Below are 56,023 nucleotides of genomic sequence, written 5' to 3'. Positions count from 1 at the left end.
GGGAGCGCAGGTGCTCGCCGTAGGTCTCGCGGCTCTGGGCGTCCACCACCGCGACCGGGGCCGAGACCGCGAGGCCGGCGGCGGTGCCGACCGTGGCGGCGGCGCCCGCGGTGATCTGGACGATGCGGTCGGAGAGGCCGACGCGGGAATCGGTGATCGTCTGCCCCTGCGCCAGGCGGTTGCCGAGCAGCGACACGAGTTGCGGGCTGCCGGCGAACTTGCCGTGGTTGAGGGCGTCGTCGCCCTTCATGGACGTGAGGTTCAGGACCGCGATGTTCTCGCGGGCGAGTTCGGTGCGATAGGGCTCGACCGTCGGGTCGATGGCCCCGAGCCGGGCGCCGGCCCCGCCCCAGACCAGGCGCGAGACCGCGAGCGCGTTGTCGTCCTGCGACACGAACAGGCTCAGGCGCGGCCGGCCCGGGCCCATGTCGCGAAACGCCTCGCGGGCGAGGTCGACGTCGACGTCGGGGGCGGCCAGCACCACGTCGCGGATCTTCGGGGCGACGCGCCCGTCGCGGATCGCCATCTGGCGCAGGGATTCGAGCACCAGCCAGTTGCCCATCGAGTGGGCCAGCACCGTGACCTCGCCGACCTCCGGGTTCTGGGCGAGGCGGCGCAGCACGCCCTCGAGCGCGTTGCGGGAATAGTTGGTGCTCTCCCGGTCGTAGCCGTAGGCGAGCACGCTGCCGCGGGACGGCCAGGTGAACAGCACTGGCACCACGTCGGCCCGGGTGTCGTGCACGATCTGGGCGAAGCGGTAGACCGCGTCCTCGAAGCGGTTGTTGAAGCCGTGGACGAAGACCAGCACGTTGCGCTTGCCCGTGCGGGCCGCGTTGCGGCGCAGGCGCGCCGCCGCCTCGGGCCGGTCCAGGGTCTCGGCCTTGAGGGTCACGAAATCGGTGGCGGGGTTGCCGGGCAGTTCCTTCGGCCACTGCACGGTGCCGGGGGTGCGCACCGCGTCGGGCGGGATCGAGACGGTGATGTCGGCATAGGACAGCTCCGGCCCGCGGTCGCCGGAATACATCTCGCCCGGGTTGGCGGCGGTCTTGCGGGTGGTGGCGACCAGCATGTCGACCCGCGACGCCCCCGGCACCGTGGCGGCGACCGGAGCGAGCACGCCCTTCGGCGCGCCCGCGCAGGCGCCGAGCCCGGCCGCAAGCACGAGAAGGCCTGCCAGGACCCGGCCCCGCACGACAACCCCCATCACCACGATCCGCTCCCCCGCCGCCGGGAGAGCCCGGCCGATTCGCTTGTGCCCGATCGTTACGGGCGCGGCTTAAGAATGAGCCAAATCCGTGTGGCGCCAATGCGGTGATGGGCGCGCATCCGCCGATTGTGTCCCACCCGTTGCCGCCAGGGCACGGTGGCGCCGGGATGCGCGGCGTCCGGCCCCGTCTCGCGGCCGAGGCCGGTTTCCAGGGCCCGGCATTGTGCTCTAGAGCCGGCGACGGCCCGGCGCTTCCCGCGAGGACGGGCCCTCCCCGCATCGGTCCATGGTCGCCCCCCTCCCCCTCTCGATCTTCCTCATCGCCCGCAACGAGGCCGACCGCCTCGGCGCCACCCTGGCGGCGGTACGCGACCTGACCGACGACCTGATCGTGGTCGATTCGGGCTCGACCGACGGGACGCAGGCGCTCGCCGCCTCCTACGGCGCCCGGGTGATCACCCGCGACTGGCCCGGCTACGGGCCGCAGAAGCGCTTTGCCGAGGAGCAGTGCCGCCACGTCTGGATGCTGAACCTCGACGCCGACGAGGTGGTGCCGCCCGAGCTCGGCGCCGAGATCCGCCGGCTCTTCGCCGCGGGCGAGCCGCCGCATCCGGCCTACGCGGTCGGCATCGCCGAGGTGTTTCCCGGCGAGGTCAGGCCGCACCGCTTCGCCTACACCCTGTGGCCGGTGCGGCTCTACCGCCGGGACCGCGGCCGCTACTCGCCCTCGCCGGTCCACGACCGGGTCGACCTCGAGGCGGGCGTCAAGACCGGGCGGCTGCGCGGGGTGATCCACCACTTCTCGGTCCGCTCGCTCGGCGACCAGCTCGCCAAGCTCAACCGCTATTCCGACCAGCAGGCCGACGACCTCGAGGCGCGGGGCGTGCGCCTGCCGACCTGGCGGCTCTTCGTCGAATTGCCGGGCAACTTCCTCAAGGCCTATCTCGGCCGGCGCCACTGCCTGCGCGGCGCCTACGGCTTCCTGCTGGCGATGAACTACGCGATCTCGCGCCACCTGCGGGTCGCCAAGCACTACGAGCGCCGGATCGTCGCCCGCGCCCGGGACAGGCGCGCCGGCTGACCGCGAGCGGGCTCACGGTCCGCAGCGCAGGGCCACCACCGCCCCGGCGACGCGGCCCGCGATCGCCCCGGCGGTGAGTGGCTTTGCATCGCCCGCGGGCGAGGCCGGGGCCTCCGCGCCGAGCAGCGCCTTCAGCGCCGCCGTCCCGACGAGCGGATGGGTGAGCGGCGGCACGATGCCGGCGACGAGGCGCGGCTGGGCCGGCAGGCGGGCGACGAGGCCGAGGAGGCGCCCCGCCCGGTCGAGGATGGGCGCGCCGGCCGCCCCCGGCTGGAGCGGGGCGAGCACGCCGCCGGCCGCGATCTCGCCGGTCGTCACGGTCGGTCCCTCCGCCCCCGCGGCGACCACGACCACGGCCTCCTCGGGTCTCGGCGGGGCGGCCGCGAGGACGAGGGCGGCGCTCGCCGGGGCATGTCCTTCGAGGAGCACGAGGCCCGCCGCCTCGTCGCGCCGCAGGATCCGGGCCGGCTCGCCGGCGATCCGCGGCGCCGAACAGGCGGCCGGCAGCACCGCGACGACCCGGCGGGGGCCGACGACGATCCCGGTGGCGGCGACCGATCCAGGCGCGGCCGGAGCGGCCGGTGCCGGCCCCTTGGCGCCAGGATCCTGCGCCGTGGCGGCCATCGGGCGCGGCGGGGGCGGCGCGGCCTCGCCCGGAAACGGCACGAAGCTGTTGGCGATGGCGATCACCAGCCGGTCCATCTCCCGGGCCGAGCCCTTGTCGTAGGAGAGGGTGAAGCCGCGAAGGCCGGCGGCCCCGGCGGCGGTGCGGATGTAGAATTTGCCCGTCGGCGTCTCGCCGGTGACCACCGTGAAGTCCGGGCGCTTGAGGCTGTAGGTCACCTTGCGCTCGGGCGTCGCCGCGGCGGCCTGGGCGTGGAGAGTGTCGAGGTCGGCCTCGCCGGCGGCGTAGGCCCGGGTGTCGAGGGTGACGCGCCCGTCCGGGCTCTGCCAGCGGGTGCCGCCGGCGATGCGGCTGCGCTTCGACAGCAGCCGCTCCGGTACGCCGAGGACGAGGCCGGTGGCGGAATCGGCCGCGACGGTGAAGCGGGCCGCCTTCCGGGCGGCCTCCCCGGCCGCCAGCAGGGCGGCGCGGCCGGCCTCGTCCAGGATGCCGGTCGCAGAGGCGGCACCGCCCCGGGCCTGCCAGGCCCCGATCGCCTCGTAGGTGCGCCGGCCGAAGGAGCCGGTGACGACGCTGTTGTAGCTGCCGGCCCAGACCAGGGCGTCCTGCACCGCCCGCCGCTCGGCCTCGGGCCGGGCCTCGAAGGCGGCGCGGGCCGCCTCGAAGGCCGGATCGGGCGCCGTCGGCCCGGCCGGGCGGGGCGCCGGGGCCTTGGCGGCGGGCGTGCCCGCAGCGGGCGCACCCACTGCGGGAACACCCGCGGAGTGCGCGCCGCCCGGCAGCGGCGCTTGCGCGTGGGCGATGGAGATCCCGCCGGCGAGGAGCGGCAGCAGACCGGCGGCGAGCAGGCGGGCGGGGCGCGGCATCGGGCTCTCCGGAAGATCGATGCCGGACCTTGGCAGAGGCGGCGCCGGACTTCCAGGGTCCCGCCGACGTCGCGGACCGGTCGGCGGGCTCGATCGAAGAAAAGCGTGGTCGGCGCAAGATCTCGCATAACCGCGAAAGCCCGCGAATTCGTTCCGAACCGGCGCGAGGTCGGATTGCACCGCGGCCGCACGCTGCACTAGGCTCCGGCCGGGCGAGGGAACGGGGGCAGGCCGGTCATGGCGATCATCAACCGTGTCGGACACGTCGCCGGCTTCCTGGCGAGCCTCTCGGCCACGGTCCTGGCGTTCGGTCCGGCCGCGGCCCAGCAGCCGGCGAGCCCGGCCCCCCGCCGCGCCGCCCTGGTCCAGTCGGCGCCCAAGGGCCAGGCTCCCAAGACCTATGCTCGCCCGGCGCTCGCCAGCGACGCGGTTCGCCTGGAAGCCCGGCTGCAGAGCGAGGGCGGAGCGGGGGGCAAGACCGCGGCGCAGTGGCGCCGCGAGGCGGAGACCGCGCGCACCAAGGACGACCTCGACGGGGCGCTCGTCGCCTTCCGCCGCGCCGCCGTGGCCGAGCCCGCCGACTGGCGCAACTGGTACGCCCTCGCCGAGGCCGCCAACGGCGCCGAGAACGACGATTACGAGACCAGCCAGACGCTGAAGGCCGAGGCTCGGGCCGGCGCCTACCTGGCCTACCAGCGCGCGGCCTCGCCGGCCGACGAGGCCAGGGCGCTCGCTCTGCTCGGCGCCGCCCAGGCCAAGCAGGAGAGCTGGCGCCCGGCGCTCGAGGCCTATGCGGCGAGCCTGGCGCTCGCCCGCGACGCGGAGACCGCCAAGACCTACGAAGCCCTGCGCGACGCCCACGGCTTCCGGGTGCTCGACTACAAGGTCGATTCCGACGCCGCCGCGCCGCGGGCCTGCTTCACCTTCTCGGAGGCCCTCGACCCGAAGGCCGAGATCGCGCCCTTCGTCGCCGTGTCGGGCACCGGCGACGCCGCCGTGACGGCGCAGGGGCAGCAGGTCTGCGTCGACGGCCTGCGCCACGGCGAGCGCTACGGGGTGGTGCTGCGCCAGGGCCTGCCGTCGAGCGTCGGCGAGAGCCTGCGCAAGGCCGCCGATTACGACCTCTACGTCCGCGACCGCAGCCCGCAGGCCCGCTTCACCGGGCGCAACTACGTGCTGCCCCGCACCGGTCAGGCCGGGGTGCCGCTCATCTCGGTCAACGCGCCGAAGCTGGACGTCGAGGTGGTGCGGATCGGCGACCGCGGCCTCCTGCCGGCGCTCCGCACCGACGAATTTTTAACGCAGCTCTCGGGCTCGGGCCTGCGCACCATCGCCCGCGAGCGCGGCCAGCCGGTCTGGAAGGGCACGCTCGACACCGCGCCCGCGGAGGTGAACCGCGAGGCGGTGACCGCCTTCCCGGTCCTGCAGGCGGTCGGCAGGATCGAACCGGGCCTCTACGTGATGTCGGCGCGGCCGAGCGGCACCGCGGCGCTCGCCGACGAGGAGGGCGGCTACGAGACCGAGGCGACGCAGTGGTTCGTGGTCTCGGATCTGGGCCTCACCGCCTTCAAGGGCCCGGACGGGATCCACGTGATGGCCCGCTCGCTGGCCTCGGCCGGGGTGCTGAAGGGGGCGGAGATCCGCCTCGTCGCCCGCAACAACGAGGTGCTGGCGAGCCGCGCGACCGACGCCCAGGGCCACGCCGCCTTCGATCCGGGGCTGTCCCGCGGCGAGGGCGGGGCGGCGCCGAGCCTCGTCGTGGCGCGGCTCGGCGAGGATTACGGCTTCCTCGACCTGTCGCTGAGCGCCTTCGACCTCGCCGACCGCGGCGTGAAGGGCCGGCCGGCGCCGGGCGCCGCCGAGGCCTACCTCTACCCCGAGCGCGGGGTCTACCGCTCCGGCGAGACGGTGCAGCTCACCGCGCTCTTGCGCGACGCCAAGGGCGCGGCGATCCCGGCCCTGCCCCTGACCCTGGTGGCCAAGCGCCCGGACGGGGTCGAGTACCGCCGGGTCCAGGCGGCGGACGGCGGCCTGGGCGGCCGCGCGGTCTCGCTGCCGCTGCTCCCCGGGGCGCAGGCCGGCACCTGGCGGGTCGCGGCCTATACCGACCCGAAGGCGGCACCGGTCGGCGAGGCGACCTTCCTGGTCGAGGATTACGTGCCCGAGCGCCTCGACGTGACGCTCAGCCCCGCCGAGGCGGCGCTGCGGCCGGGCGAGCCCGCGACGGTGGCGGTGAGTGCGCGCTACCTCTACGGCGCGCCCGGGGCCGGCCTCTCCGTCACCGGCGCGGTCGCGGTGCAGCCGGCGGCGCGCACCGGCATCAAGGGGTTCGAGGATTTCTCCACCGGGCTCGACGACGAGCGCGTCGAGCCGGTGACGGCGGAGCTCGACGCGCCCATCGCCACCGACCCGCAGGGACGCGCCACCGTGCGGGCGCCGGTGCCGGGGATCGGCGGGCCGCGGCCGTTCGAGGCCAAGGTATCGCTCCAGGTCGGCGAGCCCGGCGGCCGGGCGGTGCAGCGCAGCGTGACCCTGCCGATCCTGCCGGCGGGCCCGGTGCTCGGGATCAGGAAGACCTTCGGCGCCCTGCGCGAGGGCGCGAGCGCGACCTTCGAGGTCGCCGCCGCCCGGCCCGACGGCACCCGGCTCCAGGCCGAGGCGACCTGGACCCTGCTGCGGGTCGAGCGGCGCTACCAATGGTACCGGGCCGACGGGCGCTGGGCCTACGAGCCGGTGAAGACCACCACCAAGGTCGCCAACGGCCGCGCGGCTCTGGAGGGCGGCGCACCGGCTAAGCTCGCGATGCCGGTCGATCTCGGCACCTACCGGCTGGAAGTGCGGGCGCCCGGATTCGAGGCCGCGAGCCTGTCGTTCGGCGTCGGCTGGAGCGGGGGCGAGAGCGCCGACGCGCCCGACCTCCTCGACCTCACCCTCGACCGCGAGTCCTACACCTCCGGCGCCACCCTGAAGGCGCAGCTGCGGCCGCGCTTCGCCGGCACCGCCACCGTGGCGGTGGTCAGCGACAAGGTGCAGGAGATCCGCACCCTCGACCTGCCGGCCTCGGGGGCCACCGTCGAGATCCCGGTGAAGCCCGAATGGGGTGCGGGCGCCTACCTTGTCGCCACCGCCTACCGGCCCCTCGACCAAGCGGCCAAGCGCCTGCCCGGCCGGGCGATGGGCCTGGCCTGGTTCGGGATCGACCGGGACGCCCGCACCCTCGGGGTGACCCTCGAGGCGCCCGGGAAGGTGCGGCCCCGGGGCGAGTTGCGCCTGCCGATCCGGCTCACCGGGCTCAAATCCGGCGAGGAGGCCCGGGTGGTCGTGGCGGCGGTCGATGTCGGTATCCTCAACCTGACCCGCTACGCCACCCCCGACCCGTTCGGGTTCTTCTTCGGCCAGAAGGCGCTCTCGGCCGAGGTCCGCGACCTCTACGGCTACCTGATCGACGGGATGCAGGGCACGCTCGGCGCGATCCGCTCCGGGGGCGATGCCGGCGGCGCCGAGCTCGACGGGGCGCCGCCCGCCCAGGCGCCGCTCGCCCGCTACTCGGGCGTCGTCACGGTGGGGCCGGACGGACGGGCCGAGGTGGGCTTCCCCCTGCCGGCCTTCAACGGCACCGCCCGGGTGATGGTGACGGCCTGGAGCGCCGCGCGCGTCGGCGCAGCCTCCGCCGACGTGGTCATCCGCGATCCCGTGGTGGCGAGCGGCACCCTGCCGCGCTTCCTCGCCGTCGGCGACCGCTCGCGTCTCCACGTCGCCCTCGACAACGTCGAGGGGGCGGCGGGCGACTACGCGGTCGACGTCGACCTCGCCGGCCCGGCCATCGCGCCGGCCGGCGCGCTGACCCGCTCCCTGCCCCTCGCGGCGGGCGGGCGCGCCAGCGTCGAGATTCCGTTGACCGCCGCCGGGCCGGGCCTCGCCCGGGTCGATCTGCGGCTGACCGGCCCGGGGCTCGCCGAGCCCGCCGGCCAGAGCTTCGCCCTCGCGATCCAGCCCGGTACCGGGACGCTGCTGCGCCGGGAGGTCCGCACCCTGGAGCCCGGCGCCAGCCTGACCCTCTCGGGCGACCTCCTCGCCGAGGTGATTCCCGGTACCGGCGCGGTGACGCTCGCCGCCTCGCCCCTGTCGGGCATCGACGTGCCGGCCCTGCTCCAGGCCCTCGACCGCTACCCCTACGGCTGCACCGAGCAGTTGGTGAGCCGGGCCCTGCCGCTCCTCTCGGTCAACCGCCTGGCGGCGTTGTCCCAGCTCGGCCTCGACGGCACCGCCGACGAGCGGGTGCGGAATGCGATCGACCGGGTGCTGTCGCGCCAGGATGCGAGCGGCGCCTTCGGGCTGTGGTCGGCGGGGAATGCCGAGGACCTCTGGCTCACCGCCTACGCCACCGACTTCCTGACCCGTGCGCGGGAGAAGGGGTTTGCGGTCCCGCCGACGGCGCTGACCCTCGCCCTCGACCGGCTGCGCAACACGGTGGCGAACGCCAACGACGTCACCGAGGGCGGCCTCGATCTCGCCTACGCGGCCTACGTGCTCGCCCGCAACGGCCGCCCGGTGATGGGGGATCTGCGCTACCTCGCCGACACCAAGCTCGCCGCCTTCGCCACTCCCCTCGCCCGCGGCCAGATCGCCGCGGCGCTGGCGCTGCTCGGCGACCGGACCCGGGCCCGCACCGCCTTCGAGGCCGCGGTGGCGGCGCTCAAGGCCGAGCGCGACGCCGGCACCTACCGGGCCGATTACGGCTCGCGGCTGCGCGACGGCGCCGGGCTGATCGCGCTCGCCGCCGAGACCGGCATCGCCCGCGACGCGATCGGGCCGCTCGGCACCGTGGTCGGCGAGGAGCGGACCTCCGGCCGGGCGACCAGCACCCAGGAACAGGCCTGGATGGTGCTGGCCGCCGCCGAACTCGCCAAGGACACCGCCAAGGACACGGCGAAGGACGCGAAGGAGACGCCCGCCCTCGCCCTCGACGGCGCGCCGGTGACGGGCGCGCTCTACCGTACCTTCCCGGGGGCGGTCCTGGACGCGAAGCCCGTGACGGTGACGAACCGCGGCAGCACCCCGGTTCCGATCAGCCTCGGCATTTCCGGCAACCCGGCGGTACCGGAGCCCGCCGCCGCCAAGGGGTATACGATCGAGCGCAGCTACCACCGCCTCGACGGCAGCCCGGCCGACCTCGCGATGCTCCGCCAGAACGACCGGCTGGTGGTGGCCCTGAAAGTGACCGAGGCCAAGGCCAGCGCCGGGCGCCTCCTCCTCGTCGACCGCCTGCCGGCGGGCCTCGAGATCGACAACCCGAAGCTCCTCGACGCCGACGCCACCGCCGGCCTCGCCTGGGCGAAATCCGACGTGAAGCCCACCCATACCGAGTTCCGCGACGACCGCTTCGTCGCGGCCTACGACCGCGACCCGGGCCAGTCGGCGTTCTTCAGCGTCGCCTACACGGTGCGGGCGGTGACGCCCGGCCGCTACGTCCACCCGGCGGCGACGATCGAGGACATGTACCGGCCCGAGCGCTACGGCCGCACGGCCTTCGGGACGCTGGAGATCGGCGCGGCGCGGTAGGACCGCTCCAGGCCTGCGACAGCCCGCGGTTCCGCCGCGGGCCGGACCGTCACCGCGGCGCGGCCGCCTTCTCGCCGATCCAGACCACGTGCCGGCCGCCGCTGCCGGCCGAGCGGACCTTGTGCTCCTCGACCGTGAAGCCGCCGCGCTGGAACCGGGACTTGAACTTGCGGTCGGGGCGCTCCGACCAGACCCCGAGGAGGCCGCCCGGCTTGAGGGCCCGATGCGCCCGGCCGAGGCCGGCGACGTCGTAGAGGCGGTCGTTGGTCTGCTGCACCAGCCCCTCGGGGCCGTTGTCGACGTCGAGCAGGATGGCGTCGTAGGCGCCCGGTCCGTGATCGATCACGTGGTGGACGTCGGTCTCCCGCAGCGTGACGCGGGGATCGTCGAGGCTGCCGGCGAAGAGATGCGCGAGCGGCCCCCGCGCCCAGGCGACGACGGCGGGGACCAGCTCGGCGACGACGACCTCCGCGTCCGGAGCCAGTTCGTCAAGCGCCGTCCGCAGGGTGAAGCCCATGCCGAGCCCCCCGATCAGCACCCGCGGACGCCGCCACTCGCGCAGGCGCGCGCAGGCCAGGGAGGCGAGCGCCCGCTCCGAGCCGCTGCGGCGGCTGTTCATCAGCTCGATCGAGTCGACCACGATCGCGAATTCGTCGCCGCGCCGCATCAGGCGCAGCGTGGCAGCCTCGCCGGGGATCGGGCTGGTGTCGAGGTGAACCCAGGGGATCAAGGAACGGACTCCATCGGGACGGCGACCGGCCGCGGAAGGGGCGTGGACGCGATCGGGTTGTCGGGCGGGTTGTCGGGCAAACGATCGAAAATGCGGAAGCGGGGCCGGACCTCGCGGCATCGGGAGGTGCCGGCGGGGAGGACGCACCCGGGCGGACGCGGCTCCGGCAATGGCGCCGGCTATCGCACGGGCCGGCCCGGTCCGTCGAGCCGCGCCTTCCCCGCATTCTCTCCCGCTTTCGGGCGCGCGAAGGTGTGTCCTCGGCTGCGGTTCCGTGCCATAAACCCCGCGATGAGCGAGAACGAATTCTATCCCTTCACCATCGAGGTGGCCCCGCTGACCAGCCCGAAAGGAAAATTCGGCTGGGCGATCCGCAAGCACGGCAAGCTGCTGGAGCGGTCCGACCGCCCGCACGACAGCGAGGAGCGGGCCTATGCCAGCGCCACCGCCGCCGTGGAGCGTGCCTTCCGGCCGGCCGATCCGCGCCGCCGCTGAAGCCGCGCCGCGCGACCGGGGGCGAGACGCGCGGCCGGATGCGCCGTGGACGGCCGCCGCTCGCGAGACAAAGAGTTTCGCCTTGTCAATGATCATGACATCGGTCATGATCAATCCGTCGATACGTGTCCGGATTTTGTTGGGTTTCATCGCCCCGCCGACGGGGTGGCTGCTCCGAAACATCCTTCCGACGTGATCGCGAAATCTGTCCAGCGGCACCGATCGCGGGCAGAGCGCCCCCGGGCGGGTCCGCATTTCCGCCACCGGAGGACCCACCGTGGCCAAGATGTTCATCACCGGCTCCGCCCAGAGCCCCTCGACCGAGGAGTTCAAGGCGCGGATCGCGCGGCTCTCGGCGATGCCGGCCCACACCGCCTCGCCGGCCAATGCCCGCAAGAACCGCCCCGCCAAGCCCGGCTTCGGCAAGTCGTTCCCGCAGGACACGGCCGATGCGCAGGAGCCGTCCGAGACGGACGACACCTCGGAGGCCTCCGCCGAGGGCGAGGGCGAGGGCGCGGAGAACGCCGAGAAGGATACCGACTAGACCAGCGCCCGATCGCCCTGCAACCGGGCGCTGCTCTAGGCCATTGGCTTTGCCGCATTTTCTATCGACGAACCGGTGTCCACTTCGTCGGAAAATGCTCTCGATCTTGCGCGCGGGCGCGTCCGTCAGGGCGCCGCCCGCCGCACCAGATCGAGGAAGGCCCTAAGCGGCGCCGGCACCTGCCGGCGCCCCGGATAGTAGAGGTGGAAGCCCGGGAAGGGCGGACACCACGCCTCCAGGAGCCGCACCAGGCGGCCGGCCGCGAGGTCGGCGGCGACCTCGGCCTCGAAGACGAGCCCGATGCCGATCCCGTCGAGGGCGGCGAGCCGGATGAGGTCTTGGCTCCCGAGGATCAGCGGTCCGTCGAGATCGAGCACCGGCACGACGCCATCGCGCTCCAGCTCCCACGCGAACAGGCCGCCGCCGGGGAAGCGCTGGTGCAGGCAGGCATGGCCGGCGAGATCCTCCGGCTCCCGCGGCGTGCCGCGTGCCGCCAGGTAGGCCGGCGCCGCCACGACGGCGAAGCGCTGCGGCCCGCCGAGCGGCACCGCCACCATGTCGAGGGCCAGGCGCTCGCCGAACCGCACCCCGGCATCGAACCCCTCCCCGACGATGTCGCTGAGCGCGTCGTCGCTGGCCACCTCGACCCGGACCTCCGGATGCGCCGCGAGAAAGCGGGCGAGCAGAGGCCGCAGCACCAGCCGGCAGGCGCTGTGCGGCGCGTTGAGCCGCAGGGTCCCGGCGGGCCGCCCGGCCGACGCGGAGGCCGCCGCCACCGCCTGCGCGATCTCGTCGAGGGCGGGACCGAGCCGTTCGAGCAGGGCGGCGCCGGCCTCGGTCGGCGCGAGGCTGCGGGTGGTGCGGTTGAGGAGGCGCACGCCCATCCGCTCCTCCAGGCCCCGCAGGGCATGGCTCAGGGCCGAGGGCGACAGGCCGAGCGCGGCCGCCGCACGCCGGAAGCTGCGGTGATGGGCCACCACCGCGAAGGCCGCGAGGTCGGAGAGGTCGGCGCGGACCATTGGTGAGCCTGGCTCATCGGTTCATGCGGAGCGGCGCAGCTTATCCGGCGGGCGCCGGAACGCCAGATCGGGGCGGTCCGACAGGAGGATCCATCCATGCTGCGACGTTCCCTCGGCCGCTCCGGCCTCACCGTCTCCGCCCCCGGCCTCGGCTGCATGGGCTTCTCGGAATTCTACGGGCCGACCGACGAGGCGGCGGCGCCGGCCGCCCTCGCGGCCGCCCTCGACCTCGGCTACGATTTCCTCGACACCGCCGACATGTACGGCCACGGCCGCAACGAGGCCCTGATCGGCGGCGTGCTGCGGGGACGCCGCGACCGGGTGGTCGTCGCGACGAAGTTCGGCATCGTGCGCGAGCCGGGCTCGGGCGCACGGCGGATCGACAACAGCCCGGCCTACCTCACGGCGGCCTGCGAGGGATCCCTGCGCCGCTTCGGCATCGAGACCATCGACCTGTACTACTGCCACCGCCGCGACCCGGCGGTGCCGGTCGCCGAGATGGTCGGCGCGATGGCGCGCCTCGTCGAGGGCGGCAAGGTGCGGGCGCTCGGCCTGTCGGAGGTCTCGCCCGAGACCCTGCGGGCCGCCCACGCGGTCCACCCGATCGCCGCGGTGCAGACCGAGTATTCGCTATGGAGCCGGGAGCCGGAATCCGGCCTGATCGAGACCTGCCGGGAGCTCGGCGTCGCGCTCGTCGCCTATTCGCCGCTCGGCCGCGGCTTCCTGACCGGCCAAGTCGACGTCGCGGCGCTCGCGCCGGACGATTTCCGCCGCAGCAACCCGCGCTTCCAGGGCGACGCGCTCGAGCGCAACCGCCGCCTCGCCGAGGCGCTGTGCGCCTTCGCCCGTGCGCGCGACGCCACGGCCGGCCAGGTGGCGCTCGCCTGGCTGATGACCCGGGCCCCGCACGTCGTCCCGATCCCCGGCACGCGCCAGCCCGAGCGTCTGGCCGAGAACGCCGCCGCGGCCGACCTGGCGCTGACCCCGGCCGACATCGCGGCGCTCGACGCCCTCTTCGCTCCCGGCGCGGCGGCGGGCGCCCGCTACCCCGAGGGCGGGATGGCGGGCATCGAGAGCGCGGCCGGATAGGCGGGCCCGGCGCCTCACTTCACCGCGAGGGCGAGGTTGCCGATCTCATCCAGGTAGGCGCGGATGTGGTCCGCGTTCTGGCCGTAGTCGCGGTCGCCGAAGCGGGTCGAGGAGCGCACGTCGATGCGGGTGCCGTCGGCCCGCGGATGCAGCCGCACCGTCACGTCGTAGGGCAGGCCGAGCAGGCGCGAGCGCACCACCGCCTCGATGCGGCCGTTCCCCACCCGGCCGCCGGGCCGGTAGGATTCCACCACCTGCCACTTGCGGTTCTGAGCCGCCTTCAGGGCGAGCGCAAAGGCCTCGTCGGGGCCGAGATCGAGGGTCAGGGGGGCGATCTGCGGGTAGGCCTCGCGCTGGAGCGCGCGGGCGGCGGGGCTCGAATCCCGCGGCAGGCGCCAGTTCCGGGCCTCCCAGGCGGCGCGCGAGCGCGAGAAGGCCGGGGGATTCTCGATGTCGGTCGAGACGTCGGTGAGCGGGGGCAGCATCACGCCTCGCGCGGTCATGTAGGCCGGATAGGCCAGGACCAGGGCGGCGAGCAGCAGCCCGCCCACCGCGGTGCGCAGGCCCTGCGCGCCCTCGCGCCAGATCCGCACGAAGGCCGCCAGCGCGAGCAGGACCGCGAGCGCCGCGAGCCCGACCCCGGAGACCAGCACCGTCATCGCCGCGTCGGTCTCGGCCCGCGGGTCGCGCACCAGCACGAGGGCGATGGCGACCACCGCGAGGGAGAACCAGGCGAGGCGCAGCGACCACGGCGCCGCCCGGGTGACGGGCTCCTCGAGGATCAGGCGGCGCATGTCGGATAGCGGAGGGAACGGGAGGGCTGGCAGCGCATGATCCGGCGGGTCTCGGCCGCGCCGGGGCGGGCGGCATCGCTGAGGCCCGGTTTATCGCTCCCCGGCCGCCCGCGCTACCGGGCGCCCGGCGGCTGGCCGGCGAAACGGGCGTGAGCGCACAGCCCCGTCCCCAGGGGCCCGCCCGCGTGCAGCCCTCCCCCGCTCCGGCGCCGTTTCCCAAACCGCCGACTTGTTCTAGACGGCTTCAGGTTCCCCATCCTTCCCCGAGCCCAGGTCCGCCCATGTCCGCCGCCCTCCGCCCCGTCCCGCGCCCCGGTGTCCTCGCGATCGAGGCCTATGTTCCGGGCAAGAGCGCGGCGCCGGCCGGCGTGAAGCTCCACAAGCTGTCCTCGAACGAGAACCCGATGGGCCCGAGCCCGGCGGCGATCGCGGCGATGCAGGAGACGGCCGGGCACCTGGAGCTCTATCCCGACGGCTCGGCGACCAAGCTGCGCCAGGCCATCGCCCAGAAATACGGCCTCGACCCGGAGCGCATCGTCTGCGGCGCCGGCTCGGACGAGCTGCTGTCGCTCCTGACCTACGCCTATATGGGCCCGGGCGACGAGGGCGTCTATTCGCAGTACGGCTTCCTCGTCTACCGCATCGCCATCCTGGCGGCGGGCGGGACGCCGGTGGTGGTGCCCGAGCGCGACCACACGGCCGACGTCGACGCGATCCTGGCGGCGGTGACCGACAAGACCCGCATCGTCTACCTCGCCAACCCCAACAACCCGACCGGCACCTACCTGCCGTTCGACGAGGTGCGCCGCCTCCATGCCGGCCTGCCGAAGTCGGTGCTGCTGGTGCTCGACGCGGCCTATGCCGAGTACGTCCGGCGCAACGACTACGCGGCCGGCCTGGAGCTGGTCTCCGAATCCGAGAACGTCGTGATGACCCGCACCTTCTCGAAGGCGTACGGGCTCGCCGCACTCCGCATCGGCTGGATGGTGGCGCCGGCCGCCATCGTCGACGCGGTCAACCGCATCCGCGGCCCGTTCAACCTCGGCGCCGCGGCGATCACCGCCGGCGCCGCCGCGATGGCCGACGACGCCCACATCGCCGCCGCGGTGGCCCACAACGACGCCTGGCTGCCGAAGGTGACGCAGGCGCTGGAAGGCCTCGGGCTGACCGTCACGCCGAGCGTCGGCAACTTCGTGCTGATCCACTTCCCGGAGACCGCCGGACGCACCGCGGCCGACGCCGACGCCTACCTCACCGCCCGCGGGATGATCCTGCGTCGGGTCGCGGCCTACGGCCTGCCGAACGCGCTACGCCTGACGATCGGCGGCGCCGAATCCAACGAGGCCCTGGTGGCGGCCCTCACGGCCTTCATGAAGGGCGAGCCACGTGGCTGAGCCGTTCCGGCGCCTGGCGCTCGTCGGCCTCGGGCTGATCGGTTCCTCGCTGGCCCGGGGCGCCCGGGCGGGCGGGCTCGCGCGCGAGATCGTCGCGGTCGACCGCGACGAGGGCGTGATCGACCGCGTGCGGGCGCTCGGCCTCGCCGATACGGCGACGACCGACCTCGCCGCCGGGGTGGCGGGGGCCGACCTCGTGATCCTGTGCGTGCCGGTCGGCGCCATCGGGGCGGTGGCCGCCGAGATCGCCGGGGCGCTCGCGCCCGGCGCGATCCTGTCCGACGTGGGCTCGGTCAAGGCCGCGGTGGTGGCGGCCGCCACCCCGCACCTGCCCGAGGGCGTGAGCTTCGTGCCCGCCCACCCGGTCGCCGGCACCGAGCATTCGGGGCCGGATGCGGGCTTCGCCGCGCTGTTCCACGGACGCTGGTGCATCCTCACCCCGCCGGAGGGCACGGACCCGGCGGCGGTGGCGCGGGTGCGCGGCTTCTGGGAGGGGCTGGGCTCGGTCGTCGAGACGATGACGCCGGCCCACCACGACCTGGTGCTGGCGATCACCAGCCACGTCCCGCACCTCATCGCCTACAACATCGTCGGTACCGCCGCCGACCTCGAGACCGTGACCCAGTCCGAAGTGATCAAGTTCTCGGCCGGCGGCTTTCGCGACTTCACCCGCATCGCCGCCTCCGACCCGACGATGTGGCGCGACATCTTCCTCACCAACAAGGAGGCGGTGCTGGAGATGCTGGGCCGCTTCAACGAGGACCTGTCGGCGCTCGCCCGCGCCATCCGCTGGGACGACGGCGAGGCGCTGCACGCCCTGTTCACCCGCACCCGCGCCATCCGCCGCGGCATCGTCGCCATGGGCCAGGAGACCGCCGAGCCGGATTTCGGCCGCCGCGCCGGTGGACCCAAGGCAGCGGAGTAGGGGCGGCGGAGTAGGGGCGGCGGAACCGTTCCACCGTTCGAGCTTTGCCATAAGCGTTGCCGTTTCGTCGTCTTCGTCGGATACTCCCCGGCGAGGGCGGCGTGGTGAAACTCGTGGTGCAATGATCGTGTCCCATCGATCGACCTGGATGCGCGGCCTCGCGGTCGCCCTGATCGGGGCGCAGGCCGCCGCCTGCGCCTCGCTGCCGCGCGCGCCCTACACGGCCGCGGAGGCCGCCGTCGCCACCGTGCCGGGCCAGGCCCCCGAGGTGCGGTTCTGGGCCGACGGCTCGGCCCGCAGCTTCGCCGCGGTCGCCGACCAGGTGAAGGGCTCGCGCGAGCCGTTCAGCTACCTCGCCCTCTCGGGCGGCGGCGGCGACGGGGCCTACGGCGCCGGCGTGCTCAACGGCTGGAGCCAGACCGGCCGGCGGCCGAATTTCACCATGGTCTCGGGCGTCTCGACCGGTGCGCTCATCGCGCCCTTCGCCTTCCTGGGCCCCGCCTATGACGGGTACCTGCGCGAGATCTACACCAGCGGCGAGGCCGCGACGCTCGTTCGCTCGCCCAACCCCCTCAACGTGCTGACCGGCGACGGCCTGTTCGGCGACGCGCGCCTGCGCGACCTCGTCGGGCGCTACGTCACCCCGGACCTGATCGCGGCGGTGGCCGAGGAGCACAACAAGGGACGGCGCCTCCTCGTCGTCACCACCAACCTCGATTCGCAGCGCGCCGTGATCTGGGACATGGGCGCCATCGCGGCGAGCGGCCAGCCCAACGCCCGCGACCTCTTCCGCGACGTGCTGACCGCCTCGGCCAGCGTGCCGGCGGTCTTCCCGCCGATGCTGATCGACGCCCAGGCCGGCAACCACGCATTCCAGGAGATGCATGTCGACGGCTCGGTCGTGACGCCGGTCTTCACCCTGCCGGAGGCGTTCCTGACCCAGGACGGGCGCATCGCCGAGAGCCGCGGCAAGCCCAACATCTACGTCGTCATCAACGGCCGCATCGAGCCGAGCTTCGACCTCGTCCAGAACGGCACCCTGCCGATCGCCGTGCGCTCGCTCTCGACCGTCGGGCGCTCCCGCGCACGAGCCACGCTCGCCAGCACCTACGCCTTCGCACGGCGCAACGGCATGGGCTTCAACCTGACCTACATCGACCGGCGCATCCCCGAGGTCCCGGCCTCGCAGGGCTTCGACACCGCCTACATGCGCAAGCTCTACGACGACGGCTACCAGAAGGGCAGCAGCGGCACGGTCTGGCAGACGAACCTGCCGCGCGACGGCGAGCCGGCGGTGCCCGCGGTGCCCGCGGTGCCCGCGCTGGCGCTGCGGTAACGCGAACGAAGGGGAGTTACCGTGGCGGGCGAACTGGACGGCAAGGTCGCGGCGGTCACCGGCGCGGGCTCTGGCATCGGGCTCGCCAGCGCCGAGGCGATGCTGGCGGCAGGGGCCCGCGTGGTCCTCGTCGACCGGGACGAGGCGGCGCTCGCCACCCTGTGCGCCCGGCACGGCGCGGCGGCGCTCCCGCTGCCCCTCGATCTCCTCGATCCCGCCGCCTGCGCCGGGCTGCTGCCACGGATCCTGGACGCCGCCGGCCGGCTCGACATCCTGCATGCCAATGCGGGCACTTACGTCGGCGGCGACCTCGTCGACAACGAGTCGGCGGCGATCGACCGGATGTTGAATCTCAACGTCAACGTCGTGATGAAGAACGTCCACGACGTGCTGCCGCACATGATCGCCCGCGGCTCGGGCGACATCATCGTGACGAGCTCGCTCGCCGCCCACTACCCGACGCCGTGGGAGCCGGTCTACGCCTCGTCGAAATGGGCGATCAACTGCTTCGTCCAGACGACCCGCCGGCAGGTGTTCAAGCACGGCATCCGCGTCGGCGCGATCTCGCCCGGCCCGGTGGTCACGGCGCTCCTCGCCGACTGGCCGCCCGAGAAGCTGGCGGAGGCCCGCGCCTCCGGCAGCCTGCTCGAGCCCGAGGAGGTGGCGAACGTGGTGATGTTCATGCTGACGCGCCCGCGCGGCATGACCATCCGCGACGTGGTGATGCTGCCGACGAACTTCGATCTGTGATGGCCTATTTGACCGAGAGATATATTTTCTCCCATCAGCAACCTCATCCTGAGGTGTTAGTCGATCTCTGATCGACTGACCTCGAAGGAGGTCTCCAGGGATCGCAGCGGCTTCTGGAGGCCTCCTTCGAGGTCAGTCCATCTACGATGGAATGACACCTCAGGATGAGGTGAGAGGGCAGGATAATATCAGTAACACCAATTGTTTTTTAAGCAGTCCCTGATAATTTTTATATCGTAGAAACATCCTGCCTGACCAACAGCCTTATCCGGAGACGCCGAACCGGATCGACCGTTTCCCTCTCGAAACGGTATCGCACCCGTCCGGCAACGACCATTCACTCCCCCGAGCCGTACCAGGTGAAGTGCTTCTTGATCGGCGCGATCACGTCCCAGGTCCCCGAAAAGCCCTTCGGCGTCACGAAGGCGTCGCCGGCCCGATAAGTGCGGGCGGTGCCCTCGGCATCGGTGACGATCACCTCGCCCTCCAGGATCTGGATGAATTCGGCCCGGCCGAAGTCGATACGGAATTTGCCGATCGCGCAGGTCCAGATGCCGGCAGCGAACAGGCCGTCGGGGCTGGTGTAGATGTAGGTCGCGGTCTGGACCGGATCGCCCGACAGGATATGCGATCGCGGCCAGGCATAGGGCGCGGTCGGCGGCTGCACCGCCGGGAAGTCGACGGTGCGCTGCACCGGGCCGTCGAGGAGCGGCGGGGCGGAGCGCGATCGGAACGGGATCATCCGCGCGAGCGGCATGGCGCCCAGATAGGCCAGGAGCGGCCCGGACGTGGTGATGAGCTGCTTGATGATCGCCATGGCCTCGCCACCGATTGTTTCCGCCTCGGCAACATTGGGCCGGGCGGCCTTAACGGCGAACTGCGCCGGTCGTGCGAATCCGCCCGAATGCCGCCGGGGCGGCATGGAGCGGTTAAGGAAGTCCTTTCGCGATTAGCGTGGCGTCGCGTGTCGTCTCCCGGCTCACATCGCGCCATCACGACCTTGCGAGGTGTGGGCATAACTCCGCGACATCGTCCGCCGGTCGCTGGCGCCGGCCCGCGGAGACGCTTTAAGTCGTGTCGGGGCGCAGGGTCGAAGCCATGTTTTCCGTCTCGGCAAGGGTGCGGCCGGTGGCCCGGGCGCTCGCGCTGGCGCTGCTCCTCGCGGGCGGGGCCGTCGGCGCGCCCTCGGCGCGTCCGGCCTCCGGCCCTCTGGCCTGGCCGGCCGGGCACGCTCTCGTCGACCAGACCGGCGCCGTGCTCGACGAGGCCCGCTTCGCCGGGCGCCTGCGCCTGGTCTATTTCGGCTACACGCGCTGCCCGGACCTGTGCCCGACCGCGCTGATGACCGTGACCCAGGCCCTCGACGAGTTGCCCCCCGCCCTGCTGGCCCGGCTGGTGCCGGTGCTGGTCGCGGCCGATCCCGAGCGCGACGGGCCCGCGGCACTCGCCCGCTACCTAGACACCTTCCATCCCGCCATCGTGGCGGTGACCGGCCCGGTCGCGGTGATCGACGCCCTCGCGGCCGCGGTCGCGGCCCCGATCCGGCGCCACGACGGGGTGGTGGACCATCCGGGCGACCTCTTCCTCGTCGGCCCGGCGGGCGAGGTGCTGGCGCGGCTGCCGAACGGGATCGACCCGGACGCCCTCGCCGCGACGCTCCGGGCGGCCCTGGCCCGCTGACGCGCTACTGCATTGCACAAGTCGCTCTCGCGTCGCACCAAGTAGAGCGTGCATCGCGCCACGTCGAAACGACGACATCCCGACACGAAGCGGGTTGACGCCCGCACCCTGTCGGCTACTCATAGGTGAAATCATAAGAACATAATAACAGGCAACGGGAGGAAAGATGGCTCGTGAGGGACAACGTGTGCCCGGTCTCGACCGGCGCAGCGTCGTGATGGGCGCCGTTGCCTGCTGCGCGACCGGGGGCGCCGCGTTCGCGGGGCCGGAGGACACGCTGCCGCAGAAGGGCGACCGGCTGGTGCTCGCCGACGGGGCGAAGGCGGGGCAGGCCGTGACGCTGGACGGCCTGCCGGTCGGCGGCGAGCTCGTCGAGGCGGTGGCGGTTGACCCGCAGGGCGGCCGGCGCGAGGGCTCGCGATTCTCCAAGATCATCCTGGTGCGGGTGGCCCCCGATCAGGTTGCCGAGGACCAGCGCGCCCACGCGGTCGAGGGCGTCGTGGCGCTCTCCGGCGTCTGCACGCACCAGGGCTGCACCATCTCGGGCTGGAACCACGAGACGAAGCGCCTGAGCTGCTTCTGCCACCATTCCGAGTTCCTGCCCGCCGAGGGCGGACGGGTCGCCAAGGGGCCGGCGCGCAAGCGCCTGCCGGTCCTGCCGCTGGCCAGGGGCGAGGGCGGCGCGCTGATTGTGGCCGGCGGCTTCACGGCCAAGCCCGGTCCGGGCTCCGCTTGAGGACGGGCGACGCCAGCGGGCGCCGCGCACCGAAAACGGCAGCCCTGCCGCGCCGATCGTCGAGACGAGGGACCGTCGGCGCACCGCGTGCCGAGGGTAAGAGACCCGCGCGCCAACGACGCGGGTCCGCAAAACCAATCGATAGGGTCTTGGGAAATGCCGGGCCGGCCGCCGCGCCGGGCCCCCGCCTTGAGGAGAGCAGCATGTCACGTCTCGTTCGGGCCAGGCACTGGCTCGCCGCGGTCGCGCCCTGTGCGGTAGCCCTCGCGCTCGCCGGTGCGCCGGCCGAGGCCGGCCCGGCCGACAAGGTCGACTACAAGCCGGTCACCGACCAGCGGCTGGCGAACCCCGAGCCGGAGAACTGGCTGCAATACCGGGGCAACTACCAGAGCTGGGGCTATTCCCCGCTCGACCAGATTACCGCCAAGAACGTCACCAAGCTCGTCCCGGCCTGGAGCCTGTCGACCGGCGTCAGCGAAGGCCACCAGGCCCCGCCGATCGTCAACAACGGGGTGATGTTCGTCACCACCCCGCAGGCCCAGGTGATGGCGATCAACGCCCGCACCGGCGAGATCCTGTGGCGCTACCAGAAGGAGCTGCCGCCGGAGTTGTCGCAGCTGCACCCGACCAACCGCGGCGTCGGGCTCTACGGCGACAGCGTCTACATGACCACCACCGATGCCTGCGTGGTCGCGCTCGGCGCCACCACCGGCAAGGTGAAGTGGGAGAAGTGCGTCGCCCCCTGGCAGGACGGCTACTACATGACGCTCTCGCCGCTGGTAGCAAAGGGCAAGGTCGTGGTCGGCGTCTCCGGCGGCGAGTACGGCGTGCGCGGCTTCATCACGGCGCTCGACGCCGAGACCGGCAACGAGGCCTGGAAGACCTACACGGTGGCCGGCCCCGGCGACCCGGCGGCCGACACCTGGAAGGGCGATTCCTGGAAGACCGGCGGCGGCTCGGTCTGGATCCAGGGCAGCTACGACCCGGCCGCCAACCTCGCCTATTTCGGCACCGGCAACGGTGGGCCCTGGACGCCGGACGCGCGGCCGGGCGACAACCTCTACACCTCGTCGGTCGTGGCGCTCGATCTCGATTCCGGCAAGATCAAGGGCCACCACCAGTATCACTGGAACGACGCCTGGGACTGGGACGAGGTCTCGGCGCCGGTGCTGATCGACATCGAGCGCGACGGCAGGAAGATCGCGGCCGCGATCCATGCCGGCCGCAACGGCTACCTCTGGACGCTCGAGCGCAGCAAGGACGGGCCCCTGAGCTTCGTCGACGGCAAGCCGTTCGTGCACCAGGACGTCTTCGCCTCGCTCGACCCCAAGACCGGCCGGCCGACCTACGACCAGTCCAAGATCCCGGGCATCAACCGGCGCGCCGCCTTCTGCCCCGGCCTGTGGGGCGGCAAGGACTGGCCGCCGGAAGCCTACAATCCGAAGACCGGGCTGTTCTACATCCCGTCCAACGACAACCTGTGCTCGGAACTGGCCGGCGCCCAGGCCGGCACGCGCAAGCCGGGCGAGCTCTATATCGGCATCCCGATCGACGAGGTGCTGAACTCGCTGCGCCTGCGCGACGGGGTCGACAAGTCGAAGCCCTTCGCCATCGGGGCGATCCAGGCCTGGGATCCGAAGACCGGCAAGAAGGCCTGGCAGCACGACTTCCAGGATTCGGCGAACTGGGGGCCGCTGCTCACCACCGGCAGCGGGCTGATCTTCGCCGGCGGCACCAGCGACCGGAAGTTCCGGGCACTCGACGGCACCACCGGCAAGGTGCTGTGGGAGACGCGGCTCAATTCCGGCGTCACCGGCGTGCCGTCGAGCTACATGGTCGACGGGATCCAGTACGTGGCGGTCCAGGCCGGCTGGGGCGTCGATGCCGAGCGGATGCTGACCGGCATCAACGCGCTCATCCCCGAGGAGCGCCGGGTCAGCGTCCTGCCGCAGGGCGGGGTGATCTGGGTCTTCCGGGTAATGGGCGAGGAGGCGGCGGCCAAGTGACCCGCCCCTCGACGAAGCCGGGGCTGCGTCTCGCCGCCCTGGCGCTCGTGGCCGGCCTCCTCGCGGGGCCGGCCGCGGCGCAGCCCGCACCGGAGGCGCCGGCCGGGAGCGGCGCTCCCCTCCCCGCGCAAGCGGACGCCCTCGTCGCCTACGTGACGAAGGCCATGACCGACCACGACGTCGCCGCCTTCGAGCGGCTGGTGAACTGGACCGGCACGAGGGCGCAGCGCAAGCGCCTGACGCTCTACCAGATCCGCTCCGGCTTCGGCCGGCCGATCAAGGCGGCGGCCCTGGAGCCGATGCCGGAGGACGGCCTCGCCGAGGCGACGGCGCGGGGCACGCTCAAGGCCAACATGCCGGTGACCGAGCGGCTGCGGGTGGTGTTCGACGAGCCGCCGGTCGAGGGCGACGCCGCCCCGACCAGCGTGTTCCTGGTCGGCCGCGAGGGCGGCACCTACCGCATCGCCCTCCTGGTCCCGACCGGGCCGCCGAGGGGTAAATGATGTCGCGGCAACTGATCTCGCAGCAAGTGATGTCGCAGGCCGGCGGACACGACAGGACGATTCGCGAGCGGCTCTCGCCCTTCCTACCCTCAACCTCATCCTGAGGTGCGAAGCGATCGAAGATCGCTGAGCCTCGAAGGAGGGCTCCAGATATCCCGGAGACTTCTGGAGCCCTCCTTCGAGGCTCCCGTTGGTCGCACCTCAGGATGAGGTGGCGGGTGAGATGCGCGATCACTGCAGCCGCCTCGCCCCTGTCGTGCGCCGTGCCCGCAGCCACATGCTCCGGGCTGCCCGGAAAGCTATCCACGCTTGACCCCAGCCCCCGGGTAGCGCAAGCGTTTGGAATTATAATTCCACCGCCCGAGGGATTCGGCCATGGACTTCACGCTCTCTCCCCGCATCGAGGAGTATCGCGCCCGCATCGCGGCCTTCGTCGAGAGCGAGATCCTGCCCGTCGAGGCCGACCGGAGCACCTGGGACGAGCACGAGAATATCGGACCCGAGGCCCTGGCGCGTTTGCGCGACAAGGCCAGGGCCGCCGGCCTGTGGTGCCTGCAGCTCAAGCCCGAGACCGGCGGCCAGGGGCTCGGCAAGGTCGGCATGGCGGCCTGCTACACCGAGATGAACCGCTCGATCTTCGGGCCCGTGGTGTTCAACTCCGCCGCCCCCGACGACGGCAACATGATGGTGCTGGAAGCGCTCGGCACCCCCGAGCAGAAGGCGCGCTGGCTGGAGCCGATCGTCTCCGGGGAGGTGCGCTCGGCCTTCGCGATGACCGAGCCGCATCCCGGCGGCGGCTCCGACCCGTCGATGATCAGGACCCGCGCCGAGCGCCAGCCGGACGGCTCGTGGCGGATCACCGGCCGCAAGTGGTACATCACCGGCGCCGAGGACGCGGCCCACTTCATCCTGATCGCGCGCACCTCGGACGATCCGCGCTACGGGCTCACCGCCTTCCTGTTCCACCGCGACCAGCCGGGCTGGGAGATCGTCCGCCGCATCCCGATCATGGGGCCGGAGGAGCATGGCGGCCATTGCGAGCTCGCCTTCGACGGCTTGACCATCAAGCCCGAGGACGTGCTCGGCGGCGAGGGCAAGGGCCTGAAGGTGACGCAGGTCCGCCTTGGCCCCGCCCGCCTCACCCACTGCATGCGCTGGCTCGGGCTCGCCGGCCGCTGCGTCGAGATCGCGCAAGAGTATGCCGCCACCCGCGAGGGCTTCGGCGTGCGCCTCGCCGAGCGCGAGAGCGTGCAGCTGATGCTCGGCGGCCTCGCCATGGACATCGAGATCGGTCGGCTCCTGGTGATGCGCGCCGCCTGGGAGCTCGACCAGGGGCGGTTCGCCCGCAAGGAGGTGTCGATGGCGAAGGTCCACGTCGCCAACACCCTGCACCGGGCGGCCGATATCGGCATCCAGATCAACGGCGCCCGCGGCTACTCCAAGGATACGGTGCTGGAGTGGATCTACCGCTACGCCCGCCAGGCGCGGCTGGTGGACGGGGCCGACGAGGTCCACCGCATGGTGCTGAACCGCCACCTCGAATCGGAAGGCCGCGGCTTCTTCGCCTGGCCCACTGGGGAGGCATGAGGTCCAAGATCTGAGCCCCCTCCGGGCGGAGGTCTGCTAAGGGTCTCCACCCCCGTTCCGTTCGAGCCGCCCGATGCCCGCCCTCCATCCCGACGTCCAGGCCCTGCTGGCGATGCTGCGCGCCGCCGACGCGCAGCCCCTCGAATCGCTGCCGCCCGAGGCGGCGCGGCGCAGCTACCTCGCCGGGCGCCGGGCGCTGCAGCCGCCGCCGGACGAGGTGGCGCAGATCCGCGACCTCGCCGCGCCCTCCCCGGCCGGCCCGGTGCCGCTGCGGCTCTACCGCGGCGAGGGCACGGCCCCGGAGGCGCGCCTGCCCTGCCTCGTCTACCTGCATGGCGGCGGCTGGGTGCTCGGCAACGTCGAGTCGCACGACTGGGTCTGCCGGCGGCTGGCCAACCTGACGCGTGCTTGCGTGATCTCGGTCGATTACCGGCTCGCCCCCGAGCATCCCTTCCCGGCGGCGGTCGAGGACGCGGCCGCGGCGCTCGCCTTCGTGGTCGAGCGGGCGGAGGGGCTCGGCGTGGATCCGGCCCGGCTGGCGGTGGGCGGCGACAGCGCGGGGGGCAACCTCGCGGCGGTGCTGGCCCTGATGGGCCGCGACGGCGCCCTGCCGCGCACCGCGATGCAGGTGCTGCTCTACCCCGCCGTCGATCTCGCGATGACCAGCGAGGGCTACGAGCGCATCGTCGCGGGCCAGCCCCTGACGGCCGGCACGATGCGCTACTTCGTCGACCATTACGTGCCGGAGACCCGCGACCGCACCGACTGGCGCGCCTCGCCGGCCCGCGCCGCCAGCCTCGCCGGGACGGCGCCGGCCCTGGTGCTGACCTGCGGCCACGACCCGCTCTGCGAGGAGGCGCGAGCCTACGCCCACCGCCTCGAGCGCGACGGCGTGCCGGTCACGGCGCTGCACCTCTCCGACCAGACCCACGGCATCCTGACCATGAGCCGGCTGGTGCGGACCTCGGCGACGATCCTGAGCTTCGTGGCCGAGGCCCTGCTGGAGCGCTGGAGCCTGGAGGGCGGACGCGGGGCACGCTGACGGGCACGCGCCCGCGGCCCGCACAGACAGGGCCCGCCCGCCCACGGCCGGATCACCGGCCGTGCGTCGGGGTGGTCACGGCGCGTCGTCGGAAGGCGTCTCGCCGACGCCGATCGCCTCGACCAGGCTGATGATGCGGCGGCGGACCTGGTTGTCGCCGATGCGCTGGAAGGCGCGCACGAGCTGCAGGTCCTGGCTGGTCCAGAGCACGTCGTGGGCGACGGGATCGGCCGCGGCCTCGGCCCCGCCCTCCTCGCTCCGCATGCCGTCCTGGCGCGGCGCGCCCTCGTAGAAGAAGCTCACCGGCACGCCCAGCATCTCGGAGATCTGGTTCAACCGGCTGGCGCTGATCCGGTTGGCGCCCTTCTCGTATTTCTGGATCTGCTGGAACGTCACCCCGAGGGCGTCGCCGAGCCGTTCCTGGCTCACGCCGATCAGGAGTCGTCGGACGCGTACGCGATGCCCGACATGACGATCGACCGGATCCGGTGCCTTCTTCACTATGACGCTCCGCGGGACTGGCCGGACGCGCGGCGGACGCGCGCCACGACGACCAGCGACAGGCACCCTAGGAGCATGACGCAGAAAAGAACATCACCGAATCGTCCGTAAGGCGGACTTTCCCTAAGGTTCCTGGGCAGCGGCCGGTCGAGCACGCCCTCGGCCCCGACCGACAACATTCCGGTCACCCGGCCATACGGGTCCACGACCGCGCTGATGCCGGTGTTCGCGGCCCGCACGAGAGGAATACCTTCCTCCACGGCGCGCAGCCGCGCCTGGGCGAAATGCTGGCGCGGGCCCGGCGTGTCGCCGAACCAGCCGTCGTTGGTGACGTTGAGCAGCAGCCCCGGACGCTCGCGATGCGCGGCGACGGCCCCGGGAAAAATCGCCTCGTAGCAGATCGAGGGCGCCACCGGAGGCAGGCCCGGCACGGAGAGGGGAATGCGCTCCTGCGCCTCGCCCGGGGTGAAGCCGCCCGGTACCGCGACGAACTGCTTCAGGCCGAGCGCCCGCAACAGGCCGTCGACCGGATCCGGCAGGTACTCGCCGAAGGGCACGAGGTGAAGCTTGTCGTAGCGTCCGCCGACGATCCCGTCCTGGCCGATCATCAGGATGGAGTTGTAGAAGCGCAGGCGTTCGCCCGGTAGCGGCTCGTCGGCCCGGGCCGCACCGGTGACGAGGAGCGTCCCGGGCGGCAGCGCGCTCCCGATCCGGCGCAGCGCCTGGGGATCGCGCTGGATCAGGAACGGAAACGAGGATTCAGGCCAGATCAGGTGGGTGACGTCGCGCAGGCCCTGGCGGTCCGGCGCGGTGGCGCTGTCGCTCAAGCCGAGATAGCGCTCGAGGATGCCCTCGCGGTTGCGCGGGTTGAAGCGGGCATCCTGCGGGATGGCGGCCTGGACGAGGCGCAGGCGCACGCCGGGCACCTCCGGCATCGGGCCGGCGGGCAGCCGCAGCGCCCCCCCGAGGGCGAGTCCGGCGAGCAGCAGGAGCGCGGCGCCGGGCGGCCCGAACCGCCGCAGCGCCGCGCGTCCCGGCCCGTCCGGATCGGAGAGCGTGGCGGGTGCCGCGCAGATCAGCACCGCCAGCACGGTGAGCCCGTAGAGGCCGACGACCGAGGCGGCCTGCATCAGCCAGAGGTTCTGGCCGAGCGCCATGCCGAGGGTGTTCCACGGAAACCCGGTGAACAGGTGCCCGCGCAGCCATTCGGCGCTTGCGATGCCGAAGGCGAGCGCGGCGATGCGGGCGGGCCCCGGCGACCAGAGCAGGCGCGCGACGGCAAAGCCCGCGCCGTAGAACAGTCCCAGCGCCGCCGGCAGGCCGAGCACGCCGAGCGGCATCAGGTAGGCGAACTGGTCGGCCTCGACCAGGAAGGCGGCGCCGAGCCACCACAGCCCGGCCGTGAGGTAGCCGAAGCCCCAGGCCCAGCCGATCACGCCGGCGGCGAGCGCCGTGCCGGCCCGCCTGCCGAGGCGCGAGGAGGCGGTGGCGGCTCCGTCGAGGAGCCAGACCGCCGGGACGAGCGCGAGGCAGAGGGCGGGCAGGAACCCGAAGGGCGGCATCGCCAGGGCGCCGCAGGCCCCCGCGAGCCAGGCGAGGCCGAGCCGCACCCAGCCGGAGGTCAGGGCGACGCGGTGGGCGAGCGGCGTGAGGCCGAAGGGCGTCGCCGGGACGGCGCGGGCCGCCCCGTTCGTGTCGGTGTGCTGCATCGGCGGGCTCGCGAGGGCGCGCGCGGCGCCGCACGGGCGCCGCGGGTGAGGGTCAGGCGGCGGAATCCGCCCGGAGGCCGGCCTCGGCGCCGGGGGGCGGCAGGGCGAGCGGCGCCTCCGGTCCCTCGAGCCGGGCGAGGCCGCGATGCATGCGCAGGCGCTTGATCCGCCGCGGGTCGGCGTCCAGCACCTCGACCTCGAAGTCGCCCGGCATGGCGATGACCTCGCCCCGGGCCGGGACCCGGCCGGCGAGCGTGACGATCAGGCCGCCCAGCGTGTCGACCTCCTCGGCCGCCTCGCCCACCGCCGCCGCGAGGTCGACGCCGGTTGCCTCGGCGACGTCGTCGAGGCTGGCGCGGGCGTCGGCGACGAAGATCTCGCTCTCGCCGTCGACCTTGAGGACGCGGTGGCCCTCGGCGACGTCGTGCTCATCCTCGATGTCGCCGACCACGACCTCGATCAGGTCCTCGATCGAGATCAGGCCGTCGGTGCCGCCGTACTCGTCGATGACGAGCGCCATGTGGGTGCGGCTCGCCTGCATCCGGGCGAGCAGGTCGATCGCCGGCATGGACGGCGGCACGAACAGCACCGGGCGCAGGATGCGGGTGGTGGCGAGCGTCGCCGCGAGGTCGACCCCGGCGAGGTCGGGCAGGCGGTCGCCCTCGGCTTCGGCCCGGCTCGCCATGTAGTCGACGAAGTCGCGGATGTGGACCATGCCGCGGGGGTCGTCCATGCTCTCGCCATAGACCGGCAGGCGGGAATGGCCGGCCGAGCGGAACACCTTGAGCAGGGTGCCGAGCGCGGTGTCGATCGACACCGCCACCACCTCGGACCGGGGGATCATCACGTCGTCGACCCGCACCCGGTGGAGGCTCAACACGTTCTTGAGCATCGCCTGCTCGACCGCCGAGACGGCGTGGTCGCCGTTCCGCACCTCGTCGAGGGCGTCCGAGAGGCCGTCGCGCTGGGCGTCGCGGGCCTTCAGGTGGAAGATGTTGAGGAGGCGATCATACCAGGGTTCGCGCCCCGGACTGTCATCCTCCGGGATCGCCTGCGCGGTCGCGGCGGCGCTGCGACTTCGATCGTTGCTCATGTCTCTCGCGTCTGGGATGGGAGCGGCGGCTCACTCGGCCGCATCGCCGTACGGGTCCGGCACGCCGAGGCGCCGCAGGGCCTTGACCTCCAACGCCTCCATGGCGTCGGCCTCGGCATCGCCGAGCTCGTGGTCGTGACCGAGGAGGTGCAGCGTGCCATGAACCACGAGGTGGGCGAGGTGGTGGCCGAGGGGCTTCGACTGCTCCCCACTCTCGCGCAGCATTGTGTCATACGCAAGAACCACGTCGCCGAGGAGGCGTGGGCCGCCGCCATGCGGCTGCTCGTTGGGGAAGGACAGCACGTTGGTCGGCTTGTCCTTGCCCCGCCAGGCGCGGTTCAGCTCCTGCACCGAGGGGTCGTCGGTGAGCACCAGGCTGATCTCGATCGGGCCGCCGGGCGGCACGACGGCGAGCGCCGCTTCCACTGCACGGGCGATGAAGGCCTCGAGATCGGGCGCGACGGACTCCCAGCGCTCGTCCTCGACCGAGACGTCGATCTCGTTGTCGCTCACGGCAGCGGCCCTCGGCGCGAGGGGGTCGGCCGCTGGGGTGCGAGTTCCGGGTTCTCCCGGGCATCGGTCTCGTAGGCCGTGACGATCCGGCGCACGAGGTCGTGGCGGACCACGTCGACGTTGCGGAAGGTGACCCGGCCGACGCCCTCGACGCCGTCGAGGATCCGCACCGCCTCGACGAGGCCGGATTTCTGGCCCGGCGGCAGGTCGATCTGGCTCGGATCGCCGGTGACGATCATCCGGGAATTCTCGCCGAGCCGGGTCAGGAACATCTTCATCTGCATCGAGGTGGTGTTCTGCGCCTCGTCGAGGAGCACCACCGCGTTGGTCAGCGTCCGCCCGCGCATGAACGCGAGCGGGGCGATCTCGATCATGCCGGTCTGCAGGCCGCGATCGACGTGGCGCGCCTCCATGAAGTCGTAGAGGGCGTCGTAGATCGGGCGGAGATAGGGATCGACCTTCTCGCGCATGTCGCCGGGCAAGAAGCCCAGCCGCTCGCCGGCCTCGACCGCAGGGCGCGACAGGATCAGCCGCTCGGCATGGCCCTGCTCGAGGAGCGAGACCGCGTAGCCGACGGCCAGCCAAGTCTTGCCGGTGCCGGCAGGCCCTTCCGCGAAGACCAGCTCGTGGGCGCGCAACGCCTTTATGTAGGCGTCCTGAGCGGCGTTGCGGGCCCGTACGCCGCCGCGGCGGCGTGTGGCGATCTGGTCGAAGGACGGGCGCTCGCCGTTCGCCGGCGCCTCGGCGGGCGAGAACAGGTTGCCCTGGAGCGAGGATTCCTGGATCACCCCGTCGACGTCGCCGAGGCTGAGCGGCGCCCCGCCGCCGTCTCGGACGCGGGCGTAGAGCAGTTCCAGCACCCGGCGCGCCCGCTCGGCCGAATCCGGCGGGCCCTTGACCACGACGTGGTTGCCGAGCGCGGTCGCCACCACGCCGAGGCGCCGCTCCAGATGGGCGACGTTCTGGTCGAACTGGCCGAAGACCAGGCTCGCCAGGCGGTTGTCGTCGAAGGTCAGGGCGATCTCGGCCGCCTCGCTCAGGCCCGCCACCGCCCGCGGGGGGATCTCGCGCTCGCGCGCGGGATCGCGCCCCTTCGGGCCGCGCCCGCCCGCCTCTCCGGTCGCCATTCTGTCGTTCCTCACGCGGCGGCCGTCGCGGCCGCGGCAGCTTCGCCGATCGCCTCGCCGAACAGGCTGTTCGAGCCGGCCCGGGTGATCCGCACCGGGACCACCGTGCCGATCGCCGCGACGTCGCCGTCGATCTGCACCGCCTGGAGGTAGGGCGACTTGCCGGCGACCTGGCCCGGATGGCGCCCGGGCTTCTCGAGCAGCACCGGCACGGTCCGGCCCACCGTGGCGTGGTTGAAGTCCTGGCGCTGGCGCTCGAGCAGGGCCTGCAGCTCGGCCAGGCGCTCGCTCTTCACCGCCTCCGGCACCGCGTCCTCGCTCTCGGCCGCCGGCGTGCCGGGGCGCGGGCTGTACTTGAACGAGAAGGCGCTGGCGAAACCGATATCGGCGATGAGCCGCATCGTCTCGGCGTGGTCGGCATCGGTCTCGCCCGGGAAGCCGACGATGAAGTCGGAGGAGAGCGCGATGTCGGGCCGCGCCGTCCGCACCCGGTCGATCAGGCGGCGGTAGGTGTCGGCGTCGTGCTTGCGGTTCATCGCCGCCAGGATCCGGTCGGAGCCCGACTGCACCGGCAGGTGCAGATAGGGCATCAGGGCCGGCAGGTCGCGATGGGCCGCGATCAGGGCCTCGTCCATGTCGCGCGGATGGCTGGTGGTGTAGCGCAGGCGCAGGATGCCGGGAATCGCGGCGACGCGGCGGAGCAATTCGCCGAGCGTCCAGTCGCGCCCGTCGGGCCCCGGCCCGTGGAAGGCGTTGACGTTCTGGCCGATCAGGGTCAGCTCGCGGGCGCCCGCCGCCGCCAGCCGCTCGGCCTCGGCCACGATCTTGTCGACCGCGCGCGAGACCTCGGCCCCGCGGGTATAGGGCACGACGCAGAAGGCGCAGAACTTGTCGCAGCCCTCCTGCACCGTGAGGAAGGCCGAGACGCCGGGGGTGCGGCGCGCCGGCAGATGGTCGAACTTGTCCTCGACCGGGAATTCGGTGTCGACGACGCGGCCGGCCTTGGAGGCGGCGAGCAGCTGCGGCAGGCGGTGGTAGCTCTGGGGGCCCACCACCACGTCGACGCCGGGCGCGCGGTTCAGGATCTCGCGCCCCTCGGCCTGCGCGACGCAGCCCGCCACGACGACGGTCGTGTCGTGGCCGGCCTCCGCCCGCTCGCCCTTCAGCACCCGCAGGCGGCCGAGCTCGGAATAGACCTTCTCCGCCGCCTTTTCGCGGATGTGGCAGGTGTTGAGGACGACGACGTCGGCCTCCTCGACGGTGCCGGTCTCGACGAAGCCCTCGCGGCCGAGCAGGTCGACCATCCGCGAGGCGTCGTAGACGTTCATCTGGCAGCCGTAGGATTTGACGAACGCTTTCTTCAACGAACCGGCCCTGCCAGGAAAAGATCGGGTGGATGATCGGACGCGGCGGCCGCCCGCCGCGGGCCGTCTTCCGTCATTTAAGCCGTCGCGGCCGGAATGAGAATAGGCGGCGCGGCCGCGACGGGCGGGGCATCGGCGCGCGGAGTCTCGGGAAGAACCGGGCGGCCGGTCACCGCCTCCTGGAGGGCGCGGCGCACCGAGGCCTCGGCAAGCGCCGTCGCGGCCTTGCGGTCGGTGCCGGCCGCGAACGCGACCGGCTCGCCCCAGGTGACCGAGACGTCGATCGGGCCGCGTTCGAAGAACAGCTTGACGCTGGGGCCGAGCTCCATGTCGCCGTACCAGGCGATGTCCGGCCGCTCGGCCCGGGTCAGCGGCAGGCCGTGGCGGCGCGTATAGGCGATGCAGAGCGGCTGGAGCCGCACCCGGTCGAGCCCGCCCTCGGTGATCGCCGCCCGCGCCGCGCCGACGAGCGAGGTGCGGAACGGCAGGAGCCGGGTGCCGTCGCCGGTGGTGCCCTCGGCAAACAGCACGATCAGGTCGCCGGCGCGCAGGCGCCGGCTCATCTCGGTGTTGACCACCGCGGTGTGGCGCTTGCGCGCGCGATCGATGAATACCGTGCGCTGCAGCCGGGCGAGCGTGCCGATCACCGGCCAGCCGGCGATCTCGGACTTCGCCACGAAGGAGAGCGGCCGCACCGCCCCGAGCACCGGGATGTCGAGCCAGGAGATGTGGTTGGCGATGACGAGCGCCGCCTCGCCCGGAGCCGGCGGGGTGCCGGTCACGGTCAGGCGTACCTTGAACAGGCGCAGGAAGGCCCGGTGCAGCCAGACCGGCGCGTGGCCGGCGAACCGCCCCCGCCCGAGCTTCAGGGCCAGCCAGTGCGGCCCGGCGAGGAGCGCGAAGACGAGGGCGTAGGCGAGGAGCCGCAGGCCGGCGACGAGGTACGTCATGGGTTCGACGGCGGGGCGCTCGGCTCTGGGCAGGTTTCTTCGCGGGCCACGCGGTCCGGGCCGCGCGTCGTCTGCCGCATATCAAGTCCGGCTTGGGGCGTCCACCGCCCGGACTGCTCGGCTGCCCGCAGGGCTGTCCAGGTCAAGAAATGGCGCGGGTATCCCCTCTCCCCGCGGGCGGGGAGAGGCTTGAGCCCCCCTTGCCGGGGGCGAAGGGAGCAGCGAACCGCAGGTTCGCCGCGAGGGTGAGGGGGTGGTGCCGGAGGAGCCTCATCAGGAGACACCCCCTCACCCTCGCTCCGGCTTTCGCCTCAGCTTGCCGCGTCGCCTGAACGGCGACACGGCCCTCTCCCCGCCCGCGGGGAGAGGGGAAACCCGCGCCATGATTTACTCTCCTGGGGGGGCCGTTCACCCGCGACCCCTACCCCAGGGCCGCCTGCATCATGATCGCGTTGGCGCGCCCGCCGTCGGGCCGGGCGTAGTAGCTCGCCCGGCGGCCGGTCTCGGCGAAGCCGTGGCGGCGGTAGAGGGCCAGCGCCGGGGCGTTACCGTCGTCGACCTCGAGGTGGACCCGGCGCACGCCCAGGTCTTCCAGGGCGACGAGGTGGGCGCGCAGGAGCTGGCGGCTCAGGCCGGCGCCGCGGGAGGCCGGCCCGAGGACGACGGTGAGGATCTCGGCCTCGTCGAGCACCTGTCGCGAGAGGACGAAGCCGCCGAGCACCGTGCCGAGCATCAGGGCGTGGGCGACGTGGCCGCGCTCGCACAGCATGCGCTCGAACTCGTCCGCCTCCCAGGGCCGCGCGAAGGCGGTGGCGTGGAGCGCCGCCAGCTCCCCGGCCCGGTCGGCCGAGGTCAGGGGCGCGACATGGGCGGTCGGGGGGGAGCGGAACGGCATCCACTTCATCGGAACAACTCCGTCAGCGGCGGGGAAGCCGCATATGGTCCTGGGGCTGGGCGTCCGGCCCCCGCAGGTAGAGGGGGCGGGCGAGGGCGTGGGCGGGGTCGGCGACGAGGCCGAGCGACGCCACCCAGGCGATCTGCGGGGCGGTGTGGCCCTCGGGCACGACGGCGCGCTGCCCCTGCCCGGCGGCCGCCGCGGCGAGCGCCGGCCCGGCCGAGCCGGCGAGCGCCGCGGGGCCGGATCCGAGGAGGCGCAGGGCCTCCGGCAGCGGCAGCAGGCTCGGCGGCACCGCGATGCCGCCGTCCTGGCTCAGCGCCTGGAAATAGACCTGGCCGTGCCGCGCATCGATGGCGGCAGCGAGCAGGTAGCCCCGGCCGAGGTAATCCTCGTCCGCGGCGAGCAGCGGCGCCAGCAGGGCCGACAGGGTGGTGACGCCGACGACCGGGATGCCGCAGGCGAGCCCCACGGCGCGCGCCGCCGACAGGCCGACGCGCAGGCCGGTATAGGAGCCCGGGCCCACCGTGACGGCGACCCGGTCCAGGCTCTCGAACCCGCCCTCGACCCGGGCCGTCACCCGCTCGACCAGGGGCAGGAGCGCCTCGGCATGGCCGCGCGCGAGGTCCATGCTCTCCTGGGCCAGGGGCTCGGGAGCGTCGTCCGCCATGATGCAGGCGGCGCAGCGCTCGAGCGCCGTATCGATCGCCAGGATCCGCACGTCTCTTCGGCTCCGCCCTCGTTCGCGCCCGCGGGTCCGTCGTCGCGGCCGGGCCGGTCGTCGGCCCGCCGCTTCAGTCCCAGCCTGGCACGGACAGGTTAACACAAGAAGGACCGCCCCGCGTCAGGCGGGGCGGCCCGGTCCGGTTCAGCCTTTAGATCATCCGGGGGGCCCGAGGAACCGTCCCGGCGGCGCAAAAGCGCCGCCCGGAGATGCCCTCGCCTCCCCCGGAGGGCCGCGCCCGTCTTAGGAGACGGCCTGGACCTCGCGCACGTCGGGCAGGAAGTGGCGGAAGAGGTTCTGCACGCCCTGGCGCAGGGTGGCGGTGGAGGACGGGCAGCCCGAGCAGGCGCCCTTCATCTCCAGGTAGACCACGCCGTCGCGAAAGCCCCGGAAGGTGATGTCGCCGCCGTCGCCCGCCACCGCCGGGCGGACCCGGGTCTCGAGCAGGTCCTTGATGGTGACGACCGTGTCGGCGTCGGCCTCGTCGTAGAACTCCTCCGCCGCCTCCTCGGGGGCGTGGCCGGCCTCCATGACCGGAGCGCCCGACATGAAGTGCTCCATGATGGCGCCGAGCACCGCGGGCTTGACCTGCGGCCAGCCGGGCTCGCCCTCGGCCTTCGTCACCGAGATGAAGTCGTGGCCGAGATAGACGCCGGACACGCCCTCGACGGCGAACAGCGCGCGGGCGAGGGGCGAGCGGGCCGCGGCGCCCTCGTCCCGGGCCTCGAAGGTGCCCTCTTGCAGCACGACCTTGCCGGGGAGGAACTTCAGGGTGGCGGGGTTGGGGGTGGCTTCGGTCTGTATGAACATCGGTGATCCTCGAAAAGTTCTCTGCGCCGGTTCAAGGCCGGCCGGGAACGGCGCGGGGCGGTCGGGCGCCCCCTCGCCTGCCGGGAGATGTGGACCCGAACGGGCCAAAGCTCAATGGAGAGGCGTCATCCGGCGAGCGCCGTGATCTCCGCCTCGCTGAGCGCCCCCGGCACGATCACCACCGGCACCGGGAAGCTGCCGGCGCTGCGCCCGGCGATCGAGGTGACCAGCGGGCCCGGCCCGTCGGTGCCGGCGGCGGCACCGAGGACCAGGAAGGCGATGTCCTCGTCGGCCTCGATCTGGCGCAGGATCGCGTCGGCGCGCTCGCCGGTGCGCACCACGAGTTCGGGATCGACGCCCGCGGCCCGGCGCGCCGAGGCCGCCAGGACCTCCAGGCGGGCCCGGGTCTCGGCCTCGGCCTCGGCCCGCATCGCGTCGCCGACCCCGAGCCATTCCATCGTCTCGGGCGGCTCGGCCACCGCCAGCATCACCACCCGGGCGCCGAGCCGCGCCGCGCGTCGCACCGCGAAATGCACCGCGCGGTCGCATTCCGGCGTCTCGTCGACCAGCACCATGAACTTGAGCCGATGCCCGGCCTCGAAGGATTGCCGCCGCTTGATCTCGACCATGCCCGGACGCGCTCCCACCGGCCGATGCTGCCCGCGCCGTGCGCCGGCCGCAAGCCGTCCCGCGCGGACGCCCGGCGGACCGGGGCCTGATGCGCCCACCCGACCGAATCATCCGAATGCGACGCAATACCGCATTCGATCCGCGGAACCATTTCGGACGTGATGCCGACGCGATTGAATTGCCCGAGAGACAGATCGCACCCGTTCGAGTGATCGATTGCACATTGGGCAGGCACCCCGCGAGCATTTTCGGCACGAAGTCGATGTCAATTCGTCGCCCGCGGAACCAGAGGCTGATTTTTCCTCACCGTTGCAAGAGACTTCGGCCGAAGAACCATGTAACGCTCTGGTGAGCTTCGGTGCCGTAGCCTACCGTCCGACCGGCCTGCTGCCGAACCCATGACGGTTGGACGAATGGCCTAGGCCGGTGGTGCCCGGGCGGGAGAGATCGGTGCTTGCTCAAGACTTCATGGCCTTCCACGAGGCGTCCCGGCGCAACGGCATCATCCTGTCGTTCGGCGGCGACCTGTCCGAGAACGTCCTGTTCTCCCTCGGCGAGGTGCTGAAGCTGCGCATGCAGCAGGGAGCCGCCGACGCCACGGTGTCGAAGCGCGTCTTCTCGATCTTCGTCGAGCAGGCCCAGAACGTGATCCGCTACTCCGCCGACAAGCTCGTGCCGCCGGGCGCCCCCCAGGGCGGGATGGTGAGCGCCGGCCTGATCGTGGTCGGCGTCGAGAACGGGCGCTTCTTCGTCGCCTGCGGCAACGAGGTGCCGGGCGAGCACGTCCCGGCCCTGCGCGCCCGGCTCGACCACATCGTCGGGCTGTCGGGCGAGGAATTGAAACACTACTACCGCGAGCGGCTGCGCCAGCCCGCCGACGAGGGCAGCCTCGGCGGCAGCATCGGACTGATCGAGATCGCCCGGCGCTCGAGCGCCCCGGTCGAGTACGACTTCCAGGCCCGCGGCGACGACCGCAGCTTCTTCTGCCTCAAAGCCTTCATCTGAAGCACCCGACGATGGACCGGATCCAGATCCCCGCCACCAGCCGCTCGCCGCTGGTCGACTTCGACTTTCCCGCCGGCCGCCTGGCCTTGCGCGGCGAATCCTACCCCGAGGACGCCGCCGCCTTCTACGGCCCGCTGCTCCAGGCCCTGCGCGGCCATCTGGAGGACGGCGACGGCCCGCTGACCTTCGAGGTCGCCCTGTCGTACTTCAACTCGTCGAGCGCCAAGGCCTTGATGAACCTGTTCATGCCGCTCGAGGACGCCGCCGGGGAGGGCCGCGACGTGACGGTCCGCTGGCTCTACGCCGAGGGCGACGACACCATCGCGGAGGCCGGCGAGGATTTCGCCGCCGACTTCTCGCACGCCCGGTTCGAGATGGTGCAGGAGACGGCGGCATGACGAACGGCGTGACGGGCAGGCCGGCTCCGGAGCCCGCGGTGATGACGGACGGCGACGCCCCCCCGGAGCCCGAGGCGCATCCCCCGGAGGGCGGGCGCGGCGAGCCGCGCGGGCGCACGCGCGCCGGCAACGTTTTCAGCCTGTTCGACAACGAGGAGGCCGTCCTCGACCGGACCGAGGTGATGCTGACCCAGCTCGCCGCGGTGGCGGACGGGGTCAAGGTGCTGGCCGAGGCCTATCGCCGGGGCTACCGCGAGCAGCGCCGGCTGGTGCGCCTGAGCGACCGGATGCAGGCCGACCTGCAGAACGCCAACAAGCGCCTGGCCGACCAGCAGCGCGACCTGCAATCCCTGAACGTCGCGCTGTCGGGCGAGATCGAGACCAGCGCCCGCCTGGAGGCGGAGTTGCGCCGCCTGGCCGACACCGACCCGCTGACCGGGGCGCTGGCCCGCCGGCGCTTTCTCGAGGTCTGCGCCCGGGACTGGCCGCGGCGCGACGACCAGTCGGCCTGCCTCCTGATGCTCGACATCGACCGGTTCAAGCTCGTCAACGACAGCCACGGTCACGCCGCGGGCGACGCGGCGCTGATCGCCTTCGTCACCGCCTGCCGCTCGGCCCTGCGCTCCCTCGACACGATCGGGCGGCTCGGCGGCGAGGAATTCGCGGTGCTGCTCGTCGGGACGGGGATCGAGGACGGGGCGGCGGTGGCCGAGCGGATCCGCGCCGCCGTGGCGGCGATGCCGGTCGCGGCCGAGGCCGGGCCGATCGGCATCACGGTCAGCATCGGGCTCGCCGCCGCCGGGCCCGGGGAGACCCTGCAGGACGCGATGCGCCGGGCCGACGCGGCGCTCTACGCCGCCAAGCATGGCGGCCGCAACCGGGTGGAGCTGGCCCCGTCAGTCCCGGCGGCGACCGCCCGGTGAGCGGCGAGACCCTCGACACCGCCGCTCCGGGCGGCCCCCGCCGCGGCGGCTCGCTGCGGGGGGCCGGGCCCCTGCGCCGCGGCGATGCGCCGGCCGGTCCCGGCGTCACCGGGGTGCCGACGACGCAGGATGGCGGCGCCGACACGATGCGCCCGGGGGCGCTGCGCGGCGCCGCCCGGGGCCGCAACCTCGACGGCCTCGCCCACACCCTGTTCCTGCGGCTGTCGCCGGTGATCGCCGCCCTGGTGCTGCTGACCCAGGTGGTGATCGCCTGGGTCAATTACGGCGACCAGATCCGCCTCTCGGGCGAGCGCGCCCAGACGATGGCCGACATGACCGCCCGGGCGCTGTCGCGCCCGGACTGGACCACGTCCTACGGCCCGTCGCTCCAGGCGCTCGGCCTCGATCCCGGCTTCCGTTACGCGGTCCTGCGCGACGGGACCGGCGGCGTAGTGGCCCGCCTCGGCGAGGAGCCGCGGGGCCGCAACTTCGAGCGCATCCAGGTCTCGGCGGAGATCGAGGGCGGCGTCGGCGCGCCGGCCGCGGGCGGCACGCCCCCCGGCAGCCTGACCCTTGTGCTGTCGGCCGAGGGCTTGCGGGCCAATGCCGAGAAGCAGTTCGTGATGGTGCTGGGCGCCAGCCTGGTGCTGATCCTGGCCTTCGCCCTCGCCCTGCGGGTCGCGGTGCGCCGCCACGTCCTGGCTCCCCTCGCGCACCTGCACGCCGCGATGGGCCGGGTCGAGCGGAAGGACTGGGCGACGGTGGACCTCGCCGGCCGCCGGCGGCCGAGCCGCGAGATCGCCGACATCTCGGCGGCCTTCAACCGGATGGTCGAGGGCCTGCGGAGCGGCGACGAGGCGCGCCACCTGCTCGCCGAGCTCGAACGCACCCACGGGCAGCTCGCCGAGGCCAACGGCCTAGTGATGGAGAGCCTGGGCTATGCCCGACGCATCCAGCAGGCGGTGCTGCCCGGGCCCGAGGCCCTGCGGCACTCCGGCCTCGACCTCGCGGTGCTGTGGGAGCCGCTGCACGTCGTCGGCGGCGATTACTTCTGGGTCGAGGAGATCGACGGGCTCACGGTCGTCGTGGTGGCCGATTGCACCGGCCACGGCGTGCCCGGCGCCTTCCTGACCCTGATCGTGGCGACCGCCCTCGACCGGATCCTGCACGACCGGGCCCTGCGCGCGCCCGACGCGATCCTGGCCGCCCTCGACGCGGCGGTGCGGGGGCGGCTGCGGCAGGCCGGGGACGGGGCGAGCGGCTCCGACGACGGGCTCGATTGCGGCGTCTGCGTCGTCGACCGGGCGGCGCGCACCCTGCATTTCTCGGGAGCGGGCCTCGCCCTCACGGTCCTGTCGGGCGGCACGATCACCCGGATCAAGGGCCGGCGCCACGGCCTCGGCTACCGGCCGACCGGCCGGGAGGAGACGCTCGCCGCGACGGTGCTGGCACTCGAGGGCGGCGAGACCTTCTTCCTGATGACCGACGGGGTCAGCGACCAGATGGGCGGCGCCTCGCGCCGGCTCCTCGGTCACCGGGGCGTCGCCGGGATCCTGCTGCGGCACCGGGACCTGCCGCTCGCCGGGCAGGTGGCGGCGCTGGAACGCGACCTCGCGGACCATCGCGGACCCGAGCCGCGCCGGGACGACATGGCCCTGGTGGCATTCCGGCCTGTCCTGACTGAGCCTGTCCTGACGTGAGACGGGCGGGGATCCCGTGGGGAGCCCCGCCCGGTTCGTCGGATGCCGATCGCGAGCGATCGGGGGCCGATCAGAAGCGGCAGATCCGGCGCGGCCCGTACGGGGTCGGGCGGATGAAGCAGCGGCGGCCGTAGACCCGCGGTGGACCGAAGTAGCGGCGGCCATACATCGGCCGGCAGCGGCCCCAGGGTCCGCGGGCGAAGCCCGGGCCGCAGCCCTGGGCGACCTGCGTCACCGGCGCCTCGGGGGCGAGCAGGCCCGAGAGGCCGGGGCCGGCCGGGGCGGCGCTCGCGGGGGCGGCCGCGAGGCCGCCGAACGCCAGGGCGGCGAGGCCGGCGATCTTCCAACGCATCAGCATGCGGATGGTCCTCCGTATGGTCCGTGACGGTATCCGTGGAGCGGGCGGCGCCGGGTTCGGCCGCCGCGCCGAGCCGACACAACCGGGAATGCGCCGTTCTGTTCCCGTGCCTTCGTCGCCGGCCTCGAAAAAGGCGCCCGGCCCCGTGTCGACAAGCCGCGACCGTTCCTGTAAGGGAGCCGGCAACTCACAACAGGACGCCGAAATCCTGACGCCTGACCCCATGCCGGGGCGCGGCGGCGACGGCAGGAGTTTGACAATGAACATCATCCAGCAGCTCGAGCAGGAGCAGATCGCTCAGCTCAACAAGACGATCCCCGACTTCGAGCCCGGCGACACGGTCATCGTGAACGTCAAGGTGAAGGAAGGCGAGCGCAGCCGCGTCCAGGCCTACGAGGGCGTCGTGATCGCCCGCTCCGGCGGCGGCATCAACGAGAGCTTCACCGTCCGCAAGATCTCGTACGGCGAGGGCGTCGAGCGCGTCTTCCCGGTCTACTCGCCGAACATCGATTCGATCAAGGTCGTGCGTCGCGGCAAGGTGCGTCGCGCCAAGCTGTACTACCTGCGCGATCGTCGCGGCAAGTCGGCCCGTATCGCCGAGCGCGCCGAGCGCGGCGCCGAGAAGGGCAAGACCAAGAAGAGCGCGAAGCCCGCCGCCGCGGAGTAAGTCTCTCTGCGGGTCACCGCGAGGACGTCACAGCACGAACGAGAAGGCCGCCTCCCCTGCCGGGTCGAGGCGGCCTTCTTCGTTTGCGGGCCGGCTCAGCGCTCGCCGCGCCACCGGCGGACGAGCCGGTTCCACCTGTCCTCGAGCCAGCGCGCCGCGCGCTCGAGAGACGGCTTCATGCCGGGGATGTCCTCGCTCAGGAGCGCGAGCCCGAGCGGCAGCATCCACAGTCCGAAGACCGGCAGGATCGCCAGGAAGCCGCCGAGGATCAGCAGCACGGCCGCCGGAATCCGTACCCAGCGCCGCGACGGCGCCCGCAGCCAGGACACGGAATCCGCCACCCGCCGCGGCAGGAGTTCGAGCAGCCGGGCGATCCGGTCGTCCCAGGCCTTGGCGAGGACGTCCTTACCACTCAGGGGCGGCGTGCCGGTCGTCGCGGGCGGGAGGGGGCGTGTCGTGATGTCGTCTCTGGTCATGATCGGGAACAAATGGACCGGACGGGCCAACGGTTCCGCGAGGGCCCACCGAAGCTGCGAGGCCGCGCCGCATTGCCGGCCCCCGGGCCCCGTCCTAGCTTCCCCGTCATGGAGATACCCGGCGAGAGATGCGGCGCGGCGGAGGGCGGTGACACCCCGGCGCCGGGCACCCTGCAGGTCCGCGTCGTCCAGCGCATCGGCGAGATCGCGGCGGCGGACTGGGACCGTTGCGCCCACTCCGCCGAATCGATGGCGGGGGCGGGCGAGAGCCACAACCCCTTCGTCAGCCACGCCTTCCTGTCGGCGCTGGAGGATTCGGGCTGCGTCGGCGGCCGCACCGGCTGGGTCCCGCTGCACGTCGCCGCCGAGCGCGACGGCCGAGTGATCGGCTACGCGCCCTGCTACCTGAAGTCCCACTCGCAGGGCGAGTACGTGTTCGACCACGGCTGGGCCGACGCGTTCGAGAGGGCGGGCGGGCGCTACTACCCCAAGCTCCAGGTCAGCGTGCCGTTCACCCCGGTGACCGGCCCCCGCTTCCTAATCGCCCCGGGCGAGGACGCGGACGAGGCCACCGCCGCCCTCGTCGCCGGCCTGCGCGCCCTGCGCCGGCAGGTCGAGGCCTCCTCGATCCACGCGACCTTCCTGCCCGAAGCCGAGGCGGAGCGGGCCGGGGCGCTCGGCTTCCTGCGCCGGGTCGACCAGCAGTTCCACTGGGACAACGACGGCTACACGACCTTCGAGGATTTCCTCGGGGCGCTCGCCTCGCGCAAGCGCAAGGCGATCAAGCGCGAGCGCCGCGACGCCCTCGCCTCCGGGATCACCATCGATTGGGTCACCGGCGCCGACCTGACCGAGGCGCATTGGGACGCCTTCTACCGGTTCTACGTGGATACCGGCTCGCGCAAATGGGGCCGGCCCTACCTCAACCGGCGCTTCTTCTCGCTCATCGGCGAGCGGATGCCGGAGCGGATCCTGCTGGTGATGGCCCGGCGCGAGGGGCAGTACGTGGCCGGCGCCATCAACCTGATCGGCGACCGCGCCCTCTACGGTCGCAACTGGGGCTGCATCGAGGATCATCCGTTCCTGCATTTCGAGGTCTGCTACTACCAGGCGATCGATTTCGCGATTCGTCACGGCCTCGCCCGGGTCGAGGCGGGCGCGCAGGGCGAGCACAAGCTCGCCCGCGGCTATCGCCCGGTGATCACGCACTCGGCCCACGACATCGCCGATTCCGGCCTGCGGGCGGCCATCGCCGACTACCTGCGGCGCGAGGCGCGCCACGTCGCGGCGGCGGCCGAGGAGCTCGACGCGGCAACGCCGTTCCGGCGCGGCGAGGACTAACAAATACCGGCCCGGAGACCCCGAGCCATGCATCCGCGCGCCTGGACTCGCGCGCCGGGGGCCTTGAGGATGCGGGCCGTCCGGCCCGAGGGCGCGTCCCCGGGTCCTTCCGTCCGGAGCATTTTGGCCGCATGTCCCCGATCGACCGCATCTCCGCCGACCTCGACGCCCTCACGGCCATCCGGCGCGACCTGCACGCCCATCCCGAGCTCGGCTTCGAGGAGGTGCGCACCTCCGGTATCGTGGCGGAAAAACTCGCCTCCTGGGGGATCGAGGTCCATCGCGGAATCGGCCGCACCGGCGTCGTCGGCGTCCTGACCGGCCGCGGAACGAGCGCGCGCCGCATCGGGCTGCGCGCCGACATGGACGCGCTGCCGATCGAGGAGGCGACCAACCTCCCCTACCGCTCGACCGTGCCGGGCAAGATGCACGCCTGCGGCCATGACGGCCACACCACGATGCTGCTCGGCGCCGCCAAGTACCTCGCCGAGACCCGCGATTTCGACGGGACCGCGGTGTTCATCTTCCAGCCTGCCGAGGAAGGCTTGGGCGGCGCCCGCGCCATGCTGGCCGACGGGCTTTTCTCGCGCTTTCCCTGCGACGAGGTCTACGGCCTGCACAACAACCCGGGCGGGCGCGTCGGCGAATTGTCGGTGCGGGCCGGCGCCGCGATGGCGGCGGCCGACTTCTTCGACATCCGCATCGTCGGCCGCGGCGCCCACGGGGCGCAGCCACACCGCGGCGTCGATCCGGTGGTGGTCCAGGCCGCCCTGGTCCAGGCGCTCCAGACGATCGTCAGCCGCAACGCCGACCCGCTGCAATCGGCCGTGCTCTCGATCACCCAGGTCCATGCCGGGGCGGCCTACAACGTGATCCCGGAGGAGGCCCACCTCGCCGGCACGATCCGCACCTTCGACGACGACATCCGCGCTCTGGTGGCCAAGCGCATGCGCGAGATCGCGGCCGGCATCGCGGCGACCTTCGGGGCCGAGATCGTCGTCGACATCCGCAACATCTTCTCGGTGCTGCGCAACAGCGAGGCCCAGACGCGGGCCGCCGCCGAGATCGCCACCGAGCTGTTCGGCGCGGCCAAGGTCGACACCGCGCCCGAGCCCAAGATGGGCAGCGAGGACTTCGCCGACATGCTGCTCGCCGTGCCGGGCGCCTATGCCTGGCTCGACGGCAAGGGCGGGGCGGCCGTCCACAACGCGGCCTACGACTTCGACGACGCGATCATCCCGCTCGGCGCGGCCTACCTCGCCCGGCTGGTCGAGCGGCGCTCGGCGGCGTGACAAGGGGCCGGACCCGCTGCCCCCGCGGCGGGTCCGGCCTCGCCGTCCGTCCGGCACCGTGCCGGCGCCTCCGCCGGCAGGGCCTTGCCGGCAGCCCCCCTCGCCGGAAATGAGCGGTTGCGCCGGGGTGCCGTCCTGCCGCAGGAGCAGGCCCGGAACGCCGCCGAGGGAGCGTCGGCCCCGGCCCGCGCTCCCACGAGCTCGCAGCGACACGGGATTTCGAGATGACCGACACCGCCTACGATCCCCAGAACATCTTCGGCAAGATCCTGCGCGGCGAGGTGCCGTGCCACAAGGTCTACGAGGACGACCACGTCGTCGCCTTCATGGACGTGATGCCCCAGGCCGACGGGCACACCCTGGTGGTTCCCAAGGTCCCGAGCCGCAACCTGCTCGACGCGGACCCGGCGACGCTCGGGGCCCTCTACGCCGCCGTGCAGCGCGTGGCCCGGGCCGCCAAGGCGGCCTTCGCGGCCGACGGCGTCGCGGTCTACCAGTACAACGAAGCGGCGGCCGGACAGACCGTCTTCCACCTCCATGTCCACGTCCTGCCCCGGCACGAGGGCGCCGCGCCGCGCCGCCACGTCGAGGGCATGGCCGATCCGGCCGTGCTGGCGGCCCACGCCGAGCGGCTCCGCGCGGCTCTGGCCGGCTGACGGGAACCGGGCCGGAATCGGGAGCTTGCCCCAGACACGCGAGAGGCCGGGCGGCGGCATGCACGGGACGGGAATGCGCGACGATCCGGGGCGGGGCCGCTTCGAGCTCGAGGTGGACGGCGAGGTCGCCTATGCCGACTATCGCCGCCGGCCCGGCGCCCTCGTCATCGCCTACGTGTACGCGCCGCCGGCCCTGCGCGGCACCGGCACCGCCGACCGGCTGATGCGGGCGGTCGCCGAGACCGCGCGGGCGGAGGGCCGGCAGATCGTCCCGCTCTGCGGCTACGCGGCGTCGTGGCTGCGCCGCCACCGCGACCTGCCGGGCTGACACCCGACCCGGAAGATCACAGCCGAATTGGGTGTCACAAGCCCACGCGGGTGGAGCCGCAGGCTCCACACGCTTGAGCGACGCCGATTTCCGCATCGCGACGCGATCAGGCGGAAATCGTCAGAGACTTCACCCCACCATGTCGAGGGGCGGCGCCAGGCCGTCCGGCAGCGGGCAGCGATAGGGCGTACGGGAGAGGCGCTCGGCGTGGTCGGCCTTGGCGCGGGCGAGGAGATCTGGGTCGCGCAGGACGTCGACCGCCGTTCCGGCCATCGCCTTGGCGACGTGGACCATCCCCTTGTGCGCCGCGGGGTTCGTGCCCTGGGCGGTCATCTGCCAGGAATGGCCCGGGGTGCCGATGGCGTAGGTGGCGCCCCGCGCCTGCACGGTCGGCACCGCCCAGCTCACGTCGCCGACATCGGTCGAGCCCATCATCCGCTCGCCGACAGCCCGCAGCGGCACGATCGCGTCGCAGAGCGGCGCGTCGGTCACCGGCATGCCGAAGCGGCGATGGGCCGAGACGATGTCCTCTTCCGTCAGCGTCGCCCGGATCTTGTCCGCGAAGGCCCGGTCCTCGGTGTCGAAGGGCGGGGGGCCGAGGCGCATCAGGTTGGCGTGCATCGCCTCCTCGAGCGGCGGGTTCGCGAGCAGGTTCGACATCGCGCTCACCACCCGGCTCGTCACGGTGGTCTCGGTCATCAGGGCGGCGCCCTGGGCGATCCGTTCCACCCGGGCCGCGAGGTCGAGGAGGCTCGGCAGGTCGGCGGCGCGCACGAGGTAGCGCACGGTGGCGCTCGCCTGGACGACGTTGGGGGCGATGCCGCCGGCATTGAGATAGGCGTAATGCACCCGCGCGTCGCTCGGCATGTGCTCGCGCAGGTAGTTGACGCCGACATTCATCAGTTCGACCGCGTCGAGGGCCGAGCGCCCGAGATGGGGGGCGGCCGCCGCGTGCGAGGCCTTGCCGACGAAGGCGAAGTCGATGAGCTGGATCGCCAGGGAGACCGGCTCCCAGATCGCCACGAACGGGCCCGGATGCCAGGTGATCGCCACGTCGACGTCGGAAAATACGCCGTCGCGCACCATGAAGGTCTTGGCGGCGCCGCCCTCTTCCGCCGGGCAGCCGTAGTAGCGCACGCGGCCGGGCAGGCCCTCCCGGGCGAGCCAGTCCTTGACGGCGGTGGCGGCGAGCAGCGCCCCGGCGCCGAGCAGGTTGTGGCCGCAGCCATGGCCGGCGCCCTCCCCCGGACGCGGCCGGTGCTCGGCCACGCCCGCCTCCTGGCTCAGGCCCGGCAGCGCGTCGTACTCGCCCAGGATCGCGATGACGGGACCGCCCTCCCCGGCCTCGCCCATCATGGCGGTCGGGATGCCGTCGATGCCCTCGGTCACCCGGAAGCCCTGGGCGCGCAGCATGGCGGTGTGCTCGGCCGCGGAGCGCACTTCCTGGAAGTTGAGCTCCGGCATCTCCCAGACCCGGTCGGAGAGAGCCACGAACGCCGCCGCGTGCTCCTCGACGTGCCGCCAGATCGCCTCGCTGTTGTGCATGTTTCCTCGTGCCCCGGGGCTGTTGTGCAGGTTTGCCCCGTCCCTTGTCGCACGATGGGGGCCGGGCGCCATGCGCCCGGCTCGCCCCTGGAATGCGCCCCGTTAGCTCCTGGCCGCCGCGCGCCGCGCCAGTGCCCGGTCGAGGAAGCCGAGCCGGTCCTGGCCCCAGAACAATTCGCCGTCGAGCACGAGGGTCGGCGAGCCGAACACGCCGAGCGCCTCGGCCTCCTCGCCGTTGCGGCGGTACCGGGCCTGCACGGCCTCGCTGCCCTCGGCCGCCACCAGGGCGGCGCCGTCGTAGCCGTTGTCGTCGGCGATGGCCCTGCGCACCGCCGGGTCGGCGATGTCGCGCTCCTCCGCCCACAGCGCGCGCAGGATGGCGTGCGAGAGCGGAAAGGCGTCGAGCCCGGCGGCCTGCGCGGCGATGACCGTCCAGCCGGCATGCTTGTTCCAGTTCGGCGCCGGGTTCTCCATCGGGTAGTGGCGCGGCGTCACGTTGAGCGGCAGGCCGAGATAGTCGCGCCAGCGGGCGAGCTCGACGGCATGATAATCGCGTCGCGGCTGCGGCCGGGTCCGGATCGGCACGCCGCCGGTCTTGGGCACCACCTCCTGGAAGTCGAAGGGCTTGAGCACCAGCCGGGCGCGGTGGCGGCGCACGATGTCCTGGAGCCGCGGCCCGCCGAGATAGGCCCAGGGCGAGGACAGGCTGTAGAAGCAGGACAGATCGGGCATCGGGACCTCCAGGATTGGCACGGGCATGGATACACGGGCATGGATATCGACCAGGACAGCGCGGCCGTGAAGGGACTAACACTCCTCGCCGCCGAGGTACGGCGCGACCTCGCCCGCCTGAACCACCCCCCCGCCCGCTGGACCCTGCCGGTCGACGGACCGGACGGGCGCCCGGCCCTCGACGTGCTGGTGGTCGGCGCCGGGATGTGCGGCCAGACCGCCGCCTTCGCGCTGCTGCGCGAGGGGATCTCGAACCTGCGGGTGATCGACCAGGCGCCCCGGGGCGCCGAGGGGCCGTGGGGCACGTTCGCCCGGATGGAGACCCTGCGCTCGCCCAAGCACCTGACGGGGCCGGATCTCGGCATCCCCTCCCTCACCTTCCGGGCTTGGTGGGAGGCGCAAGCCGGCGAGGCGGGCTGGGCCGACCTCTACAAGATCCCGCGCCTCGACTGGCTGCGCTACCTGTTGTTCGTGCGCGATACCGTCGGCATCCCGGTCGAGAACGACACCCGCCTCCTGCAGCTCTGGCCGGCAACCGGGCTGATCGGGGCGCGGATCGACGGGCCGGCCGGGCCCGAGACCCTGTATGCCCGCAAGGTGGTGCTCGCCGCAGGCCGCGACGGGTCCGGCGGACGTCGGATGCCGCCCTTCGCCACCGGCGGCGCGGGCCGCCTGTTCCATTCCTCCGACCCGATCGACTTCGCGCGCTTCCGGGGCGGCCGCGTCGCGGTGCTGGGCGCCTCGGCCTCGGCGATCGACAACGCCGCGACGGCGCTGGAAGCCGGGGCCGCCGCGGTGACGCTGTTCGTGCGCCGCTCGCGGTTTCCCCAGGTCAACAAGTCGAAATGGGCCGCCTTCCCGGGCTTCCTGCGCGGCTACGCCGCCCTCGACGACGCCAGGCGCTGGGCCTTCACCACCTACCTGATGGGCGAGGGCACGCCGCCGCCTCACGAATCGGTGCTGCGCTGCACCCGCCACCCGAACTTCGCGGTGCGGTTCGGCGAGAGCTGGACCGGAATCGAGGAGGTGCCCGACGGTCTCGTGGTCGAGACGGGCCGAGGCCGCTACCCGGTCGACGCCGCCGTGGTGGCGGTGGGCTTCGACATCGACCTGACGCGGCGCCCGGAGCTCGACCGCTTCCGCGACGCGGTGCTGACCTGGGGCGAGCGCGTCCCGGCCGCCGAGGCCGAGGCGCACCCGGAGGCCGCCCGCTTCCCCTATCTCGGCGACGGGATGCAGATGCTGGAGCGAGTGCCCGGCCGGTTGCCGGAACTGGGCCTGCTGCACGTCTTCAACTGGGGCGTCAGCCTGAGCCACGGCGCGCTCGCCGGCGACATCCCGGGCCTCGGCATCGGGGCGACGCGGCTGGCCCAGGCGCTGGTGCGCGACCTCTTCGTGTCGCAGGCCGATGCCCATTTCCCCCGCATGGTGGCGCACGAGGATGCGGAGCTGGAGCCGACGCCGTTCTTCGTCGCCCGGGAGGCGCGGTGAGGCGCCCTCCCCGCTCCGGTCAGGGCAGCGGCGCCTTCGCCGGGGGCTTGCCGCTGATCAGCGCCATCGTGGCCTCGTCGCGCTCGGAGATCAGCCGGGCGCCGCGCTGGAAGCTGACATAGGCCCAGAGCCAGCGCAGGGTGACGACGAGCCGGTTGTGAAAGCCGACCAGCAGGTAGACGTGGGCGACGCCCCAGACCAGCCAGGCGAGGAAGCCCTTCAGCTTGACGTGGTCCCACTGCACCACGCCGGCATTGCGCCCGATGATCGCCAGGTTGCCGCGGCTGCGGAAGCGGAACGGCTGTGGCGCCCGGCCGTGCAGGATGCGCTCGCGCAGCGAGCGGCCGAGGTAGCGGCCCTGCTGGTCGGCGACCTGGGCGAGGCCCGGCAGGGACGTGCCGTCCTCGGCCTTGGCCTGGGCGAGGTCGCCGAGCGCGTAGACGCCCGGGCGGCCGATCACCGCGAGGTCCGGCCCGACCGGGACGTGGCCCTGGCGCGTCGTCTCGACCCCGAGCCACGCGCCGGCGGGCGAGGCGCGCACGCCCGCGCGCCCCAGACCACGGTGGCGGCCGGGATCAGCCGGCCCTGCACGGTGATGCCGGCCTCCGACACGTCCTCGACCGCGTGGTCGGTCAGCACCGTGACGCCGAGGCGCTCGAGCGCCTGGCGGCTGTAGGCCGACAGGTCCTCCGAGAAGGTGCCGAGGATCCGGGGAGCCGCCTCGATCAGGAGGATGCGGGCCCGCTTCGGATCGATGCGGCGGAAATCCTGCGACAGGGCGTGGTGGGCGAGCCCCGCGATGGCGCCGGCCATCTCCACCCCGGTCGGCCCGCCGCCGATCACCGCGAAGGTCAGCAGCCGCTCGCGGGCGGCCGGGTCGTCCTCGCGCTCGGCCGCCTCGAAGGCGAGCAATACCCGGGCCCGGATCCGGCGGGCGTCGTCGAGGGTCTTGAGGCCCGGCGCGTAGCGCTCCCATTCGGGGTGGCCGAAATAGCTGTGGGTGGCCCCCGTCGCCAGGACCAACGTGTCGTAGGGTATGCGGGTACCGTCGCGCAGGATCGCGGCGCGGCCCTCGACGTCGATGCCCTCGACCTCGCCCATCAGCACGCGGACGTTGCGGTCCCGGCGCAGGATCGCCCGGATCGGCTCGGCGATCTCGCCCGGTGCGATGACCGCGGTGGCGACCTGGTAGAGCAGCGGCTGGAAGAGGTGGTGGTTGCGCCGGTCGATCAGCGTGACCTCGATGCCCTCCGCGCCGCCGAGGCCGCGCGCCGTGGTGAGCCCGCCGAAGCCTCCGCCGACGATCACCACCCGGTGCGGGCCGGAGGACGGCACGCGCAGGCCCGTCGCGTCGGCGCCGGGCACGGGTCCGGACACCTCTTCCGGACCGTGAAGGGGCGCGGACTCGACGGGAGAGCGGTTCGGGATCTCGGTCATGCGGTCTCTCTGGGCCCTCGGGATCCGGGTGGCGGGCGGCCTCGCCGGCAAGACCGCGCGGCGGGAACCGCGGGCGAGTCGCTGCGGGGAACCTTGCCGGGGCGCCTCTCTACCCCAAGGTTATCAGACCGCAACCCGGCGAGTAGCCCCCGTGATGGCGGAGCCGGCAGGTCCATCCACCGGGATCGGCCGGATTCCGACCGGGGAGCGGGCCGGGCGAACCATCGGCCCGCGGTTTATTCTACAGATATAAACTGTGTAAATCGGCTTACCTCGACGGCACGCCGGATTTGGGCTACCCGTGCGGCGGAACACGAGCCCCCAAGGGAGAGACATCGCATGGCCGACGCCACCGCCACTTCGGAATCCGGCCGCACGATCGGCCACGGCCGGGTCTACGACTCGATCACCGAGACCATCGGCAACACCCCGCTGGTGCGCCTCAACCGCCTCGCCAAGGAGCGCGGGATCGACGCCGAGATCCTGCTGAAGCTCGAGTTCTTCAACCCGATCGCCTCGGTGAAGGACCGCATCGGCGTCAACATGATCGACGCCATGGAGGCCTCGGGCGTGCTGAAGCCCGGCGGCACCCTGGTGGAGCCGACCTCCGGCAATACCGGCATCGCGCTCGCCTTCGTGGCCGCCGCCCGCGGCTACCGGCTGATCCTGGTGATGCCCGAGACGATGTCGCTCGAGCGGCGCAAGATGCTGGCCTATCTCGGGGCCGAGCTGGCGCTGACCCCCGGCCCGCAGGGCATGAAGGGCGCGATCGCCAAGGCCGAGGAACTCCTCAAGGAGATCCCGGGCGCGATCATGCCCCAGCAGTTCAACAACCCGGCCAACCCCGAGATCCACCGCAAGACCACCGCGGAGGAGATCTGGGCCGACACGCATGGCCAGCTCGACGCCTTCGTGGCGGGCGTGGGCACCGGCGGCACCATCACGGGCGTCGGCCAGGTGATCAAGCAGCGCCTGCCGTCGCTGCGCGTCGTCGCGGTCGAGCCGGAGGATTCCCCGGTCCTGTCCGGCGGCCAGCCCGGCCCGCACAAGATCCAGGGCATCGGCGCCGGCTTCGTGCCGGGCGTGCTCGACCGCGGCGTGATCGACGAGGTGGTGACGGTCTCCAACCAGACCGCCTTCGACACCGCCCGCCTGCTCGCCCGGATCGAGGGCATCCCCGGCGGCATCTCCACCGGCGGCAACGTCGCGGCGGCGCTCGAGATCGCGGCCCGGCCCGAGTTCAAGGGCAAGCGCATCGTCACGGTCGCGTGCTCGTTCGCCGAGCGCTACATCTCGTCGGCGCTGTTCGAGGGCCTCTGAGGCGTCCCCGGCGGGGCCTCACGGCCCCGCCGCATCGTCCGGATTCCGGGAATCAGGCGACGAGTTCGGGCAGCTCGGTCCGGCGCCCCTCCTCGCAGGCGCCGCGGCGAAACAGAGCGGCGCAGCGCGATTCGCGGTGCACGCTCAGGATCGAGGCCCGGTCGATGTCCGGGTTGTCGGCGAGGATGCGGCGCACGTCCTCGACGAGGCGTCCATAGCGCCCGGCATCGAAGCCGCTCTCCAGGGGGCTGACCGCGATATAGGCTTCCACCACCAGGACCTTCTCGGCCTTGTCGCGGGAGACCTCCGCGGCGATCCAGGCGGATTTCACGAGGCGGTTCGGGTTGACCATCGGCGTACCTCCGTTCCGGGCGGACCGCTCTGCGGCGGCTTCATCCACCCCGAGACTGCGGCAAGACGCGCACGCTGCCAATACCCCGGGCGCCGCAACCGGACGAATGGACGCAACGGCACCATGCGCCATGCACATGGAACAGCGAAAATTTTGTGCCATCCGACATGATTTCGGCACCGCACATCCCGCATTGCAAAAGAATCCGGCGGTCATTCGGCGCCGGGTAGCGGCCGCACACCCCATCGAAACGACCCTGGACGCGGTGCTGGTCTTTCGGGTGTTCGCGGACCGGAAGGTCGGACGACCAGGGTTGTGCGAAATCGGGGCTCAGGCCGCCCCGCGCTCCTTCAACCCCGTCTCCGACCAGAGCGACGCGCTCACCTCGACCCGGTTGCGGCCGTTGCGCTTGCAGCGGTAGAGCGCCGCATCGGCCCGGCCGACCAGGCTGTCGGTGCTCTCGCCCGGGGCCAGGGTGGCGACCCCGAACGAGCAGGTGCGGGTGCCGGCCTCCGGCAGGGCCGTCTCCTCGACGCGCTGGCGCAGGCGCTCGGCCAGGGCGACCGCCGCGGCGAGGTCGGTGTCGGGGCACAGCAGCATGAACTCCTCGCCGCCCCAGCGGCCGAGGATGTCGGTCGGCCGCACCGCGTCGCGCAGCAGGCCCGCGAAGGCGATCAGGACCTGGTCGCCGACCTTGTGGCCGTGGCGGTCGTTGACCGACTTGAAGTTGTCGATGTCGCCGAGGATCAGCGAGAGCGGCCGCTCCCGGTCCTCGGTCGCCTCCGCCAGGGCCTCGTCGAGCTTGCGCCGGTTGAACAGGCTGGTGAGGAGGTCGGTATGGGCCAGGGTCTCGAGGTCGCGGGTGCGCTCGGCGATGCGGTCCTGGAGCGTCGCGTTCATCTCGCGCAGGTCGCGCATCAGGGCGGCGTTCTCCTCGAACGACCACCGCAGCCGGTCGCGCATGGTGTTGAGCGCGCCGGCGAGCGCGTGCAGTTCGTTGCGGCCCCCCGCCTCGATCATCAGCGGCGGCGCCCCGAGGGAATCGGCGTCCATCCGGGCGAGGTAGTCGCGGATCTGGCCGAGCGGCCGGCCGACCATGGTGCGGATCACCAGGTAGAAGATGAACCACAGCATGACCGACTTGATCGCCGAGTTGATCAGGATCACGTACAGCGTGTTCTTGACCTGCTCGATCGCGATGCTGTCGTCGGAATGAACGGTCCAGGAGCCGATCGGGTAGATGCGGCCGTTCTCGTCGGTGTGGACGACCGGGAAGGTGCGGCTGAACGGCGTGCCGAAGGGCCGGGCGGCCAGCTTCGCCTCCTCGTTGCGGCCGACGGGCCAGACCGCGCCGGCCTCGTCCGTGAAGGTGCCGGTCGCCTGGACGCGCCGTCCGGCCTCGTCGCGCACCTCGACCCCGACGACCGCCGGGATCTCCTGCATGCCCGCCAGGATGCCGCGCAGCACCTCGGCGTTGTAGCGCCACATCGCGTCCTCGATGCCGGGCGTGAAGGTGCGCTGGAGAGCCGCCACGTCGTCCTGGAGGCGCTGGCTCGCCGCCCGGTAGGCGACCATCATCTGCACGGCCGTCAGGCCGACCGCGACGATCACGTAGCAGCCGAAGATCACCCGCATCAGGCGGCCGGCGAGGGCCCGGTCCCGGGAGGAGGGACCGCCGTCGAGGACCGCACGGATGGAGCGAAGGATCGTCATGCCCTGGACCCGGCTTCGAACAAGATGAGGCAACAAGAGGGCGGTCGCGGGACGAGCCGCGTCATGCCGGTGACGACGGTTCTCCCCTACCATGACTTCCCGTGCGAGTCCCGTCCGGCCCGGTCGTGCGAGACTCGCGTGAGACCTTCAAGATCGAGTTAATCGTACACGAACGACGTCGCCGTCCGATCGCCGTCGACCTGCGTCCCCAGCCCGCGCGACCGGTCCGATGCGGAGATGCGCTGCGTCAGGCGCGTGGGCGCTAACCAGACTTGCGTTGGCAAGCCAACGCTTCGTCCGCTTAGGTCATTGTTTTGTCGCAGATTTTTGCCGCAAAACCGGTGGCCACTTTTGCGAAATCTGCTTAGAGGGGCGACGCCCCGCGATCCCGCGATCGACCCCTGCCGGTCAGGCGAGCCACGCGACGAGGAGCGAGACGGTCACCACCGAGGCAAGGTGCGAGAGCAGGATCGCCCCGGAGGTCACGCCGGCCTCGAGCCCGTAGAGCTTGGCGAGCGTGAACGGGCCGGAGCCGATCGGCAGCGCGCTGAGCAGCACCGCCGCCCGCGCCCAGAGGTCGGGCACGGCGAAGACCTGGTAGACGAGGAGCGCCGTCACCGCCGGCTGCAGCACCAGCTTGAGGACGACGAGCACGGCCATCGGTCGGATGTCGGAGAGCACCACCCGCTCCTGGGCGAGGAAGAGCCCGATGCAGACGAGGGCGCAGGGCGAGGCCGCGCCCCCGAGGAGCGTGGCGAAGCGCTCGACCGGCCCGGGCACCGGCGTCCCGGTGAGGCCGACCGCCAGCCCGGCGAGGGGCGCGATCAGCAGCGGGTTGCGCAGGAGCGCCAGCACGACCTTGCGGGCGGTGCCCGAGCCCGCCCCCTTCTGCAGGTCGAGCTCGATCACCACGATCGCGAACAGGAACAGCACGCAGGCGGTGAACAGGGTGGCGATGACCGCGGCCGGCAGGCTCGCCGGCCCGAAGACCAGCAGGCAGAGCGGGATGCCCATGAAGCCGACATTGCTGTAGCCGGCATCCAGCCCCTCGATGCAGGCCTGGGCCGGCCGCAGGGACCGGCCGAGGCCGAGCAGGAAGGCGGCCGCGAAGGCCGCCGCGATGCCGCCCGCGAAGGCCGCCGCGAAGCCGAGCTGGGCGACCTGGGCGGGGGTGATCTTCGCCATCGCGCCGAACATCAGGGCCGGCAGCGCCAGGTATATCGCGAAGCGGTTCAGGCTGTCGGCCGCCGCCGGGCCGAACAGGGCGGTGCGGCCCGACAGGAACCCGGCCAGGATCAGGGCGAAGATCGGGAGGGCGGCGTTGAGGACGGCCTGCATCGGGGAAGCGCCGGGACCGGGCGAGGCGCCGGCGAGAGCCGCTTTGGTGCAGGGGCGCGACCGGCGCAAGGGCGTGAGCCCTGCGCCGGTCGCGGGGCGAGGTCCCGCCGCCGGAGGGCGGCGAAATGCGGGGGCGACGGGTCGGCCCTCGATCGGACTCTTGGTCCGACTCTTGGTTCGACCTTGGATCAGCCCTGGTTGCCGAAGCCGAAGGTGGTGTCGCCCGGGGCCGCGCGACCCTCGAGCGCGCCGTATTGCAGGTAGTGCAGCATCGGGTCGACCTTCGACCGCGCCACGTCGCCGTTCGTCGCAAGGTAGGCCGTGGTGTCGAACCCCTTCGACGGGTCGCGGCCCTCCTTCCAGCCGTAGAGGTCGTAGTGCAGCAGCGGGTCGACGCCCGCCGCCTTCACGTCGCCATAGGCGTTGAGGTAGCCCTTGGTGTCGAACACCGCGTCGGGGTTGCGCCCCTCCTTCCAGCCGTAGAGCTGGTAGTGGTCGTAGGCGAAGGCGAACGGGTCGCGCCCCGAACTCGTCGCCGCCCGCGCCACGTCGAGGTTCGACAGCAGGTAGTACTCGGCGTCGAAGCCCGGATGCGCCCCGAGGTCGGCGGCCTTGCCGATGGCGGCGTAGATCTCGCGGCCCTCGCCCTGGCCGTAGAGGAGGT

50 protein-coding genes and 2 pseudogenes (1 of these 52 cut by a window edge) are annotated in these 56,023 nt (G+C 72.8%); 26 read left to right on the top strand and 26 right to left on the bottom strand.

Annotated elements, in window-relative coordinates; all coding sequences use genetic code 11:
• Positions 1-1,204, bottom strand: partial view of an alpha/beta hydrolase gene (locus BMX97_RS24140; RefSeq protein WP_091753761.1) — the 5' portion only. The gene continues 80 nt to the left of window position 1, outside the view; 1,204 of the gene's 1,284 nt are visible here — the first part of the coding sequence; it begins with the start codon at positions 1,202-1,204; its stop codon lies off the left edge, out of view.
• A gap of 289 nt (positions 1,205-1,493) precedes the next feature.
• Between BMX97_RS24140 and BMX97_RS24135 the strand changes: the two genes are divergently transcribed.
• A complete protein-coding gene (locus tag BMX97_RS24135; RefSeq protein WP_091753760.1) occupies positions 1,494-2,288 on the top strand; it encodes a glycosyltransferase family 2 protein in 795 nt (264 codons plus the stop codon).
• A gap of 12 nt (positions 2,289-2,300) precedes the next feature.
• Here BMX97_RS24135 and BMX97_RS24130 read toward each other — a convergent pair whose 3' ends face one another.
• Positions 2,301-3,779: a peptidoglycan-binding domain-containing protein gene (locus BMX97_RS24130; protein WP_091753759.1), complete on the bottom strand. Its 1,479-nt coding sequence runs from the start codon at positions 3,777-3,779 to the stop codon at positions 2,301-2,303.
• 237 nt (positions 3,780-4,016) lie between these two features.
• Between BMX97_RS24130 and BMX97_RS24125 the strand changes: the two genes are divergently transcribed.
• Positions 4,017-9,341: an alpha-2-macroglobulin family protein gene (locus BMX97_RS24125; protein WP_091753758.1), complete on the top strand. Its 5,325-nt coding sequence runs from the start codon at positions 4,017-4,019 to the stop codon at positions 9,339-9,341.
• Positions 9,342-9,390: 49 nt separating this feature from the next.
• On the opposite strand, the gene BMX97_RS24120 is transcribed toward BMX97_RS24125, so the two are convergent.
• Positions 9,391-10,071 (bottom strand): spermidine synthase, encoded by a 681-nt coding sequence (locus BMX97_RS24120; RefSeq protein WP_091753757.1) that lies wholly within the window; start codon positions 10,069-10,071, stop codon positions 9,391-9,393.
• A 291-nt stretch (positions 10,072-10,362) separates the two neighbouring features.
• On the opposite strand from BMX97_RS24120, the gene BMX97_RS24115 reads away from it, so the two are divergent.
• Positions 10,363-10,566 (top strand): hypothetical protein, encoded by a 204-nt coding sequence (locus BMX97_RS24115; protein WP_048426219.1) that lies wholly within the window; start codon positions 10,363-10,365, stop codon positions 10,564-10,566.
• Positions 10,567-10,843: 277 nt separating this feature from the next.
• Positions 10,844-11,110, top strand: coding sequence for a hypothetical protein (locus BMX97_RS24110; RefSeq protein WP_091753756.1), 267 nt, complete (start codon positions 10,844-10,846; stop codon positions 11,108-11,110).
• 125 nt (positions 11,111-11,235) lie between these two features.
• Here the strand turns inward: BMX97_RS24110 and BMX97_RS24105 are convergent, their stop codons facing one another.
• Positions 11,236-12,129 (bottom strand): LysR family transcriptional regulator, encoded by an 894-nt coding sequence (locus tag BMX97_RS24105; RefSeq protein WP_091753755.1) that lies wholly within the window; start codon positions 12,127-12,129, stop codon positions 11,236-11,238.
• Between the two features lie 96 nt (positions 12,130-12,225).
• Here BMX97_RS24105 and BMX97_RS24100 point away from each other — a divergent pair, with 96 nt between their 5' ends.
• The gene (locus BMX97_RS24100; protein ID WP_091753754.1) at positions 12,226-13,218 is read left to right on the top strand and encodes an aldo/keto reductase; all 993 of its coding nucleotides are present in this window, start codon (positions 12,226-12,228) and stop codon (positions 13,216-13,218) included.
• A 14-nt stretch (positions 13,219-13,232) separates the two neighbouring features.
• Here the strand turns inward: BMX97_RS24100 and BMX97_RS24095 are convergent, their stop codons facing one another.
• Complete coding sequence (locus BMX97_RS24095) at positions 13,233-14,012, bottom strand: DUF1499 domain-containing protein (RefSeq protein ID WP_091753753.1); 780 nt, start codon at positions 14,010-14,012, stop codon at positions 13,233-13,235.
• A 281-nt stretch (positions 14,013-14,293) separates the two neighbouring features.
• Between BMX97_RS24095 and hisC the strand changes: the two genes are divergently transcribed.
• The 4 genes from hisC to BMX97_RS24075 all read left to right on the top strand — a co-directional run bounded on the left by hisC (position 14,294) and on the right by BMX97_RS24075 (position 18,417).
• Entirely contained in the window at positions 14,294-15,406 is a 1,113-nt protein-coding gene (hisC, locus tag BMX97_RS24090) for a histidinol-phosphate transaminase (protein WP_091753752.1), read from the top strand.
• Positions 15,399-16,331: a prephenate/arogenate dehydrogenase family protein gene (locus BMX97_RS24085; protein WP_091753751.1), complete on the top strand. Its 933-nt coding sequence runs from the start codon at positions 15,399-15,401 to the stop codon at positions 16,329-16,331. The genes hisC and BMX97_RS24085 overlap by 8 nt, the downstream gene beginning before the upstream one ends.
• Before the next feature lie 148 nt (positions 16,332-16,479).
• Positions 16,480-17,667 carry a patatin-like phospholipase family protein gene (locus BMX97_RS24080; protein WP_244538616.1) on the top strand — a complete coding sequence of 396 codons (1,188 nt, stop codon included), beginning with the start codon at positions 16,480-16,482 and terminating at the stop codon, positions 17,665-17,667.
• Positions 17,668-17,688: 21 nt separating this feature from the next.
• Positions 17,689-18,417, top strand: a complete 729-nt coding sequence (locus BMX97_RS24075) for an SDR family oxidoreductase (protein WP_091753750.1) — start codon at positions 17,689-17,691, stop codon at positions 18,415-18,417.
• Between the two features lie 337 nt (positions 18,418-18,754).
• On the opposite strand, the gene BMX97_RS24070 is transcribed toward BMX97_RS24075, so the two are convergent.
• Entirely contained in the window at positions 18,755-19,234 is a 480-nt protein-coding gene (locus BMX97_RS24070; RefSeq protein ID WP_091753749.1) for a cupin domain-containing protein, read from the bottom strand.
• Between the two features lie 311 nt (positions 19,235-19,545).
• Between BMX97_RS24070 and BMX97_RS24065 the strand changes: the two genes are divergently transcribed.
• From BMX97_RS24065 to BMX97_RS24040, 6 genes are all read left to right on the top strand, one after another.
• The gene (locus BMX97_RS24065; protein WP_177202337.1) at positions 19,546-20,097 is read left to right on the top strand and encodes an SCO family protein; all 552 of its coding nucleotides are present in this window, start codon (positions 19,546-19,548) and stop codon (positions 20,095-20,097) included.
• 166 nt (positions 20,098-20,263) lie between these two features.
• The gene (locus BMX97_RS24060; RefSeq protein ID WP_091753747.1) at positions 20,264-20,833 is read left to right on the top strand and encodes a QcrA and Rieske domain-containing protein; all 570 of its coding nucleotides are present in this window, start codon (positions 20,264-20,266) and stop codon (positions 20,831-20,833) included.
• A gap of 203 nt (positions 20,834-21,036) precedes the next feature.
• The gene (locus tag BMX97_RS24055; protein ID WP_091753746.1) at positions 21,037-22,839 is read left to right on the top strand and encodes a PQQ-dependent dehydrogenase, methanol/ethanol family; all 1,803 of its coding nucleotides are present in this window, start codon (positions 21,037-21,039) and stop codon (positions 22,837-22,839) included.
• Positions 22,836-23,342: a hypothetical protein gene (locus tag BMX97_RS24050; protein WP_091753745.1), complete on the top strand. Its 507-nt coding sequence runs from the start codon at positions 22,836-22,838 to the stop codon at positions 23,340-23,342. Before BMX97_RS24055 ends, BMX97_RS24050 begins: the two co-directional genes overlap by 4 nt.
• A 375-nt stretch (positions 23,343-23,717) precedes the next feature.
• A complete protein-coding gene (locus tag BMX97_RS24045; RefSeq protein WP_091753744.1) occupies positions 23,718-24,929 on the top strand; it encodes an acyl-CoA dehydrogenase family protein in 1,212 nt (403 codons plus the stop codon).
• A 73-nt stretch (positions 24,930-25,002) separates the two neighbouring features.
• Positions 25,003-25,971, top strand: coding sequence for an alpha/beta hydrolase (locus BMX97_RS24040; protein ID WP_091753743.1), 969 nt, complete (start codon positions 25,003-25,005; stop codon positions 25,969-25,971).
• A gap of 75 nt (positions 25,972-26,046) precedes the next feature.
• Here the strand turns inward: BMX97_RS24040 and BMX97_RS24035 are convergent, their stop codons facing one another.
• The 11 genes from BMX97_RS24035 to BMX97_RS23985 all read right to left on the bottom strand — a co-directional run bounded on the left by BMX97_RS24035 (position 26,047) and on the right by BMX97_RS23985 (position 36,286).
• Positions 26,047-26,475 carry a helix-turn-helix domain-containing protein gene (locus BMX97_RS24035; RefSeq protein ID WP_091753811.1) on the bottom strand — a complete coding sequence of 143 codons (429 nt, stop codon included), beginning with the start codon at positions 26,473-26,475 and terminating at the stop codon, positions 26,047-26,049.
• The gene (lnt, locus tag BMX97_RS24030) at positions 26,472-28,181 is read right to left on the bottom strand and encodes an apolipoprotein N-acyltransferase (RefSeq protein ID WP_091753742.1); all 1,710 of its coding nucleotides are present in this window, start codon (positions 28,179-28,181) and stop codon (positions 26,472-26,474) included. The genes BMX97_RS24035 and lnt overlap by 4 nt, the downstream gene beginning before the upstream one ends.
• Before the next feature lie 52 nt (positions 28,182-28,233).
• On the bottom strand, positions 28,234-29,274 hold the full coding sequence (locus tag BMX97_RS24025) for a hemolysin family protein (protein ID WP_091753741.1): 1,041 nt from the start codon (positions 29,272-29,274) through the stop codon (positions 28,234-28,236).
• A gap of 30 nt (positions 29,275-29,304) precedes the next feature.
• Positions 29,305-29,787: an rRNA maturation RNase YbeY gene (ybeY, locus tag BMX97_RS24020; protein WP_091753740.1), complete on the bottom strand. Its 483-nt coding sequence runs from the start codon at positions 29,785-29,787 to the stop codon at positions 29,305-29,307.
• Positions 29,784-30,914, bottom strand: a complete 1,131-nt coding sequence (locus BMX97_RS24015) for a PhoH family protein (protein WP_091753739.1) — start codon at positions 30,912-30,914, stop codon at positions 29,784-29,786. The genes ybeY and BMX97_RS24015 overlap by 4 nt, the downstream gene beginning before the upstream one ends.
• An 11-nt stretch (positions 30,915-30,925) precedes the next feature.
• Positions 30,926-32,278, bottom strand: coding sequence for a tRNA (N6-isopentenyl adenosine(37)-C2)-methylthiotransferase MiaB (gene miaB, locus BMX97_RS24010; RefSeq protein WP_091753738.1), 1,353 nt, complete (start codon positions 32,276-32,278; stop codon positions 30,926-30,928).
• A gap of 77 nt (positions 32,279-32,355) precedes the next feature.
• Positions 32,356-33,228 (bottom strand): lysophospholipid acyltransferase family protein, encoded by an 873-nt coding sequence (locus tag BMX97_RS24005; RefSeq protein ID WP_091753737.1) that lies wholly within the window; start codon positions 33,226-33,228, stop codon positions 32,356-32,358.
• Between the two features lie 421 nt (positions 33,229-33,649).
• A complete protein-coding gene (locus tag BMX97_RS24000) occupies positions 33,650-34,132 on the bottom strand; it encodes a GNAT family N-acetyltransferase (protein ID WP_060849941.1) in 483 nt (160 codons plus the stop codon).
• A 13-nt stretch (positions 34,133-34,145) separates the two neighbouring features.
• Complete coding sequence (tsaB, locus tag BMX97_RS23995) at positions 34,146-34,844, bottom strand: tRNA (adenosine(37)-N6)-threonylcarbamoyltransferase complex dimerization subunit type 1 TsaB (RefSeq protein WP_091753736.1); 699 nt, start codon at positions 34,842-34,844, stop codon at positions 34,146-34,148.
• 246 nt (positions 34,845-35,090) lie between these two features.
• Entirely contained in the window at positions 35,091-35,657 is a 567-nt protein-coding gene (locus BMX97_RS23990; protein ID WP_091753735.1) for a NifU family protein, read from the bottom strand.
• Between the two features lie 125 nt (positions 35,658-35,782).
• A complete protein-coding gene (locus BMX97_RS23985) occupies positions 35,783-36,286 on the bottom strand; it encodes a universal stress protein (RefSeq protein WP_091753734.1) in 504 nt (167 codons plus the stop codon).
• Positions 36,287-36,737: 451 nt separating this feature from the next.
• On the opposite strand from BMX97_RS23985, the gene BMX97_RS23980 reads away from it, so the two are divergent.
• From BMX97_RS23980 to BMX97_RS23965, 4 genes are read left to right on the top strand one after another with little or no spacing between them, the layout of a single operon-like run.
• Positions 36,738-37,292 carry a SiaB family protein kinase gene (locus BMX97_RS23980; RefSeq protein WP_053220788.1) on the top strand — a complete coding sequence of 185 codons (555 nt, stop codon included), beginning with the start codon at positions 36,738-36,740 and terminating at the stop codon, positions 37,290-37,292.
• Between the two features lie 11 nt (positions 37,293-37,303).
• Complete coding sequence (locus tag BMX97_RS23975) at positions 37,304-37,690, top strand: DUF1987 domain-containing protein (RefSeq protein ID WP_091753733.1); 387 nt, start codon at positions 37,304-37,306, stop codon at positions 37,688-37,690.
• A complete protein-coding gene (locus BMX97_RS23970; RefSeq protein ID WP_244538615.1) occupies positions 37,687-38,613 on the top strand; it encodes a GGDEF domain-containing protein in 927 nt (308 codons plus the stop codon). The genes BMX97_RS23975 and BMX97_RS23970 overlap by 4 nt, the downstream gene beginning before the upstream one ends.
• Positions 38,610-40,313 carry a SpoIIE family protein phosphatase gene (locus tag BMX97_RS23965; protein WP_244538614.1) on the top strand — a complete coding sequence of 568 codons (1,704 nt, stop codon included), beginning with the start codon at positions 38,610-38,612 and terminating at the stop codon, positions 40,311-40,313. Before BMX97_RS23970 ends, BMX97_RS23965 begins: the two co-directional genes overlap by 4 nt.
• A gap of 70 nt (positions 40,314-40,383) precedes the next feature.
• Here the strand turns inward: BMX97_RS23965 and BMX97_RS23960 are convergent, their stop codons facing one another.
• Positions 40,384-40,671, bottom strand: coding sequence for a GCG_CRPN prefix-to-repeats domain-containing protein (locus BMX97_RS23960; RefSeq protein ID WP_244538613.1), 288 nt, complete (start codon positions 40,669-40,671; stop codon positions 40,384-40,386).
• A gap of 259 nt (positions 40,672-40,930) precedes the next feature.
• Here BMX97_RS23960 and rplS point away from each other — a divergent pair, with 259 nt between their 5' ends.
• Positions 40,931-41,338 (top strand): 50S ribosomal protein L19, encoded by a 408-nt coding sequence (gene rplS, locus BMX97_RS23955; RefSeq protein ID WP_091753732.1) that lies wholly within the window; start codon positions 40,931-40,933, stop codon positions 41,336-41,338.
• A gap of 95 nt (positions 41,339-41,433) precedes the next feature.
• Here rplS and BMX97_RS23950 read toward each other — a convergent pair whose 3' ends face one another.
• Complete coding sequence (locus tag BMX97_RS23950; RefSeq protein ID WP_244538612.1) at positions 41,434-41,814, bottom strand: hypothetical protein; 381 nt, start codon at positions 41,812-41,814, stop codon at positions 41,434-41,436.
• A gap of 108 nt (positions 41,815-41,922) precedes the next feature.
• Here BMX97_RS23950 and BMX97_RS23945 point away from each other — a divergent pair, with 108 nt between their 5' ends.
• The 4 genes from BMX97_RS23945 (at position 41,923) to BMX97_RS23930 (ending at position 45,431) form a co-directional block, all read left to right on the top strand.
• Entirely contained in the window at positions 41,923-43,155 is a 1,233-nt protein-coding gene (locus BMX97_RS23945; protein ID WP_091753731.1) for a GNAT family N-acetyltransferase, read from the top strand.
• A gap of 131 nt (positions 43,156-43,286) precedes the next feature.
• The gene (locus BMX97_RS23940) at positions 43,287-44,447 is read left to right on the top strand and encodes a M20 aminoacylase family protein (RefSeq protein WP_091753730.1); all 1,161 of its coding nucleotides are present in this window, start codon (positions 43,287-43,289) and stop codon (positions 44,445-44,447) included.
• 224 nt (positions 44,448-44,671) lie between these two features.
• Entirely contained in the window at positions 44,672-45,103 is a 432-nt protein-coding gene (locus BMX97_RS23935) for an HIT family protein (RefSeq protein ID WP_091753729.1), read from the top strand.
• A gap of 73 nt (positions 45,104-45,176) precedes the next feature.
• On the top strand, positions 45,177-45,431 hold the full coding sequence (locus BMX97_RS23930) for a GNAT family N-acetyltransferase (protein WP_091753728.1): 255 nt from the start codon (positions 45,177-45,179) through the stop codon (positions 45,429-45,431).
• Between the two features lie 129 nt (positions 45,432-45,560).
• Here BMX97_RS23930 and BMX97_RS23925 read toward each other — a convergent pair whose 3' ends face one another.
• Complete coding sequence (locus tag BMX97_RS23925; RefSeq protein ID WP_091753727.1) at positions 45,561-46,976, bottom strand: M20 family metallopeptidase; 1,416 nt, start codon at positions 46,974-46,976, stop codon at positions 45,561-45,563.
• A 102-nt stretch (positions 46,977-47,078) separates the two neighbouring features.
• A complete protein-coding gene (locus BMX97_RS23920) occupies positions 47,079-47,708 on the bottom strand; it encodes a 2-hydroxychromene-2-carboxylate isomerase (RefSeq protein ID WP_091753726.1) in 630 nt (209 codons plus the stop codon).
• Between the two features lie 39 nt (positions 47,709-47,747).
• On the opposite strand from BMX97_RS23920, the gene BMX97_RS23915 reads away from it, so the two are divergent.
• Positions 47,748-49,199: an NAD(P)-binding domain-containing protein gene (locus tag BMX97_RS23915; protein WP_091753725.1), complete on the top strand. Its 1,452-nt coding sequence runs from the start codon at positions 47,748-47,750 to the stop codon at positions 49,197-49,199.
• 19 nt (positions 49,200-49,218) lie between these two features.
• Here the strand turns inward: BMX97_RS23915 and BMX97_RS23910 are convergent.
• Positions 49,219-50,534, bottom strand: a pseudogene (locus BMX97_RS23910) (NAD(P)/FAD-dependent oxidoreductase).
• Positions 50,535-50,975: 441 nt separating this feature from the next.
• Here BMX97_RS23910 and cysK point away from each other — a divergent pair.
• A complete protein-coding gene (gene cysK / locus BMX97_RS23905) occupies positions 50,976-51,956 on the top strand; it encodes a cysteine synthase A (protein WP_060849889.1) in 981 nt (326 codons plus the stop codon).
• A gap of 52 nt (positions 51,957-52,008) precedes the next feature.
• Here the strand turns inward: cysK and BMX97_RS23900 are convergent, their stop codons facing one another.
• The 4 genes and pseudogenes from BMX97_RS23900 to BMX97_RS33140 form a co-directional block, all read right to left on the bottom strand.
• Positions 52,009-52,308: a hypothetical protein gene (locus tag BMX97_RS23900; protein WP_091753724.1), complete on the bottom strand. Its 300-nt coding sequence runs from the start codon at positions 52,306-52,308 to the stop codon at positions 52,009-52,011.
• A gap of 330 nt (positions 52,309-52,638) precedes the next feature.
• Complete coding sequence (locus BMX97_RS23895) at positions 52,639-54,021, bottom strand: GGDEF domain-containing protein (RefSeq protein WP_177202336.1); 1,383 nt, start codon at positions 54,019-54,021, stop codon at positions 52,639-52,641.
• Between the two features lie 408 nt (positions 54,022-54,429).
• Positions 54,430-55,359 carry an AEC family transporter gene (locus BMX97_RS23890; RefSeq protein WP_091753722.1) on the bottom strand — a complete coding sequence of 310 codons (930 nt, stop codon included), beginning with the start codon at positions 55,357-55,359 and terminating at the stop codon, positions 54,430-54,432.
• A 188-nt stretch (positions 55,360-55,547) separates the two neighbouring features.
• A pseudogene (locus BMX97_RS33140) lies at positions 55,548-56,023 on the bottom strand (alkaline phosphatase); the annotation flags it as partial.

Origin of the sequence: Methylobacterium sp. ap11, from assembly GCF_900110515.1 — a bacterium.
Classification (GTDB): domain Bacteria; phylum Pseudomonadota; class Alphaproteobacteria; order Rhizobiales; family Beijerinckiaceae; genus Methylobacterium; species Methylobacterium ajmalii.
This window is presented reverse-complemented; position numbering and strand designations above follow the sequence as displayed.

Bases quoted from the DNA above. Each gene is read 5' to 3' on its own strand.
- BMX97_RS24135 (WP_091753760.1), top strand. From the start codon at position 1,494: ATGGTCGCCCCCCTCCCCCTCTCGATCTTCCTCATCGCCCGCAACGAG.
- BMX97_RS24130 (WP_091753759.1), bottom strand. From the start codon at position 3,779: ATGCCGCGCCCCGCCCGCCTGCTCGCCGCCGGTCTGCTGCCGCTCCTC.
- BMX97_RS24125 (WP_091753758.1), top strand. From the start codon at position 4,017: ATGGCGATCATCAACCGTGTCGGACACGTCGCCGGCTTCCTGGCGAGC.
- BMX97_RS24115 (WP_048426219.1), top strand. From the start codon at position 10,363: ATGAGCGAGAACGAATTCTATCCCTTCACCATCGAGGTGGCCCCGCTG.
- BMX97_RS24105 (WP_091753755.1), bottom strand. From the start codon at position 12,129: ATGGTCCGCGCCGACCTCTCCGACCTCGCGGCCTTCGCGGTGGTGGCC.
- BMX97_RS24100 (WP_091753754.1), top strand. From the start codon at position 12,226: ATGCTGCGACGTTCCCTCGGCCGCTCCGGCCTCACCGTCTCCGCCCCC.
- BMX97_RS24095 (WP_091753753.1), bottom strand. From the start codon at position 14,012: ATGCGCCGCCTGATCCTCGAGGAGCCCGTCACCCGGGCGGCGCCGTGG.
- hisC (WP_091753752.1), top strand. From the start codon at position 14,294: ATGTCCGCCGCCCTCCGCCCCGTCCCGCGCCCCGGTGTCCTCGCGATC.
- BMX97_RS24080 (WP_244538616.1), top strand. From the start codon at position 16,480: ATGCGCGGCCTCGCGGTCGCCCTGATCGGGGCGCAGGCCGCCGCCTGC.
- BMX97_RS24070 (WP_091753749.1), bottom strand. From the start codon at position 19,234: ATGGCGATCATCAAGCAGCTCATCACCACGTCCGGGCCGCTCCTGGCC.
- BMX97_RS24060 (WP_091753747.1), top strand. From the start codon at position 20,264: ATGGCTCGTGAGGGACAACGTGTGCCCGGTCTCGACCGGCGCAGCGTC.
- BMX97_RS24055 (WP_091753746.1), top strand. From the start codon at position 21,037: ATGTCACGTCTCGTTCGGGCCAGGCACTGGCTCGCCGCGGTCGCGCCC.
- BMX97_RS24045 (WP_091753744.1), top strand. From the start codon at position 23,718: ATGGACTTCACGCTCTCTCCCCGCATCGAGGAGTATCGCGCCCGCATC.
- BMX97_RS24040 (WP_091753743.1), top strand. From the start codon at position 25,003: ATGCCCGCCCTCCATCCCGACGTCCAGGCCCTGCTGGCGATGCTGCGC.
- lnt (WP_091753742.1), bottom strand. From the start codon at position 28,181: ATGCAGCACACCGACACGAACGGGGCGGCCCGCGCCGTCCCGGCGACG.
- BMX97_RS24025 (WP_091753741.1), bottom strand. From the start codon at position 29,274: ATGAGCAACGATCGAAGTCGCAGCGCCGCCGCGACCGCGCAGGCGATC.
- BMX97_RS24015 (WP_091753739.1), bottom strand. From the start codon at position 30,914: ATGGCGACCGGAGAGGCGGGCGGGCGCGGCCCGAAGGGGCGCGATCCC.
- BMX97_RS24005 (WP_091753737.1), bottom strand. From the start codon at position 33,228: ATGACGTACCTCGTCGCCGGCCTGCGGCTCCTCGCCTACGCCCTCGTC.
- BMX97_RS24000 (WP_060849941.1), bottom strand. From the start codon at position 34,132: ATGAAGTGGATGCCGTTCCGCTCCCCCCCGACCGCCCATGTCGCGCCC.
- BMX97_RS23990 (WP_091753735.1), bottom strand. From the start codon at position 35,657: ATGTTCATACAGACCGAAGCCACCCCCAACCCCGCCACCCTGAAGTTC.
- BMX97_RS23985 (WP_091753734.1), bottom strand. From the start codon at position 36,286: ATGGTCGAGATCAAGCGGCGGCAATCCTTCGAGGCCGGGCATCGGCTC.
- BMX97_RS23975 (WP_091753733.1), top strand. From the start codon at position 37,304: ATGGACCGGATCCAGATCCCCGCCACCAGCCGCTCGCCGCTGGTCGAC.
- BMX97_RS23970 (WP_244538615.1), top strand. From the start codon at position 37,687: ATGACGAACGGCGTGACGGGCAGGCCGGCTCCGGAGCCCGCGGTGATG.
- BMX97_RS23960 (WP_244538613.1), bottom strand. From the start codon at position 40,671: ATGCTGATGCGTTGGAAGATCGCCGGCCTCGCCGCCCTGGCGTTCGGC.
- rplS (WP_091753732.1), top strand. From the start codon at position 40,931: ATGAACATCATCCAGCAGCTCGAGCAGGAGCAGATCGCTCAGCTCAAC.
- BMX97_RS23950 (WP_244538612.1), bottom strand. From the start codon at position 41,814: ATGACCAGAGACGACATCACGACACGCCCCCTCCCGCCCGCGACGACC.
- BMX97_RS23945 (WP_091753731.1), top strand. From the start codon at position 41,923: ATGGAGATACCCGGCGAGAGATGCGGCGCGGCGGAGGGCGGTGACACC.
- BMX97_RS23940 (WP_091753730.1), top strand. From the start codon at position 43,287: ATGTCCCCGATCGACCGCATCTCCGCCGACCTCGACGCCCTCACGGCC.
- BMX97_RS23935 (WP_091753729.1), top strand. From the start codon at position 44,672: ATGACCGACACCGCCTACGATCCCCAGAACATCTTCGGCAAGATCCTG.
- BMX97_RS23930 (WP_091753728.1), top strand. From the start codon at position 45,177: ATGCGCGACGATCCGGGGCGGGGCCGCTTCGAGCTCGAGGTGGACGGC.
- BMX97_RS23925 (WP_091753727.1), bottom strand. From the start codon at position 46,976: ATGCACAACAGCGAGGCGATCTGGCGGCACGTCGAGGAGCACGCGGCG.
- BMX97_RS23920 (WP_091753726.1), bottom strand. From the start codon at position 47,708: ATGCCCGATCTGTCCTGCTTCTACAGCCTGTCCTCGCCCTGGGCCTAT.
- BMX97_RS23915 (WP_091753725.1), top strand. From the start codon at position 47,748: ATGGATATCGACCAGGACAGCGCGGCCGTGAAGGGACTAACACTCCTC.
- cysK (WP_060849889.1), top strand. From the start codon at position 50,976: ATGGCCGACGCCACCGCCACTTCGGAATCCGGCCGCACGATCGGCCAC.
- BMX97_RS23900 (WP_091753724.1), bottom strand. From the start codon at position 52,308: ATGGTCAACCCGAACCGCCTCGTGAAATCCGCCTGGATCGCCGCGGAG.
- BMX97_RS23895 (WP_177202336.1), bottom strand. From the start codon at position 54,021: ATGACGATCCTTCGCTCCATCCGTGCGGTCCTCGACGGCGGTCCCTCC.
- BMX97_RS23890 (WP_091753722.1), bottom strand. From the start codon at position 55,359: ATGCAGGCCGTCCTCAACGCCGCCCTCCCGATCTTCGCCCTGATCCTG.